Annotated in this window: 49 protein-coding genes and 3 pseudogenes (2 of these 52 running past the window's edge); 34 read left to right on the forward strand and 18 right to left on the reverse strand. The window is 72.3% G+C overall.

The features are described from left to right. Positions 1 to 246, reverse strand: partial view of an alpha/beta hydrolase gene (locus tag ACH4LD_RS37735; protein ID WP_398058349.1) — the start only. 690 nt of this gene lie to the left of the window's left edge; the window shows 246 of its 936 coding nt (coding positions 1-246); it begins with the start codon at positions 244 to 246; the stop codon falls past the left edge of the window. Between the two features lie 789 nt (positions 247 to 1,035). Here ACH4LD_RS37735 and ACH4LD_RS37740 point away from each other — a divergent pair. From ACH4LD_RS37740 to ACH4LD_RS37750, 3 genes are all read left to right on the forward strand, one after another. Continuing rightward, entirely contained in the window at positions 1,036 to 2,397 is a 1,362-nt protein-coding gene (locus ACH4LD_RS37740; protein ID WP_398058408.1) for a sugar transferase, read from the forward strand. A gap of 149 nt (positions 2,398 to 2,546) precedes the next feature. Then, positions 2,547 to 3,107 (forward strand): DapH/DapD/GlmU-related protein, encoded by a 561-nt coding sequence (locus ACH4LD_RS37745; RefSeq protein ID WP_398058350.1) that lies wholly within the window; start codon positions 2,547 to 2,549, stop codon positions 3,105 to 3,107. Then, positions 3,104 to 4,315 (forward strand): glycosyltransferase family 4 protein, encoded by a 1,212-nt coding sequence (locus tag ACH4LD_RS37750; protein ID WP_398058351.1) that lies wholly within the window; start codon positions 3,104 to 3,106, stop codon positions 4,313 to 4,315. The genes ACH4LD_RS37745 and ACH4LD_RS37750 overlap by 4 nt, the downstream gene beginning before the upstream one ends. 431 nt (positions 4,316 to 4,746) lie before the next feature. Here ACH4LD_RS37750 and ACH4LD_RS37755 read toward each other — a convergent pair whose 3' ends face one another. Both ACH4LD_RS37755 and ACH4LD_RS37760 read right to left on the reverse strand, forming a co-directional pair. Beyond that, the gene (locus ACH4LD_RS37755) at positions 4,747 to 5,955 is read right to left on the reverse strand and encodes a glycosyltransferase family 4 protein (protein WP_398058352.1); all 1,209 of its coding nucleotides are present in this window, start codon (positions 5,953 to 5,955) and stop codon (positions 4,747 to 4,749) included. A 29-nt stretch (positions 5,956 to 5,984) separates the two neighbouring features. Further along, complete coding sequence (locus ACH4LD_RS37760) at positions 5,985 to 6,965, reverse strand: NAD-dependent epimerase/dehydratase family protein (RefSeq protein ID WP_398058353.1); 981 nt, start codon at positions 6,963 to 6,965, stop codon at positions 5,985 to 5,987. 263 nt (positions 6,966 to 7,228) lie between these two features. Between ACH4LD_RS37760 and ACH4LD_RS37765 the strand changes: the two genes are divergently transcribed. From ACH4LD_RS37765 to ACH4LD_RS37785, 5 genes and pseudogenes are all read left to right on the forward strand, one after another. Beyond that, the gene (locus ACH4LD_RS37765; protein ID WP_398058354.1) at positions 7,229 to 8,701 is read left to right on the forward strand and encodes a hypothetical protein; all 1,473 of its coding nucleotides are present in this window, start codon (positions 7,229 to 7,231) and stop codon (positions 8,699 to 8,701) included. Continuing rightward, positions 8,698 to 10,287, forward strand: a complete 1,590-nt coding sequence (locus tag ACH4LD_RS37770; protein WP_398058355.1) for a hypothetical protein — start codon at positions 8,698 to 8,700, stop codon at positions 10,285 to 10,287. The genes ACH4LD_RS37765 and ACH4LD_RS37770 overlap by 4 nt, the downstream gene beginning before the upstream one ends. Next, positions 10,284 to 11,813: a lipopolysaccharide biosynthesis protein gene (locus ACH4LD_RS37775; protein WP_398058356.1), complete on the forward strand. Its 1,530-nt coding sequence runs from the start codon at positions 10,284 to 10,286 to the stop codon at positions 11,811 to 11,813. The genes ACH4LD_RS37770 and ACH4LD_RS37775 overlap by 4 nt, the downstream gene beginning before the upstream one ends. A gap of 87 nt (positions 11,814 to 11,900) precedes the next feature. Further along, the gene (locus ACH4LD_RS37780) at positions 11,901 to 13,454 is read left to right on the forward strand and encodes a fibronectin type III domain-containing protein (RefSeq protein WP_398058357.1); all 1,554 of its coding nucleotides are present in this window, start codon (positions 11,901 to 11,903) and stop codon (positions 13,452 to 13,454) included. Next, positions 13,445 to 13,861 (forward strand): annotated as a pseudogene (locus tag ACH4LD_RS37785) (adenylyltransferase/cytidyltransferase family protein); the annotation flags it as partial. The gene ACH4LD_RS37780 and the pseudogene ACH4LD_RS37785, both read left to right, overlap by 10 nt. Positions 13,862 to 13,888: 27 nt before the next feature. On the opposite strand, the gene ACH4LD_RS37790 reads toward ACH4LD_RS37785, so the two are convergent. Next, positions 13,889 to 14,590, reverse strand: coding sequence for a CDP-alcohol phosphatidyltransferase family protein (locus tag ACH4LD_RS37790; protein WP_398058358.1), 702 nt, complete (start codon positions 14,588 to 14,590; stop codon positions 13,889 to 13,891). Positions 14,591 to 14,622: 32 nt separating this feature from the next. On the opposite strand from ACH4LD_RS37790, the gene ACH4LD_RS37795 reads away from it, so the two are divergent. From ACH4LD_RS37795 to ACH4LD_RS37840, 10 genes are all read left to right on the forward strand, one after another. After that, positions 14,623 to 16,134 carry a glycosyl hydrolase family 28-related protein gene (locus ACH4LD_RS37795; RefSeq protein ID WP_398058359.1) on the forward strand — a complete coding sequence of 504 codons (1,512 nt, stop codon included), beginning with the start codon at positions 14,623 to 14,625 and terminating at the stop codon, positions 16,132 to 16,134. Positions 16,135 to 16,525: 391 nt separating this feature from the next. Beyond that, positions 16,526 to 17,599, forward strand: a complete 1,074-nt coding sequence (locus ACH4LD_RS37800; protein WP_398058360.1) for a PQQ-dependent sugar dehydrogenase — start codon at positions 16,526 to 16,528, stop codon at positions 17,597 to 17,599. Positions 17,600 to 17,669: 70 nt separating this feature from the next. After that, positions 17,670 to 17,807, forward strand: a complete 138-nt coding sequence (pqqA, locus tag ACH4LD_RS37805; protein ID WP_132789173.1) for a pyrroloquinoline quinone precursor peptide PqqA — start codon at positions 17,670 to 17,672, stop codon at positions 17,805 to 17,807. An 8-nt stretch (positions 17,808 to 17,815) separates the two neighbouring features. Further along, the gene (gene pqqB, locus ACH4LD_RS37810) at positions 17,816 to 18,730 is read left to right on the forward strand and encodes a pyrroloquinoline quinone biosynthesis protein PqqB (protein ID WP_398058361.1); all 915 of its coding nucleotides are present in this window, start codon (positions 17,816 to 17,818) and stop codon (positions 18,728 to 18,730) included. Further along, positions 18,727 to 19,500 carry a pyrroloquinoline-quinone synthase PqqC gene (gene pqqC / locus ACH4LD_RS37815; protein ID WP_398058362.1) on the forward strand — a complete coding sequence of 258 codons (774 nt, stop codon included), beginning with the start codon at positions 18,727 to 18,729 and terminating at the stop codon, positions 19,498 to 19,500. Before pqqB ends, pqqC begins: the two co-directional genes overlap by 4 nt. After that, the gene (gene pqqD / locus ACH4LD_RS37820) at positions 19,497 to 19,769 is read left to right on the forward strand and encodes a pyrroloquinoline quinone biosynthesis peptide chaperone PqqD (RefSeq protein WP_398058363.1); all 273 of its coding nucleotides are present in this window, start codon (positions 19,497 to 19,499) and stop codon (positions 19,767 to 19,769) included. The genes pqqC and pqqD overlap by 4 nt, the downstream gene beginning before the upstream one ends. Next, positions 19,766 to 20,965 carry a pyrroloquinoline quinone biosynthesis protein PqqE gene (pqqE, locus tag ACH4LD_RS37825; protein WP_398058364.1) on the forward strand — a complete coding sequence of 400 codons (1,200 nt, stop codon included), beginning with the start codon at positions 19,766 to 19,768 and terminating at the stop codon, positions 20,963 to 20,965. The genes pqqD and pqqE overlap by 4 nt, the downstream gene beginning before the upstream one ends. Before the next feature lie 139 nt (positions 20,966 to 21,104). Beyond that, a complete protein-coding gene (locus ACH4LD_RS37830; RefSeq protein WP_103815003.1) occupies positions 21,105 to 21,713 on the forward strand; it encodes a DJ-1/PfpI family protein in 609 nt (202 codons plus the stop codon). 117 nt (positions 21,714 to 21,830) lie between these two features. Next, the gene (locus ACH4LD_RS37835) at positions 21,831 to 23,018 is read left to right on the forward strand and encodes a PP2C family protein-serine/threonine phosphatase (RefSeq protein WP_398058365.1); all 1,188 of its coding nucleotides are present in this window, start codon (positions 21,831 to 21,833) and stop codon (positions 23,016 to 23,018) included. Positions 23,019 to 23,185: 167 nt separating this feature from the next. Further along, positions 23,186 to 24,235: an aldo/keto reductase gene (locus tag ACH4LD_RS37840; protein ID WP_398058366.1), complete on the forward strand. Its 1,050-nt coding sequence runs from the start codon at positions 23,186 to 23,188 to the stop codon at positions 24,233 to 24,235. A gap of 2 nt (positions 24,236 to 24,237) precedes the next feature. Here ACH4LD_RS37840 and ACH4LD_RS37845 read toward each other — a convergent pair. From ACH4LD_RS37845 to ACH4LD_RS37855, 3 genes and pseudogenes are all read right to left on the reverse strand, one after another. Beyond that, positions 24,238 to 24,505 (reverse strand): annotated as a pseudogene (locus ACH4LD_RS37845) (alpha/beta fold hydrolase); the annotation flags it as partial. Positions 24,506 to 24,887: 382 nt separating this feature from the next. After that, positions 24,888 to 25,604, reverse strand: a complete 717-nt coding sequence (locus ACH4LD_RS37850; protein ID WP_398058367.1) for a sensor histidine kinase — start codon at positions 25,602 to 25,604, stop codon at positions 24,888 to 24,890. A 191-nt stretch (positions 25,605 to 25,795) separates the two neighbouring features. After that, the gene (locus tag ACH4LD_RS37855; RefSeq protein ID WP_398058368.1) at positions 25,796 to 29,383 is read right to left on the reverse strand and encodes a S8 family serine peptidase; all 3,588 of its coding nucleotides are present in this window, start codon (positions 29,381 to 29,383) and stop codon (positions 25,796 to 25,798) included. Positions 29,384 to 29,952: 569 nt separating this feature from the next. On the opposite strand from ACH4LD_RS37855, the gene ACH4LD_RS37860 reads away from it, so the two are divergent. The 5 genes from ACH4LD_RS37860 (at position 29,953) to ACH4LD_RS37880 (ending at position 35,006) form a co-directional block, all read left to right on the forward strand. Further along, a complete protein-coding gene (locus tag ACH4LD_RS37860; protein ID WP_398058369.1) occupies positions 29,953 to 31,242 on the forward strand; it encodes a condensation domain-containing protein in 1,290 nt (429 codons plus the stop codon). 53 nt (positions 31,243 to 31,295) lie between these two features. Continuing rightward, positions 31,296 to 31,670 carry a hypothetical protein gene (locus ACH4LD_RS37865; protein ID WP_398058370.1) on the forward strand — a complete coding sequence of 125 codons (375 nt, stop codon included), beginning with the start codon at positions 31,296 to 31,298 and terminating at the stop codon, positions 31,668 to 31,670. 538 nt (positions 31,671 to 32,208) lie between these two features. Next, on the forward strand, positions 32,209 to 33,159 hold the full coding sequence (locus ACH4LD_RS37870; RefSeq protein ID WP_398058371.1) for an NmrA/HSCARG family protein: 951 nt from the start codon (positions 32,209 to 32,211) through the stop codon (positions 33,157 to 33,159). A gap of 383 nt (positions 33,160 to 33,542) precedes the next feature. After that, the gene (locus ACH4LD_RS37875) at positions 33,543 to 33,830 is read left to right on the forward strand and encodes a WhiB family transcriptional regulator (protein ID WP_398058372.1); all 288 of its coding nucleotides are present in this window, start codon (positions 33,543 to 33,545) and stop codon (positions 33,828 to 33,830) included. 810 nt (positions 33,831 to 34,640) lie between these two features. Further along, positions 34,641 to 35,006 carry a hypothetical protein gene (locus ACH4LD_RS37880; protein WP_398058373.1) on the forward strand — a complete coding sequence of 122 codons (366 nt, stop codon included), beginning with the start codon at positions 34,641 to 34,643 and terminating at the stop codon, positions 35,004 to 35,006. A gap of 37 nt (positions 35,007 to 35,043) precedes the next feature. Here ACH4LD_RS37880 and ACH4LD_RS37885 read toward each other — a convergent pair whose 3' ends face one another. From ACH4LD_RS37885 to ACH4LD_RS37900, 4 genes are all read right to left on the reverse strand, one after another. Continuing rightward, positions 35,044 to 35,670, reverse strand: a complete 627-nt coding sequence (locus tag ACH4LD_RS37885; protein ID WP_398058374.1) for a GTP-binding protein — start codon at positions 35,668 to 35,670, stop codon at positions 35,044 to 35,046. Positions 35,671 to 35,737: 67 nt separating this feature from the next. Further along, entirely contained in the window at positions 35,738 to 36,103 is a 366-nt protein-coding gene (locus ACH4LD_RS37890; RefSeq protein ID WP_398058375.1) for a DUF742 domain-containing protein, read from the reverse strand. Between the two features lie 4 nt (positions 36,104 to 36,107). Next, positions 36,108 to 36,533, reverse strand: a complete 426-nt coding sequence (locus ACH4LD_RS37895; protein ID WP_398058376.1) for a roadblock/LC7 domain-containing protein — start codon at positions 36,531 to 36,533, stop codon at positions 36,108 to 36,110. After that, on the reverse strand, positions 36,530 to 39,199 hold the full coding sequence (locus ACH4LD_RS37900; RefSeq protein ID WP_398058377.1) for a nitrate- and nitrite sensing domain-containing protein: 2,670 nt from the start codon (positions 39,197 to 39,199) through the stop codon (positions 36,530 to 36,532). Before ACH4LD_RS37900 ends, ACH4LD_RS37895 begins: the two co-directional genes overlap by 4 nt. A gap of 308 nt (positions 39,200 to 39,507) precedes the next feature. On the opposite strand from ACH4LD_RS37900, the gene ACH4LD_RS37905 reads away from it, so the two are divergent. Beyond that, positions 39,508 to 41,145, forward strand: coding sequence for an MDR family MFS transporter (locus ACH4LD_RS37905; protein WP_398058378.1), 1,638 nt, complete (start codon positions 39,508 to 39,510; stop codon positions 41,143 to 41,145). 342 nt (positions 41,146 to 41,487) lie between these two features. Here ACH4LD_RS37905 and ACH4LD_RS37910 read toward each other — a convergent pair whose 3' ends face one another. Further along, complete coding sequence (locus ACH4LD_RS37910; RefSeq protein WP_398058379.1) at positions 41,488 to 43,104, reverse strand: CehA/McbA family metallohydrolase; 1,617 nt, start codon at positions 43,102 to 43,104, stop codon at positions 41,488 to 41,490. A gap of 151 nt (positions 43,105 to 43,255) precedes the next feature. On the opposite strand from ACH4LD_RS37910, the gene ACH4LD_RS37915 reads away from it, so the two are divergent. From ACH4LD_RS37915 to ACH4LD_RS37935, 5 genes and pseudogenes are all read left to right on the forward strand, one after another. Beyond that, positions 43,256 to 43,390: a hypothetical protein gene (locus tag ACH4LD_RS37915; protein WP_398058381.1), complete on the forward strand. Its 135-nt coding sequence runs from the start codon at positions 43,256 to 43,258 to the stop codon at positions 43,388 to 43,390. Positions 43,391 to 44,311: 921 nt separating this feature from the next. Beyond that, positions 44,312 to 44,446: pseudogene (locus ACH4LD_RS37920) on the forward strand (RNA polymerase); the annotation flags it as partial. After that, positions 44,446 to 44,901: a glycosyl hydrolase gene (locus tag ACH4LD_RS37925; RefSeq protein WP_398058411.1), complete on the forward strand. Its 456-nt coding sequence runs from the start codon at positions 44,446 to 44,448 to the stop codon at positions 44,899 to 44,901. The pseudogene ACH4LD_RS37920 and the gene ACH4LD_RS37925, both read left to right, overlap by 1 nt. Before the next feature lie 119 nt (positions 44,902 to 45,020). Further along, positions 45,021 to 45,392, forward strand: a complete 372-nt coding sequence (locus ACH4LD_RS37930) for a hypothetical protein (protein ID WP_398058382.1) — start codon at positions 45,021 to 45,023, stop codon at positions 45,390 to 45,392. Between the two features lie 36 nt (positions 45,393 to 45,428). Continuing rightward, entirely contained in the window at positions 45,429 to 45,563 is a 135-nt protein-coding gene (locus ACH4LD_RS37935; protein WP_398058383.1) for a hypothetical protein, read from the forward strand. 18 nt (positions 45,564 to 45,581) lie between these two features. Here ACH4LD_RS37935 and ACH4LD_RS37940 read toward each other — a convergent pair whose 3' ends face one another. Further along, entirely contained in the window at positions 45,582 to 46,508 is a 927-nt protein-coding gene (locus ACH4LD_RS37940) for a VOC family protein (RefSeq protein ID WP_398058384.1), read from the reverse strand. A 29-nt stretch (positions 46,509 to 46,537) separates the two neighbouring features. Then, entirely contained in the window at positions 46,538 to 47,380 is an 843-nt protein-coding gene (locus ACH4LD_RS37945; protein ID WP_398058385.1) for a fumarylacetoacetate hydrolase family protein, read from the reverse strand. Positions 47,381 to 47,609: 229 nt separating this feature from the next. Between ACH4LD_RS37945 and ACH4LD_RS37950 the strand changes: the two genes are divergently transcribed. The 4 genes from ACH4LD_RS37950 (at position 47,610) to ACH4LD_RS37965 (ending at position 52,777) form a co-directional block, all read left to right on the forward strand. Beyond that, complete coding sequence (locus tag ACH4LD_RS37950) at positions 47,610 to 48,323, forward strand: FadR/GntR family transcriptional regulator (protein ID WP_398058386.1); 714 nt, start codon at positions 47,610 to 47,612, stop codon at positions 48,321 to 48,323. Positions 48,324 to 48,468: 145 nt separating this feature from the next. After that, positions 48,469 to 49,047 carry an NADPH-dependent FMN reductase gene (locus tag ACH4LD_RS37955; RefSeq protein WP_398058387.1) on the forward strand — a complete coding sequence of 193 codons (579 nt, stop codon included), beginning with the start codon at positions 48,469 to 48,471 and terminating at the stop codon, positions 49,045 to 49,047. A gap of 335 nt (positions 49,048 to 49,382) precedes the next feature. Continuing rightward, positions 49,383 to 50,885, forward strand: a complete 1,503-nt coding sequence (locus tag ACH4LD_RS37960; protein WP_398058389.1) for an MFS transporter — start codon at positions 49,383 to 49,385, stop codon at positions 50,883 to 50,885. Between the two features lie 77 nt (positions 50,886 to 50,962). After that, a complete protein-coding gene (locus tag ACH4LD_RS37965; protein WP_398058390.1) occupies positions 50,963 to 52,777 on the forward strand; it encodes an acyl-CoA dehydrogenase in 1,815 nt (604 codons plus the stop codon). A 61-nt stretch (positions 52,778 to 52,838) separates the two neighbouring features. Here ACH4LD_RS37965 and ACH4LD_RS37970 read toward each other — a convergent pair whose 3' ends face one another. From ACH4LD_RS37970 to ACH4LD_RS37985, 4 genes are all read right to left on the reverse strand, one after another. Further along, positions 52,839 to 53,414 carry a transcriptional regulator gene (locus ACH4LD_RS37970; RefSeq protein ID WP_398058391.1) on the reverse strand — a complete coding sequence of 192 codons (576 nt, stop codon included), beginning with the start codon at positions 53,412 to 53,414 and terminating at the stop codon, positions 52,839 to 52,841. Positions 53,415 to 53,467: 53 nt separating this feature from the next. Beyond that, positions 53,468 to 55,006, reverse strand: a complete 1,539-nt coding sequence (locus ACH4LD_RS37975; protein WP_398058392.1) for a helix-turn-helix domain-containing protein — start codon at positions 55,004 to 55,006, stop codon at positions 53,468 to 53,470. After that, on the reverse strand, positions 55,003 to 55,314 hold the full coding sequence (locus ACH4LD_RS37980; protein WP_398058393.1) for a helix-turn-helix domain-containing protein: 312 nt from the start codon (positions 55,312 to 55,314) through the stop codon (positions 55,003 to 55,005). Before ACH4LD_RS37980 ends, ACH4LD_RS37975 begins: the two co-directional genes overlap by 4 nt. A gap of 201 nt (positions 55,315 to 55,515) precedes the next feature. Then, a complete protein-coding gene (locus tag ACH4LD_RS37985) occupies positions 55,516 to 56,400 on the reverse strand; it encodes a LysR family transcriptional regulator (protein ID WP_398058394.1) in 885 nt (294 codons plus the stop codon). Between the two features lie 116 nt (positions 56,401 to 56,516). Between ACH4LD_RS37985 and ACH4LD_RS37990 the strand changes: the two genes are divergently transcribed. Further along, positions 56,517 to 56,670: the 5' end (the start) of an MFS transporter gene (locus ACH4LD_RS37990; RefSeq protein WP_398058395.1), read on the forward strand. It continues 1,097 nt past the right edge of the window; only the first 154 of its 1,251 coding nucleotides appear in the window; it begins with the start codon at positions 56,517 to 56,519; the stop codon falls past the right edge of the window.

Genomic DNA, 56,670 nt, shown 5'->3' on the forward strand with positions numbered 1-56,670 from the left:
CAGTCCGCGGGGCAGGCCGCCGGACTCGCCCTGGTGAGCGGCGTCGAAGGCGAGCGTGACGAAGCCGCGCTCGGCCATCCGCCGCGCGTAGGTGCCGGCCGTCTGCTCCTTCACGCCGGTCCCGGGGTGACCGACCACCAGCGCCGGCCGCGGACCCGGTGCCGGGGCGCCGGAGGGGTCCGGGGTGTACAGGTGCGCGGCGATCCGGACACCGGCGCTGTCGAAGCCGACATCACTCCTGCTCATGGGGCACTCCTCTGGAACGGTGGTGTGCGGCGCCGCGCCAGGGAGGCGGGCCCGGTGCCCGCACCGTCCGTGCCGGGCACCCCTTCACGGTCCACCGGTCCCCGCAGGGGCGGAAGAGACAGATATCTGCCCGGGAAAGAACGTGCCCCCCTTCGCGCCTCCGCCGCTGCACTCCTGAACTCCCCCTAACCGTCCCCCTGTCCCCTGGGGGATCACACTGACCTGCCGGGACTCGGCCGGCTCTTCGCGGTGCGGAGGGTGTCTTCATCGGCGGCCGAGGCGCGCGCTTGGCCGGACGCGCGGCCGTGGAGCAGACGTCACCGTCCCGCGGCGCTGGACGATCCGCCGCTCCAGCCCCTCGCGGCGGACGCGCTGCCACGACCGCTTCGTACGTCAGGACGGCCGGTGGCGTTTCGTGCAGCGCGCCGCGCGCATCCACCCGGTCGGCGCACCGGCCGCCACCTACGCTGACCGCCCTCGTCGCCCCGTCGGCCCGGCGATCCGGTTCCGGCGCCGTCCGGCCGGCGGGTCGAGCAGGACGTAGTAGATCTGAGGCGGTAGGCAAATCAGACATAGATGACTATTGCTTGATATAAAGATCACGTGAAGGCGTGACCGTCCCGGAGGGGGCGCTGCGGCCGCGCCGGTTGTCTGGGATTGGAGCTTCTAAGGAGAGGCATGCGGCCCTTCAGAATCGCGGCAACCCGACAGGCCCCGGTCTCCGTGTCGCGTCGGCCGGCCCATCCGGAAGGCACCCACGCACCCTGGTACGGCCCCCTGTCCGTCTGTGTGGACCTGGCCGGCGCGGCACTGCCGGTCACGGCGGCGATCGTGGAGGTCCACGAGCCCCACCCCCTGCGTCTGGCGGCCGTGGCCGCCCTGGCGTGGCCGCTGATCAGAGTGGTCGGCAAGCGGTACACGGCCTCCGCCTGGGGTGACGGCGGCGGCCTGGGAGCCGTTCTGAGGGACTGGCTGCTGCTGGTCGGCGCGCTGGCGACGCTCCGTGTGCTGTGCGGGCTGGGGAGCGTGCCGGCCGAAGCCTTCACGGCGCTGATCCCCGCACTGGTCCTCACCGCGGCCTGCCACAAGGTGATCCACCGTCATCTCCTCGCCGCACGCCGGCGTGGCCGCGCGCTGCGCCATGTCGTGGTGGTCGCAGAGGGTCCGACGATCGACGCGGTGGTCGGTCAGCTGGCCCAGCGCACCGACCACGAGTACGTGATCGTCGGCTGCTGCCCGGTCGGGGAGGACGAGGTGCTCTCCGGTGTCCCCGTGTACGCGCGGCTGCCCCGCGAGGAGCCCGGGACCCCCGAGCAGGACGCCACCACGGTGCTCGGGGCGGCCGACGGACTCTCCGCCGACCTGGTCTTCGTGGCGCCGGGCCCGCACCTGTCGGGCGAGCGGCTGCGCCGGCTGTCCTGGTCGGTGCACGACCGGGGCCGCCCGATCGTCGTGCTGCCCGGCATCGTCGAGGTCGCCCGGCGGCGGGTCCGGCTCACCTCGGCGTCCGGGCTCACCCTGCTGCACATCTCGCCGCCGCTGCGCCGTGGCATGCCGGCCCTGCTGAAGGCGGCCGTGGACCGCGTGGGCGCGCTGCTGCTGATCGTGCTGCTCTCGCCGCTGCTGCTCCTGCTGGCGCTGGCCGTGCGGCTCGGCTCCCCCGGCCCCGCCCTCTACCGTCAGATCCGGGTCGGGCAGTACAACACGCCGTTCCCGATGTGGAAGTTCCGCACGATGGTGGTCGACGCGGACCGTCTCAAGGACGAGCTGGAGGCGGCGAACGAGAACGACGGCCACATGTTCAAGATGCGCCGCGACCCCCGGGTCACGTCCGTGGGACGCGTCCTGCGCCGCTACTCGCTGGACGAGCTGCCCCAGCTGTTCAACGTCCTCCTCGGCCACATGTCCCTCGTCGGCCCGCGGCCCCCGGTGCCCGAGGAGGTCGTCAGGTACAACCCGGTGGAGATGCGCCGGCTGCACGTCAAGCCGGGGCTGACCGGGCTGTGGCAGGTGAGCGGGCGGTCGGACCTGTCCTGGCACGAGACGGTCTCGCTCGACCTGCGCTACGTCGACAACTGGTCCCCCTCCATGGACATGAACGTGATGGCCCGCACCGTGCGCGCGGTGCTGAACGGCCAGGGCGCCTACTGAAGTTCCGCCATCCGGGCAAGCCTGCCGCCAACACGCGCCGATCGCGGCGGGTTCGCCCGCCGGGGCATGAAGGATCACGCGCAGGACCACCGAGCCGAACGCCTCGGCCCTCCGGGGGATGCCGGGAAGGAACCGGAAGGAACACCGTCATGGCGCAGACCGCAGCCGTCCCGCACCGGCCCGTCGTCGAGCGATCCCTGCGCGGCTTCACCGGCGCCGGATACGACAAGGGACGCCCCCTGCCCGTGCAGGCCGCCTGGTTCGCCGTCCTCCACCTGGTCTTCGTCAAATGGTGGTGCCCGGACCGCTGGCGGCCGGTGCTGCTGCGCGCCTTCGGCGCCCGGGTCGGACAGCGGGTGCTGATCCGGCACGGGGTGCGGGTGCACTGGCCGTGGAAGCTGGAGATCGGCGACGACGTGTGGATCGGCGAGGAAGCCTGGATCCTCAACCTCGAACCGGTCACGATCGGCAGCGACTGCTGCGTCTCCCAGGGCGCGTTGCTGTGCACCGGCAGCCATCGCGCCGGTTCCGTCACGTTCGAGTTCGACAACGGCCCCGTCCGGCTGGAGCCGGGCAGCTGGGTCGCGGCCCGTGCCGTCGTCCTGCGCGGTGTCACGGTCGGCCGGGGCGCCGTGGTGGGCGCCGGCGCCGTCGCCCACCGGGACCTCGCGCCCGGCGAGGTCCTGACGACGAAGGGACGTACGGCATGAGACTGCTCCACGTCGTCACGCTCATCAGCGACGACGGTGCCTTCGGCGGTCCGCCGAGCGTCGCGGTCGCCCAGGCGCGGGAGCTGGCCGCACGCGGTCACGACGTCGCGCTGATGTCGCTGTGGCGGGGCAGCGGCCCGGCACCGGAGCGTGTCGGCGCCGTCCGGCTGCGCTCGCGTCCCGCCCGTACGCTGCTGCCGGGGCGGGGTTTCATCGGCCTGCTGCACCCCCTCCTCGTACGCGATCTGTGGCGGGCGATGCGCGGCGCCGAGGTCGTGCACGTCCACGCGGGGCGCGACCTGGTCTCCCTCTCCGCCCTCGCCGTCGCCGCCCTGCGCCGGGTGCCGTGTGTGGCGCAGACGCACGGCATGGTCGAGCCGCGCACCGCGCTCCCCGTCCGGCTGTTCGACCTGCTCTACCTGCCGCTGCTGCGCCGGGCGCGCGCCTGCTGCGTCCTGACCGAGCAGGAGCGCGGGCTGGTGGCGCGGGTGCTGGGGCCGGACGGTCCGCCGCTGCGCGTCCTGCCCAACGGCATCGAGCCGGGCCCGCCCGAACCGGCGCCGCGGCGGCCGCGCGAGCCGCATGTGCTGTTCCTGGCCCGGCTGCATCCCCGTAAGCGTCCGGAGGCCTTCGTGGAGATGGCCGCGCTGGTCCACAAGGAGGTGCCCGAGGCCCGCTTCACGCTGTACGGCCCGGACGACGGATCGCTGCCCGCCGTGCGCCGGCTCATCGAGCAGGGACCCGCGGGCGTCGTCCGCTACGGCGGGGCGCTCGACCCCGCCGAGGCCCGCGAGGCCTACCGGACGGCGGCCGTCCATGTGCTGGCGAGCGTGAACGAGCCGTTCGGCATGACGGTCATCGAGGCGCTGGCCGCCGGCACGCCCGTGGTCTGCACCGACACCTGCGGCATCGCCGACGAACTGGCCCGCCGTGGCGCCGCCCTCGTCACCGACGGCAGTCCCGAGTCCATGGCGGCAGCGGTCCGCCGGCTGCTCGGCGACCCGGAGCTGTGCGCCCGGATGGCGGAAGCCGGCCGCCGCGTGGTCGAGGACGTCTACTCCATCGGCGCCGTGGTGGACCGGCTGGAGGAGATCTACCTGGGCAGCCGCCGGAACGACCCCGCCGACCGAGGCGGCACGCACGACGGGGTACACCCGCGCGACAGCCACCCCCAGCAGCAGCCGGCCACACCGAACCCGCTCGGCTGACCCCCCGAGCCCACCCGCCGGCCCTGGCCGGGCTCGGGAGCGGGCAACCGGCGGGTGTCGGGCAGAGGCCCGGCCAAGCCGCGCCCGCGCTCCGCGCACGCCGGGGTCGCCCGGACCTGCGGGCCGGTACGAGGGGGTGGTGACCGGCGGCAGACCACCCGGCGGGGGACCGAACGAGCATCAGGCGGGTATCCGACAGGGATCCGGCAGGCGCTCGACCGCGTCCGCCTCCCCGCTCCACGCACGCCTGGATCGCCTGGACCTGTCGGCCCGGGCCCTGGGAGGGGCTGCGGACGCCAGGAAGACCAGCCGCCCGGCGTTCGACCACTTCCGCCGGTGCCGGTCCCCCGCCGGATCGGGTCCGCGCTCTGGGGCCGCGCTCGCGGACAGGCCCCCGGCGCCGGGTCGCGAACGCGCCCGGGGCGGGAGGTTCAGGGCCGGCGGCGGTTCCCGTCGGCGCTGACACCGTGGAGGATGTCCTCGAAGCGGGAGGCGCAGCCCTCCAGGGCGAACTCCCGCTCGGCCAGGGCGCGGCTCTCCTTGCCGAGCCGCTCGGCGCGGGCCGGGTCGGACAGGACCTCCCGGACCCAGGTGGCCGCACCGTCGAGTGCCGACTCCTGCGGAGGGAAGACCGCAGACCCCGCCTGCCGGAGCAGCCGCGCGGCGAGGTTGTCAGCGGGCATCAGGCCGAGCACCGGCCGCCCGGCGCACAGATAGGACAGCGTCTTGGACGGGACCGAGAACTGTCCCGCCCCCGGGTCCAGCAGGACGACGAGGACGTCACCCGTGCCCAGCACCTCGGGCAGCCGTTCGTAGGGCTGGAAGGGCAGCAGGGTCAGGCCGACGCCCCGCGCCGCGGCGGTATCCCTGAGGACGGGTACGGCGGGGCCGTCGTTGACGACGACGAGCCGTACCGGGCTTCCCTGCTCGCGCAGCCGCTCGGCCAGCCGCACCAGCAGCTCGGGGTTGTGTTTCAGTCCGAGCGTGCCGGAGTACAGCACCGTCCGCACGTCGTGCAGACCGTGCTCCGCCGACCAGCCGTTGGTCCGTGCCACGGGGACGATCTCGTCCAGCGGCGCCCAGTTGGGAATGACGGTGACCTTGCCGGCGGTACCCCACTGCTCGTGGACCCGTACGAACGAGTCGGCGATCACCACGACGGCCGCCGCCTGTCGCGCCGACCACTTCTCGCCCGCCTCGAACACCTTCGCCGCCAGGCCCATCGACTTGGCGACATCGGCGGCGGCGAAGCTCTTCAGCGCGACCGCGGTGACGTCCTGGTGCCACAGCACCCAGGGGATGCGCAGCCTCTTCAGGACGGCCGCGGTCACCACCAGGACCGGGATCGGCATGTTGGACAGCAGCGCCACGTCGGGTTTCTCGCGGCGCACCTGCCGGGCCAGTTCGAGGCCCAGCCGGGTCTCCTGGCCGAGCCGGCGGACGTAGGCGTCCTTGCGCAGTCTGACGCCGTCGCCGATGGTGGCGAAGCGCAGGCCCGCGGCGGGTGCGGCGAGGTCGCCCTTGCCGGAGACGTAGGCCGTGCAGGTCGAGTGGACGACCTGGTGACCGCGGCGCGCCAGCTCCCGGCTCAGCTGGGCCTGGAACGGGTGGCCGCTGTAGTCGTGGACGAGGATCCTCATCGTCTCGTGTCCTCGCGACGCGTCGGGCGTCACTGGTGGGAGCGCTTGACCTGGTCGTAGACCCACGCGTAGGTCCGTTCCAGTCCGTCGGCCAGGGAGACCGACGGTTCCCAGCCGTAGATCTCGCGGATCAGGGTGTTGTCGGAGTTGCGTCCGCGTACGCCCTGGGGGGCGTCCAGCCGGTGGCTGCGCTCGCAGTGGATGCCGGCGATCTTCTCGACGATGTCGACGAGCTGGTTGATGGTCACCAGCTCCGAGGAGCCGAGGTTGACCGGTTCGCCGCTGTCTCCCTCCATGATCATCTGGGTGCCGTGCAGGCAGTCGTCGATGTACATGAAGGAACGGGTCTGCAGGCCGTCGCCCCAGATCTCGATCCGGTGGTCGCCGGAGAGCACCGCCTCGGCCACCTTCCGGCACACCGCGGCGGGGGCCTTCTCCCGGCCGCCGGCCCAAGTGCCGTGCGGGCCGTAGACGTTGTGGTAGCGGGCGACGCGGGTGATGAACCCGTAGTCCTCCGTGTAGTGGCGGCACATGCGCTCGGAGAAGAGCTTCTCCCAGCCGTAGCCGTCCTCGGGCTGTGCCGGGTAGGCGTCCTCCTCGCGGAGCGCGGTGACGTTCGGGTCGGTCTGCTTTGCGGCGGCGTAGACGCAGGCGGAGGAGGAGTAGAAGTAGCGCTCCACCCCGGCCTCGTGGGCGGCCTGCAGCATGTGGGTGCTGGTCAGGACCGACATCATGCAGGCGGCCTTGTTGTTCTCGATGAAGCCCATGCCGCCCATGTCGGCGGCCAGCATGTACACCTGCCGTGCGCCCCGGACACCCGCGCGCGCGTTCTCCAGCAGCGACAGGTCGGCGATCACGTTCTCCGCGGCGTCGTGCACCTGGTACCACTGGTCCCGGGGCTTGATGTCGATGGAGCGGACGGTGAGCCCCTGGGCCAGGAGGGAGCCCACGAGATGGCCTCCGATGAATCCCCCGCCACCGGCAACGACGACGTCGACCTGCTTGCCCATGGGCAACTCCTCTGTCCGAAGATCGGATGACCTGGCGCGATAAAGCAACGCACATTTGTCCTGATTTTCGGCAAATGGCACGCCGACCGGCCTCCTCACGTCACCCGATGACGGTGCCGAGCGGACGGCCGCGGGCGGCTCCCGGACTCGCGCGCGCCTGTACGGCTTCATGGTGTACGAGCGCTATAACCCTGTTGATGAGCTTTCAGGCGAAATACCCGACTGGTGAAGACCTTCGGTGGCGCGAGGCTCCCGTCCGCAGCGTGGCCGCGGTCTCCCTCTGGGCCGTGGCGCTGCTGGTCCTGCTGCCGGGGCTGGTCCTCCAGTCGGACGGCGCGCACCTGTCGGTCCCGCTGGCCGTGCAGGGGGTGGTGCTGGGACACACCGGTGTGGCCCTCATCCGTGTGCTCACCGGGACGACGGTGCGGCTCACCGCCCTCGGTTTCTGGGTCTTCGCCTACATCTGGCTCGGCCTCGCGCCCCTGGCGCAGCTCGCCACCGACACCTACCCCTGGGCCTACCGGACCGGCCGGGGCACCGCCCTCACGGCCGTGGCCGTCGTCGAACTCGGGCTCCTCGCCCACAGTGCGGGAGCCGCCGTCGCCGCCCGCCGGGAGCGCACCCGTACGGCGGCCGGGTCCGCCGCCCGCTCGCCGGGGCCGGTGGAACGGCTGTTGTCCCGCCGTCTCGCGCCCTGGCGCCTGCTGTCGCTGTGCGGGCTCGCCCTGGCCCTGGCGGCGCTGCTCGTCCCCGGTCAACCGGGCGGTTTCAGCGCCTACTTCACGAGCCGTCAGGCGCTGCGCGAGGCGGGCTTCGCCGACGGCTCGGACGACGCGTTCCTGTCGGCCCTGCGCAGCTGGTCCCTGTCCGTGCCCGCGTTCTGGGCGCTGCTGGGCCTGCTGTACGTACCGCGCGTGCCCGGCGGCGACCGTCTGCTGCGCGGCATCCGCCGGCTGCTGCTGCCGCTGCTCCTCGCACTGAACGTCGTCGTCAACAACCCCGTCAGCAAACCGCGGTTCTGGTTCGGCACGGTCCTGCTGACCCTGCTGTTCGCCGTTCCCCGGCTGAGCCGGCCCCGCGCCTTCCGCGTCATCGCGGCCACCCTCATGGCGACCGTGCTGCTGCTCTTCCCGTACAGCGACTACTTCCGCTACAGCGACCGTGAGCAGTTCACCGTCGTCTCCCTGTCCGCGCAGTTCACCGCCAACGGCGACTACGACGCGTTCCAGCAGGTGCAGACCGGCATCGACATGGCGCGGGACGAGGGGTTCTCACCGCAGGGCGTCCTGGGTCCCGTGCTGTTCCCGGTGCCCCGCTCGCTGTGGCCGGACAAGCCGGGGGACACCGGCATCACCCTGGCCCGGTACGCCGGCTACGACTTCCTCAACCTCTCCGCCCCGCTGTGGATCGAGAGTTACCTGTGGGCCGGCCCGCCCGCCGTGGCCGCCGTGTTCTTCCTGCTCGGCGCGGCCGGCCGGCGCATGGACGACGTACGCCACCGGCTCCGCGACCGGGCGGGCGCCCTCGCGACGTTCCTGGTCCCGGCGTTCGCCTTCTACCAGATCGTCTTCCTGCGCGGCAGCCTGCTGGGGATCGTCGGCCCGCTGACGCTGCTGGTGACCGTTCCGTTGCTCGTCACCGCCCCCGGCGCCCGCGCGGCCCGGCTCGTCCCGTCGGCGCCGCCGACCGCACCCATCCGCCCCGCACCGCTCCCCGGAACAGGAGGGCACCCGTGACCGGCCCCATCCACCTCTACGACCGGTACGACGAGCCGGACCAGCTACGCGACCAGCTCCGCCGGCTCCTGCGCCACCGCGTCGTCATCGCCCTCGGTATCGTCCTGGGACTGCTCGGCGGCGCCGCCCTGGCCCTCTCCGGCGCCCATACCTACACCTCCACCAGCGAAGTCCTCGTACGCTCCACCGCCGATCCCTTCGGCACGGTCAGTGTGGCCGCCGACAGCCAGGTCAGCATGGGCACCGAGCAGCAGATCGCCGCCAGCACCGCGGTCGCCGTCCGCGCGGCACGCCTCATGGGCCAGGCCGCCGGCACGGCGGCCGCGCTGGAGGACGATCTGCGGATCACCAACCAGGCGAAGTCCCAGGTGCTGCGCTTCGAGTTCACCGCCCGCACCCCGAAGCGCGCGGCGCGCGGCGCCAACGCCTTCGCCGAGGCGTATCTGGCCGACCGCAAGGCGCGCAACGAAGCCGCCGCCCTGCGGGCCACCCGCGGCGTGGAGCAGCAGATCAAGACGGTGGAGGCGGCCCAGAAGAAGGAGACGGAGGACGACGACGCCGCCAAGGCCCTGCAGAGCCAGCTCGACACGCTGCACAAGCGCGTCGTCGACATCAACTCCCGGGACACCGAAGGAGGCGACATCGTCCGCCGGGGCGAGGCGCCCGCCCGTCCCTCGGTGCCCGGCTTGCCGGCCCTGCTCGCGCTCGGACTGGCGGGCGGTCTGGCCCTCGGCATCCTGCTGGCCTGGCTGCGCTCCGCCCTCGACACCCGGGTCCGGTCGGCCGACGAGGCCCGGGCCGCGCTGCGCACCCCGGTGCTCGGCCTGCTGCCCCCCGGGCACGCCGAGGACGACGACCTGCCGGCGGTGGGCCGCCAGGGCGGTGACCGGGCCGAGACCCTGCGCGCCCTCGCCTACCGCCTGCGCGGGACCGGTCTGCCCGCCGGCACCGGCCGGCTCCTCGTCGTCTCCCCCCGGCGCGGCGCCGCCACCGAGGAGGTCGCGGTGAATCTGGCCGCGGCCCTCGCAGAGTGCGGCGACGAGGTGCTGCTCGTGGACGCCGACCCCGGCACGGCCGCCCTCACGGCCCGGCTGCCGCTGCTGCCGGACGACGCCCGCCCGGTCGATGACGCCTCCTCCCTGCCCGCCGGGAGCCGCCTCGTCGACGCCGGGACCGCCGGGCGGTTCGCCTGCTGCGCCTGCGGCGGCACCGGTTCCCCCGACCGGGCGGGCGGGTCCGCCGCCGTCCACCGGCTGCCGGCCGGGTCCGACTCCCGCACCACGGTCGTCGTCACCCGGCCGGTCCTGGAGCACGCCGACGCCCTGGCCCTCGCCCACCGTGTCGACGGCGTCCTGCTGGTCGCCGGCCTCGGCACCACCCGGCGGGACGACCTCAGGCGGGTGCACGAGCTGGTCGGCTGCTCCGGCGGAACGCTCCTCGGCGTCGTGCTCGACGCCGGCCGCCGGCGCGGACGCCTCCGTGCCGTCCTGCGCCGCCGCCCCGCGCGCCGCCCGGAGGCGGAGACCGCCACGCCGGTCGTGGAGCTCCCGGCGCAGGACGACACGCTCTCGGTCTCCCGCGGATGACCGCCCCGGAAGCGACCGCCGCCACCCCCGCCGCCAACAGCGTCGCCGCCGCCGCGCGGGGCGGGTGGTGGGGTGTGGCGGGTTCCGCCACGAACGCCGTCTTCGCCTTCGTCTTCGTCGGCCTGATCACCCGCGCCCTGGGAGCGCAGGGCGCGGGTTCGGTCTTCACGGGCGTGGCCCTGTTCACCATCCTCAGCAACACCTGCAAGCTCGGCGCCGACACCGGGCTCGTCCGTCTGGTCTCGCGCGACATCGCGGTGGGCGGCGGCCGCTCGGTGGGCGGTCTGCTGCGCGCGGCCGTCGCACCCGCGGCCGCGGCCAGTACGGCGGCCGCCCTGCCCCTGCTGCTGTGCCCGGCGGTGGCCACCGCGCTCCTGCCGCACCTGCCGCCGGCCGACGCGGTCGCCCTGGTCCGCCTCTTCGGGCTGTTCCTGCCCGTCGCCACCGTCGGACTGGTCCTGCTCGGCGCCACCCAGGGCCACGGCACCGTGGTGCCGTTCGTCGGCGTGGAACAGGTCGGCAAGCCGGTGCTGCGCGTGCTGATCGCCGTACCGGTGGCCGCCTGTGTGCCGGGCCTGCTCCCCCTGGCCGCGGCCTGGTTGCTGCCCGCGCTGGCCGGCACCCTGGCCGCCTGGCCGGCCCTGCGCCGCTGCCGCGCCGTCCGCGGCACCGCGCGGCCGGCCGTGCGCGGGGCCGTTCCCTGGCGCGCCTTCTGGAGCTTCGCGGCACCCCGCGCGATCTCGTCCGTCTTCGACATCAGCGCGGTCTGGGTCGGCGTCCTCCTGCTGTCCGCGCTGGCCAGCGGCGCCGAGGCGGGCGTCTACACCGCCATCGGCCGCGTCGTCACCGCGGGCACCCTGCTGCAACTGGCCGTCCGGCTCGCCGTGGCACCCCAGATCAGCAGGCTCCTCGCCGTCGACCAGGTCGCCGAGGCGCGCCACCTGCACCGGGTCTCGACCTGCTGGATCGTGCTCTTCTCCTGGCCGCTGTTCGTCCTCGTCGCCGCCTTCCCGCGGACCGTGCTGTCGGTCTTCGGCCCGGAGTTCGTCCGCGGAGCGCCCGCCCTGGTCGTGCTGTGCCTGGCCTCGATGGTCAACGTGGCGGTCGGCAACGCCCAGACCGTGCTGCTGATGTCCGGCAGGAGTTCCTGGCACCTGGCCGTCACCGCGGCGGCGTTCACGGTGCAGTTGACGGTGGGCCTGCTCGCCGTGCCGCGGTGGGGCGTCGTCGGGGCCGCCGTGTCGTGGGGCGCGGCGATCGTGGTGGAGAACCTCTCGGCCGCCCTGCTCATCCGGCGGCGCCTCGGCTTCACGACCGTGGACCGGGGCTACACCACCGCCCTCGGTACCGGACTCGCCGTCTCGGTGGTGCTGGGCGCCGTGCGCTCACTGGGAGGTGACACCACGTCAGGACTCGCCGCCGGGATGACGTTGGGATTGTGTGCGTTTGGTACTACTTTGTGGTGGTATCGCAGGCCGCTGGGAGTGAGTGAGCTGGTCGGAGTCCTGCGCCGTCGCGCCGCATGAGCCCGGGCAAGGGTGTGCGGTCCGAGTGCGGCGGGCCCCGTGTCATTCCCCGCGTGTCGCCCACACCACTGCCATCCGGGGTGTCCTTTGCGCCTGAGAAATCTCCCGTCGAGGGCGGCCACCAGTGCTGTCGCCGCCACGCTCCTGTGCTCCGCCGCCCTGCTCCAACCCGCTCCCGCCACGGCCGCCGGCGAGCCCAGGACATCGTTCACCGCCGACCCGCTGACCACGTGGCAGACGAACGGCATCGTCTGGTCACTGGCCTCCGCGCACGGTGTCGTCTATGTCGGGGGGACCTTCGACTCGGTGCGGCCGCCGGGCGCCAGGCCGGGTGACGGGGAGGTCCCGCGTCGCAACTTCGCCGCGTTCGACGCGGTGACCGGCGCCCTGCTGCCGTGCGCGCCGTCGTTCACCGGGGGCGAGGGGACGGTCCGCGCGCTCAAGACCTCACCGGACGGCCGGGTGCTGTACGTGGGCGGCTCCTTCAGCCGTGTCGGGTCCACCGGCGTGGCGAGCGCCGTCGCCCTGGACACGGCCGACTGCTCCGTGCGCAGGGATTTCCGGCCGGCGGTGTCCGCGACCGTCCGGGCGATCGACGTCACTGACCGGACGGTCTATCTCGGCGGTGACTTCCGCCAGGTCGACGGCCGGACCCGGCAGCACATCGCCGCCTTCACCCCTCAGGGTGACCTGCGGCCGTTCCGGGCCGACGTCGACGCTCCGGTGCGCGCGCTGTCGGTGGTGCCCTCGCACGACAAGATCTACGCCGGCGGTGACTTCGAGCGGGTCAACGGCCGCTCGGCCCGCTCGCTGGTCGCCCTGAACTCCACCAGCGGGGCGACCGAGCACGCCTTCCCGCACTGGCTGCCGCCCCGGTCGTCGGTGAAGTCGATCGCGCAGGACGGCACCCTGTTCTACGTGGGGGCCGAGGGCCACGGCGAGGGCGTCTTCGACGGCCGTATCGCGGGCCGCCTCGACAACGACCGCATGGTCTGGAAGGACACCTGCCGCGGCGCCACCCAGGCCGTCCTGCCCTACAGGGGCGTCCTCTACAGCGCCTCGCACGCGCACGACTGCCATGAGACGCCGGGCGGGTTCCCGGAGCGGCAGGACCGGCAGCACCTGCTGGCCCAGTCGCCCCGGGACAGCAGGATCCTGCACTGGTTCCCCGACACCGACGAAGGGACGGGGGAACAGGTCGGACCCCGGGCGCTGACGGTCGCCCGTGGCGTCCTGTGGGTGGGCGGCGAGTTCACCCGGGTCAACGGCGAGCCCCAGCAGGCCCTCACCCGCTTCGGCGCCGGCCCCGACACCGGGGCACCGGCGGTTCCCGCCCTCTCGCTCTCCGTGGAGCGCCCCGGACGGGTCACCCTGCGCTGGAAGGCCTCGTGGGACCGGGACGACGCGTCGCTCACCTACCGGCTCTACCGGGACGGCCGGCTGATCTCCCGGCAGCAGCGGTCATCGACCTACTGGGACCGCCCGTCGATGAGCCACACCGACTCCGTGGGCGCCGGCACCCGTCACCAGTACCGGATCGAGGTGACGGACGGGACGAACACCTCCCGGAAGTCGCCGCCGTTGCATGTGACCGTGCCCGCGCGGGCGACGGACAAAGCGGCGGGTGCCCCATGGAGCTGACCCGAGTGGGATTCGCGCCCGGCGTCTACGACCTGTTCCACATCGGCCACCTCAACATCCTGCGCAGGGCACGCCTGCACTGTGACCGCCTCATCGCGGGAGTCGCCAGCGACGACCTGGTCGTGCGCCTCAAGGGCCGGTCGCCGGTCGTCCCGCTGGCCGAGCGCCTGGAGATCGTCAGCGACCTGCGCTGCGTCGACGTGGCCGTCGTCGAGTCGGAGGAGGACAAGCTGGCGACGTGGCGGAGGATCGGTTTCCACGTCATCTTCAAGGGGGACGACTGGCGGGGCACGCCCAAGTGGCAGTCCTTGGAACGGCGTTTCGCGCAGGTCGGTGTCGAAGTCGTCTACTTCCCCTACACCGTGCACACCTCCAGCACACTGCTGCGCGGTTCCCTGGAGCTGCTCGCCCAGCCCACGTCGCGGGAGAAGCTGTCAGCGCAGCTCGCGGAACCACTTGACCAGGAAGGCCGCCATGAACAGGAGGTGGGCCAGCAGCAATGCGCAGTAAACGGAAAGGAAGACGTGCTGGCTGCCCAGGAATAGGAAGCTGAGGCAGGTGACTCCGTAGTCCACCGGCAGGAGCAGCAGGGATCGCAGCGCGGGCGCGGGCGCCGCCGGCGCCGGGGCCTGCGTCCGCCGCTTGAGCTGCTCGGTCAGGATGCCGGCGAAGAAGATCACCACAGCCGCCAGCTCGAACAGCAGCGGAGCCAGCAGGAAGAGCGGGTCGGGCAGGGAGAAGAACCGGTAGAACGACACCAGGACGACCAGGTGCACCGCGACCAGTTTGACGCAGTCCAGCACATGGTCCAGCCACTCGCCGGACGGGCTTCCCGAGCGCTGTGTGCGGGCGAGCTGACCGTCCGCCGCGTCGAGGGCGAACCCCACGGCCAGGGCCGCACAGACGCCCACCGACAGTCCCGGGCCGGGCCGCACCAGGGCCACGGCGGCCAGGGCGGGAAACGTGAACAGGGCGCCGAGAGCCGTCAGCTGATTGGGGGTCGCACCGACGCGGTAGGCCAGGGCGGCCAGGACGCGGCCGGCCGGACGGTTGACGAACAGGGTGTAGACCGACACGCCCTTCGCCGGCTTCTGCGCGGCCGACATGTGCCTGAGCATCTCGATGAACCCGGTCATTTGGCTCCCTATCGGCTGGAAAGAAGGGGATTATGACAGAACGGGATGTATCCAGGTCCCGTCTCAGCCGTCGGCGGTTTCTGCGTGGCGGCGCCTCGGCGCTGGCCGCGACGGCCCTGTCGGCCCGCGACGCGTCCGCCGTTCCGCGTCCCTCCACCGATCCGGACACCGTGGTCAACGTGGCCGATCTGGGGGCGGTGGGCGACGGGCGCACCGACGACACCGAAGCCTTCGAGACCGCCTACACGTTCGCCGCCGCACGGGTCTCGGGGGGAGTCGGCCGCGTGGTGGTCGAGATCCCCGCCGGTGAGTTCCTGATCACCCGTCCGCACGCACTGCTGAACGGTGTCGCTCCGCCGCGGCCCGCGAGCGGGCTCCGGTTCTCCGGTGCGGGCAGGCGCATGACCAGTCTCGTCTTCCGTCCCGGCACCGGCCCCGGCTCCTTCCTCTGCCGCAACGAGGACGTCTGGTCCAACCTCTCCTTCGAACGCATGCAGTTCCGCTCGACCACACCGGGCGCCTCCTTCTTCGACTCGTACTCGACCGGGCAGGCGCAGGACTACCGGTTCTCCGAGTGCGAGTGGATGGGGGAATGGGAGTACGGGCTCGTCCTGAGCGGCACCGACACCAACTCGGAGATGCGGTGGGAGGCGTGCCGGGTCGGTGGCCGCTACCGCCGGGCGTTCCTGTACTCCGGGCTGACGCGGGACGGGCAGCAGGAGCCGAACGACCAGGACCAGTTCCTCAACTACTGGTTCACCGACATGAAGGTCGAATACGAGTGGGGCAACTTCCTGGAGTTCCCCTACGGCGGCTCCATCGCCTGCCGGGGCGGCTCGTACATCATCACGGGCAGACGTCCGCAGAGCACCCCGGAGTACGGCACCACCAGCACGTTCTTCCGCTTCCCCGGGGCCCAGCACCACGATTCGGTGCAGCGGTTCCACGCCCAGGACATCCGGTTCGAGGTGCGCAACCCCGACGTGGTCGTCATCGACTGCGTGTGGAACGGCGGCACGGTCCACTTCAGCGACTGCGACGACACCGGCCTCGCCTACAGGGACTTCTCCGCCGAGGTCCGCCCGCACCGCTACGACGTGGGCCCGCGCGGGCCGCTGATCCGCTACGACTCCTGCCAGCTGGTGGGCCGCCACGAGTACCGGCCGGCCTCCGCGCCGGACCCCCTCCCGGTCCTCGCCCGCTACGACATGTGCCTGCTCCGCAGCCACACGGCACATGACTTCGCGGTCACCGCGGGCACGGGGCAGGTGCCCTTCGTGCGGTTCGTCGACTGCGTCGACACCTACGGCCCGGCCGACTCGCCCGTGTCCACCCCGTCCACCCCGCCTGCCCCGCCCCCGTGCCTCGCGCCGAGCCCGAGCCCGGCGTCGGCACCCGAACCGAGTCCCGCCACCACCCCCGCGCCGCAGCCGGCGACGCCGCCCGAGCCCAGCCCCGCGACGACTCCCGCCACCCCGGCCACCCCGACGCCGCTCGACACCGGCCAGGCGGGCTGCTCCTCCCCGCAGCAGAAGCCCCCCTGATCCGGTGCACTCCCCGCGCGCCCATCCGCGCAGCGGCGGGTCACCCGTGGGAGGGACTTCCCGGCGCCGATGACCGGCGGCGGACGCGTCGGCGCGCAAGCTCACTGATATCCGCAGTCCCGACGCCGGGAAACGGTCCGTCAGCAACACGGACCCGATTCCGGTGGCCATCGCTTCAGGGGGCGCTGACAGTCCGGAAAGGAGTCATCGCCACGCTCCGGACCCCGCCCTTCTCACCGGGTTCACCACGGTGCGGCGCAGCAGTGAGCACCCCCCTCGTATCGCAGTCGGCCGCGTCGTTCCGTCCGGAATCACGCGGCCGCGCCACGACATGAAAGGCATCAGGATGTCACGCTTGGCGCATGCGGCGCTGCATCGGGTCCGTCCGGGCATGGCCGCGCTCACCGCCGTCGCCGCCGTCACCGCACTCGGCGTGTCCGGGCAGTCCGCGACGGCCGCCGGAACCGCCCCCTTCCGCGCGGGTGGCGCGCCGTCAGGGATCAGCAAGCTCACGGGCGGTCTGACGACCCCCTGGGGGATCTCGTTCCTCCGGGGCCGCAACGCGGCGCTGGTGACGGAACGCGACACGGCCGCGGTCTGGCAGGTCGCCCTGGACGGCGCCAAGAAGAAGGTCGGCACGGTGCCGAACGCGGTGTGGAGCGAGCAGACGCAGGACAAGGGCGGTCTGCTGGGTGTCGCCACGTCACCGACCTGGAACGGGACCACCGACAAGGACGTGTTCTTCATGGAGACCACGGCCAAGGACAACCGTGTGGTCAAGATGAAGTTCGACGGCACCCGGCTGAGCAACTACACCCCCGTCCTGACCGGAATCGTCCGGGACACCCAGCACAACGGCGGACAGATCGCCTTCGGGCCCGACGGATATCTGTACGTCGCCACCGGTGACGCCCAGAAGGGCCGTCTGGCCCAGGACAAGAAGTCACTCAACGGAAAGATCCTGCGGATCACCAAGAACGGTGCCGCGGCCCCCGGGAACCCGTTCGGGACACGCGTCTACAGCTACGGCCACCGCAATCCCCAGGGGCTGGCCTGGGACCGCGCCGGACGGCTGTGGTCGACCGAGATCGGCCTGGACACCTGGGACGAGCTCAACCTCGTCAAGCCGGGCCGGAACTACGGCTGGCCCACCTGCGAGGGTGCCTGCCGCACCGGGGGGATGACCGATCCGAAGATGGTCTGGGACCCGAACGAGGGAGGCGTGCCCGCCCAGATCGCGATCGTCAACGACGTGATCTACGCCTCCACGCTGAGCGGCCACCGGCTGTGGCGGGTGCCGATCGACTCCACCGGCCAGGACGTCGGACGGGCGACGGCCTACTACAACGGCGCCTACGGGCGGTTGCGGGCACTGGTCAAGGTCCCCGGCGCGGACCAGCTGTGGCTGGGCACGAGTGACCGCGGCATCGACAAGGACCTGCTCCTCAAGGTGACCATCAAGTGACGACGGTCGACCGAAGGCTCCCTCCCGCCCGGGAGGGCAACACCCCCTCGCAGAAAGGAAGGTACGCCCCATGACCGAAGCCGTCGAGCAGGTCGAGCAGCCCGCCCGCACGACCGAGGAGATCGACCGGACCGCCTGGCAGGCCCCCGGATACGTGGTCGTCGACACCGCGCTGGAGGTCACCGCCTACTCCCTCAGCGTCCGCTAACCGCCGTCATGCTGCTGCAGGTGCTCGGTACCGCGGCCGGCGGCGGCATCCCCCAGTGGAACTGCGCGTGCCCCGGGTGCTCCGGGGCACGCGCCCACCCCGGGCGGCGCCGCCGACACGCCTCGCTGGCCGTCCGTGCCGACGAGGGCCGCTGGTACCTCGTCAACGCCACCCCCGACATCGGCGACCAGATCGAGGCCCACCCGGTCCTCCACCCCGGGCCCGGGCCCCGGCAGACACCGGTCGCCGGGGTCGTGCTCACCGACGCCGAACTCGACCACACGCTGGGGATCGGGCGGCTGCGCGAGGCGGACGGCGTGGAGATCCTCGCCACCGCCCCGGTCCGCGAGGCGGTCGACGGCCGCCTGCGCCTCGGCGCGGTCCTCGCCCCGTACACCGAACTGACGTGGCGGGAGCTGCGGTGCGGGGATACACAGCCGCTGCACGCCGACGCGGGCGTGCCGGCCGGATCCGGCGTGCGGATCAGCGCCGTACCCGTCTCCGGCAAGCGCCCGCGCTACGCCGCCGACGCCCCCGGTGACGACACCTGGGTCGTCGCGCTGCGCCTGTACGACCCCGCCACCGGCGGGACCGTCCTGTACGCCCCGGCCGTGGCCGCCTGGTCCGACGCACTGCACCGCGCCGCCGCCGAGGCCGACTGCGTCATCGTCGACGGCACCTTCTGGGACGACGAGGAGCCCCGCCGCACCGGCATCTCCCCCCGTACCGCCACGGGCATGGGGCACCTGCCCATCGACGGGCCGGGTGGCACCGCCGCCATCCTCGCCGGGCTGTCCGCCCGCTGTCTCTACACCCACCTCAACAACACGAACCCCCTCGTCGACCCCGCCGCGCCGCAGCACAAGCGGCTCGCCCGGCTGGGCCTCGACGTGGCCGACGACGGAATGGTGATCGAGCTGTGACGACGACACTCGCCCCGCCGCTGAGGCCCTGGAGCCGCGCCGAGTTCGAGGACCGCCTGCGCGCGGTGGGCCAGCACCGCTACCACGACCGCCATCCCTTCAACGTCCGTATGCACGAGGGCGACCTCAGTCCGGAGGAGGTGCGCTGCTGGATCACCAACCGCTTCCACTACCAGCGCCACATCCCGGTCAAGGACGCGCTGATCGTCGCGAAGCTGGACTCGTCGCGGCTGCGGCGCATGTGGCTGCGGCGGATCGAGGACCACGACGGACGCGTCGAGGGCGAGGGCGGCATCGAGCGCTGGCTGCGGCTCGGCGAAGCGGCCGGCGTGGACCGCGAGACCATGCTGTCGGGCGGGACCGTGCTGCCGGGCGTCCGGCTCGCCGTGGAGGGCTACGTCAACTTCTGCCGCCTGCGCTCCACCCTGGAGGCGGTCGCCGCCTCGCTCACCGAGCTGACCGCTCCGGACCTGATGCGCCTGCGCATCGAGGCGTTCGAGCGCCACTACCCCTGGATCGCGCCGGACGGGCTCGCCTACTTCCGGGCCCGCGTCGACCAGGGCCGGCGCGACAGTGCCGAGGCGCTGGACCTCGTGCTGGAGTGGGCCCGCACCCGCGAGGAGCAGGAGAAGGCCGTGGCCGCGCTCTCCTTCAAGTGCGATGTGCTGTGGTCCCTGCTCGACGCCGTACAGCAGTACGCGGCAGGCCCCGGGCACGCCGGGCAGGAGGAGCGGGCGCACGACCGGGACGGCGCATGGGAGCGGGTGTGACGCCGCGGACCGTGGACCAGTGGTGCCCGGCGCTCGCCCCCGCGCTGATGCTGCGGCACGACGCCGTGCGCGGCACGGACCTGCTGGTCCTGCCGGAACGCGTGGTCGTTCTCGAAGGCCATGGCGGCATGGTCGTCGGCCTGTGCGACGGCACCCGCACCGTGCCCGGGATCGTCGGCGAGCTGGCCGAGCGCTTCCCCGGTGCCCCGGTGGCCGCCACCGTCCCCGCCTTCCTCGACAGCCTGCGGCAGGAGGGCTGGCTGACGTGACCACCGCCGTGAACCCCGGGTCCGTCGTGGCGCCCGCACCCCCGTGGGCCCTGCTCGCCGAGCTCACCCACGCCTGCCCGCTGCACTGCCCGTACTGCTCGAACCCGCTGGAGCTGGCCCGCCGTTCCACCGAGCTGAGCACCGACGAGTGGACGGACGTCCTGCGTCAGGCCGGTGAACTGGGCGTCGTGCACACGCACCTGTCCGGCGGCGAGCCGCTGCTGCGCCCGGACCTGGAGCGGATCGTCGCCGCCGCCGAGGCCGCCGGGATCTACACACAGCTCGTCACGAGCGGGACCGGCCTGGACGAGGCCCGGCTGGGCGCCCTCGCCGGGGCCGGGCTGCGCAGTGTCCAGCTCTCCGTCCAGCACGCCGAGCCGGGGGCCAACGACCGCATCGCCGGACGTCCCGCCTCCTTCGCCGTGAAGGAGCGGGCCGCGGCGCTCGTCCGGCGGGCCGGGATCCCGCTCGGGCTGAACGTCGTGCTGCACCGCGACAACCTCGACACCGTCGACGCCGTCATCGAGCTCGGCCTGGCCTGGGGTGCGGACCGCGTCGAGCTGGCCAACGCGCAGTTCTACGGCTGGGGCCTGCTCAACCGGGCCGCGCTGCTGCCCACCCGGGAGCAGCTGGCCCGCGCCCGGGAGACCGTGGAGCGCCGCCGGGAGCAACTCGCCGGGCGGATCGACCTGGTGTGGGTCGTCCCCGACTATTTCGACGGTGTGGCCAAGCCTTGCATGGGTGGCTGGGGAGCGGTCTCGCTCACCGTCGCGCCGGACGGGACCGTGCTGCCCTGCCCGGCGGCCGCCTCCCTGCCGGACCTGGACCCGCCCAACGTCCGCGAGCACCGGCTCGCCTGGATCTGGGAGCGGTCACCGGCCTTCGACCGCTTCCGCGGCACCGACTGGATGACGGGCCCCTGCCGGGGCTGTCCCCGCCAGGAGGAGGACTTCGGCGGCTGCCGCTGCCAGGCGTTCGCCCTCACCGGCGACGCCGCCCGCACCGATCCGGCGTGCGCACTCTCCCCCGACCACCACCTCGTCCGGGAGCCGGCCGACGGCGACCGGCCCGAGGCACCGCCGTACGTCTACCGCCGTCCCGGAGCGGTACCGGCACCGGCGCCCGCCGCCGTCACCGACGACGGCCCGGAGGGCGGGGGCTCGTTGGGCGCCGCCCTGTCCCCCTCGTCCGCGTGACGGCTCGCCCGGGGTTCACAGCTCCCGCATCCCTTGCCGGAGCCCGGCGCCGGGGATCGGGAACGGGCCCGTGAGCGGCTGGTGCGGATCAGGGGCGCTGGGCAAGACTGGGGTCCGTGCCGTTCTTGAGGGAGTTGTGATGCAGGTAGCCGTGGTCACCTTCGACGGGTTCAACGAGCTCGACAGTTTCATCGCCTCCGCGCTGATCAACCGGTGCCGTGAGGACGGCCTGGAAGCCTTCGTCACGACGCCGGCGCCGGTGGTCAGGTCGATGAGCGGCGTGGAGGTGACCGGGCAGCGCCCGATGGAGTTCGTGACCGAGGCCGACGTCGTGCTGATCGGCAGTGGCGTGCGGACGCGGGACGTGGTCGCCGACGACGAGCTGGTCTCCCGGCTGCGGCTCGACCCTTCGCGCCAGCTGATCGGCGCGCAGTGCTCCGGCGCGCTGGTGCTCGCCCGGCTGGGGCTGCTGGAGGGCATGCCGGCGTGCACGGACAGGAAGAGCCGGCCGTTCGTCGAGGCCCGCGGCGTCACCGTGCTGGACGCGCCGTTCCACGCCGAGGGGAACATCGCGACAGCGGGTGGCTGCCTGGCGTCCCAGTACCTGGCCACCTGGGTGATCACCCGGACGCTCGGGGAAGCGGCCGCACGCGACGTCCTCGACTACGTGGCCCCGGTCGGCGAGAACCGGCAGACCGTCGACCGTGCTCTGCGTGCCGTCCGCACGGACGCGCTCGCGCCGCGCTGACGCCACGCGGCCGGCCCGGCGCCGTGGCCCTCCGACGAGCACCGTGACGCGACGCCCGAGGGCGCACGCGCAGGGTTTCCTGCGGCGCCTCGCGGGCGGAGGGCGCACAGTGGACGTATGCGCCTTGGGCAGAACCTCGCCTCGACACGGCGGTGGTGGCGCTCCAGCCAGGGGTTGGTGGTGCTCCCTCTGGTGCTGATCGTCGCGATCACCGTCGTGGACGTACAGACCCCGGAATCGATCCACCTCGGTCCGCTGCTCGTCGTGGCGCCCGCGATCACCGTCTCGTTCGGGTCGGCATGGCTGACCGGGGTGATCGGCGCGCTGGCGGTGGCGGCCCAGGTGGTCATCGCCATGCTCCACGGGGGCCTGACCACGCCCAACCACGTGTCGCAGATCATCGGGCTGGCAGCCCTGTCGATCATGGCCGTGATCGTCTGCCTGACACGTGAGCGGCGCACGCGAGAGCTGGCCCAGGTGCGATCGGTCTCCGAGGCCGCGCAGCGGGCGCTGCTCCGCCCGCTGCCCCGCCGGCTCGGTCCGCTGCAGATCTCGTCCGCGTACCTGGCCGCCGAGAAGGAGGCGCGCATCGGCGGTGACCTGTACGCCGTGGCCCGCACGGGCGACCGTACGCGCGTACTCATCGGCGATGTCAGGGGCAAGGGGCTGGCCGCGGTCGGGGAAGCGGCCGCGCTGATGGGCGCGTTCCAGGAGGCCGCGCACCACCACACCACGCTCCCGGCCCTCGCCGATGCTCTGGACCGCAGCCTGTGCCGCTACCTGACCCAGTTCCCCGGGGCGGACAGCGAGGTCCAGGAGCACTTCATCACCGCGCTGGTGATGGAGGTCCCCGACCATGACCCCGTGGCGCGGGTGACGCCCTGCGGGCACCCGCCGCCCCTGCTCATCAGCCGGGGGCAGGTGACGAGCGTGCCGAGTTCCCCGGCGCCGCCACTGGGCCTGTGCGGGCTGGAGCAGGGCATCCGTACGTCGCACACCTTCGCCTTCGAGCCCGGTGACACCCTCCTGCTGTACACCGACGGTCTGGTGGAGGCCCGCGACAACGGCGGCCTCTTCTACCCGCTGGAACGGCGGCTCACCCGCTGGCCCCGGTGCGGTCCCGACGCGCTCGTCGAACACGTCCGACAGGACCTGCTCGCCCACGCGGGCGGAGCCCTCCTCGACGATGCCGCCATCCTCGCCCTGCGGCGAACCGCGGTTGCGCACACCGGGCACCTCGGCGTGGAACTGGTGGGCACCGGGGGCCGGCACATGGCCGGCCAGAACCCCTGCCCAGGCAACTAAACCATCCGGTTGTTTTCACTGACGGAGTGCGCTAGATTTCCAACCAACCGGATGGATTTACCTGTGTGGTCATGGACTGCACTCCAGCGCCGGCTCGACCGACGTCGACCAGCAGACCCACCCGGTGCACCCGCCCCGCACCCTCAGCAGAGTCAAGGAACCCCGCCGTGAGCCTCACCGACTTCCGTACGCTCGGACGCACCGGCCTTCGCGTCAGCCCCCTGGCCCTGGGCACGATGACCTTCGGCGATCCCTCCTGGGGCGCCGACGAGCGGACCTCACTCGACATCCTCGCGCGCTACACCGACGCGGGCGGCAACTTCATCGACACCGCCAACCGCTACGCGGAGGGGCGTTCCGAACAGGTCATCGGCGCCTACCTGCGCAAGAACCCCGCGCAGCGCGACCGGCTGGTGATCGCGACCAAGGTCGCCCTGTCCATGGACCCCACCGACCCGAACAACGGCGGCACCAGCCGCAAGGCCATCCGCACACACATCGACGCCTCGCTGGAACGGCTCGGCACCGACTACATCGACCTGTACTGGCAGCACAACTGGGACCAGCACACCCCGCTGGAGGAGACCATGTCCACGCTGGACGATCTCGTCCGCGAGGGAAAGGTGCGCTACGTCGGCCTCTCCGACACCCCGGCATGGGCGGTGGCCCGCATGGCGACCCTCGCCGAGTGGCGCGGCTGGACACCGGTCGCCGCCCTGCAACTGGAGTACTCGCTGCTGGAGCGCACCTCCGAGGGCGAGTTGTTCGGCGCCGCGCGTGAACTGGGCCTCGGCGTCATGCCCTGGAGCCCGCTCGCCAACGGGGTGCTGACCGGCAAGTACACCCGCGACAACCACACCCCGGAGGGCTCCGGCCGCGGCATGTTCGTCGGCCGGCACCTCAACGAGCGGACCTTCGCCCTGATCGACGTACTCGGGCGCATCGCCGAGGAGTCGGGCACCACCGTCGCGGCGGTCGCGCTGGCGTGGGTACGCCAGCAGCCCCTGACCACGGCCACGGTCATCGGTGCCCGCACGGTCGCCCAGCTCGACGCCAACCTGGCCTCACTGGACGTCACCCTCTCCGCCGAGCACCTCGACGAGCTCGACCGCCTCACCGCCCCGGCCCTCGGCTTCCCCCTGCCCTTCCTGAAGACCCTCGGTGTCCCCGCGCAGCAGGGCACGACGGTCATCAACGGCATCAAGGCCGGCGACTGACGTCACTTCCGCAGGAAGGCGAGCAGCGCGGTGTTGACCTCCTCCGCGTGGGTCCACAGCAGACCGTGCGGTGCACCCTCGATCTCCACGTAGTCGGCGGTCGGCAGCGCCTTGTGGAAGGGGCGGGCGGTGCCCTCGGCGGGCAGGATCCGGTCGCCGGTGCCGTGCAGGATCAGGGCCGGCACGTCGACGGCCGGGATGTCGGCGCGGAAGTCGGTGTACCAGGTGGACGGCGGCGAAGAACCCGCCGCCCGCCGCGACGTTCCAGCTGTCGCCCCATGGGCGAAGTCGCCGTGGCCCAAGGGCGCTGCCGGGCGCACGGTGCGGGTGCCGGACACGGGAAAGGTCCCCGGCCCGTTCGAGGCCGGGGACCTTCACGTCGAGCGCCGGGCAGGCCTTGCACCTGCATCTCCCCGCAGGAAGCGGGGCGTCTTTCCTTGGACCACCAACGCATCACCGGGCGCCCCGTGTTCGGGCGACCCTTTCAAGATCGAGTCTACCTCATCCGGGCCGTTGCCAGATCATGAGGGCGTACGCCCGGTCGACGGCGGGCCTGGCCGAGCCGGTGTTCGCCGGCCGGACCTTCCCTGCGGCAGTCCGACCCGGAGCCGGATGGCCGTGTCCTGAGCCTCCACCAGAACCCGACGAGACGCTACTCGGCCCCCGCCGGCACCGGCAGCACGGCACGGACCGTGGTACCCGCGGCCGAGGAACACGTCACCGTCAGCGTCCCCTCAAGCAGGGTGACGCACTCGGTCATCGCCCCCACCCGGGCATGCGCACCCGGTCCGCGCGGTGGGCACGCGTCGCTGACCACGCTCACCACGAGCCCGCGGCCGATACGCGTCAGCTCCACGGCGACGCGCCTCGCGCCCGAGTCCTCCACCGCGTGCGCCAGCGCCTCGGCGACCAGGAAGTACACCTGGGTCTCCAACGACCGCGCCAATCCGGCGGTCCCGTCGGACCGGACGGTGACGGCAGCCGGACTCGCCGCCGCGAGGGCGGCGATGGCCGGGCCCGGTCCGCGCAGCTGGAGCACCTGCGGGCACAGCCCCGCCGCCACTTCCCGGACCTGTGCCAGGGCGGCCTCGGCGTCCCGGATCGCGTCGTCGAGGAGTTCGGCGGCCGGCGCGGAGGGGCCGGCCAGCTGCTCGCGCGCCATGCGCAGACCGAGCAGGACAGACACCAGCCGTTCCTGCGCGCCGTCCCGCAACAGGTGCGCGGCCTGCCGACGCCGCTCCGCCGCGGCCTCGGCGGCGGGCAGTGGCGTGGCCTCGGCGGCGGGCAGCCCCGGGGCGTTCCCGCCCTTCCGCCTCGCGGCCCGGCGGTGCGTCGCGTTCTCGGCGGTCGACTGCGATGAAGCCGTCATGACGTCACCTTGGCACCAGCCGCCCGGCGGCGGCAGCGGCGCCCGCTCTATGACATCTCAGGCCGGGTTATGAGCTGAGCCCGCCCCGGCTTGCAGACGGTTCCACCCGGACCAGCCCGGAGCGCCCCGATCGGGAGCGCCGCCGGTGCCCCACGCCGTGCGAGGGCGGGGCACCGGCCGCTCGGCGAGGGTCATCTGAGGCCGAAGGCCCGGGTGATGGTCTGGGTGATGCCGCCGCCGTTGCGCTGCTTCGCCGTGACGCGCAAGGACACGTAACCGGCCCGGGACGGGGCGTGCAGCACTGTCTGCCAGTGGCCCTTGTCCCGCTCCAGGTGCTGCCGCCGCCAGGACGCCCCGTCGTCGTAGGAGACTTCGAGTTCGACGGAGGAGACCGCGTCCCGGGCCGCGTCGCTGCCGACGACGACGGGCGCGACGGAGAACACCGACGTGCGCCTGGCCCGTCCCGCGAGGTCCACGTCCGCTCCGTAGTCCAGCTGGACCAGCGGGATGGCCTGGTCTTCCGCGTTGCCGGAGCGGAAGGTCCACTCCGTGTGCGTGGCGGTGGAGTACCGCACGAGGTCGCTGTTCGCGTGCGTGTCGGCGACGAGCCGGTACGGGAGTTCCCGCGGTGCCAGATCACCCACTCCGAAGTCCGGCCGTGGCCCGTTGCGCACCAGCAGTTCGTCGCCCTGGTAGAGCGCGAAGCTCCGCGACATCAGGCTCGTGTCACCGCTGTGGGCGGATCCTCCGTCACCGAAGCCCGCCAGCGTGCCGCCCATGGCGTTCCCGACGCGGTGCGGGACCTCGAAGCTGACCATGCGCGGCCGTGTGACGGGACCGAACCAGCGTTCGTTCTGCACGCTGCGCGGCCGGTAGCCGACCACGTCGGTGAAGGTCGACCAGCCGTCGACGGCCGCGTACTGCTGCCACTTGACGCCGTTCCCGGCGGAGACCCAGTCGGTGCGGTGTCCCGGGGCGACCGGCTCGCGCGGGAACGGGGGGACGCGCGTCATCCCGAACCCGGCGTAGGGGTAGGCGGCCGGCCAGTACTCGTACGGCGGGCTGTCCTCCCGGCTCTCCGTGACCTGCTGGCCGGCGGGCGGGGCGAAGTCGTTCTCGATGCGCGCGAGATGGCCGGGATCCGTCGCCGCTGACGGATCGTCCGGCACGCCTCCCCGGTGGTAGTCGGCGAGGTCGTAGAGGTATTCCGGCGAGGGGTGCGCCGAGACGGCCAGTTCCACCCGGCCCCTTCCGGCGTCCTCGATCCTCCTGATCAGGTCCTCGCCCTCGTCATCGGTGAGCGAGGCGACAGGGATCCGTCCGGCCGTCCTGCCGTCCGGCTCGCCGTACCAGTCGACCCCGCGGCCGTCGCCGTCGTTGACCACCAGGAGCATCGCCGCACCCGCCGAGCGCGCCGCGGCCGCCTGGTCCGTGGGGGGCACCTCCGCGCTGCGGCGGACGACCACGGCCCTGCCGCGGGCGGCCAGGCCGGCGTACTCGGCCGCCGTGCCGGTGCCGGCGAAGACGGCGTCCACGCGCGTGGTGCCGTCCGGGAACCGGTGGCTGCCCGGCTGCACCAGCAGGGTGTCGTCGAGGGTGCGCCCGCCGTAGGTGATCCTCAGGGGAGTCTGCTCGGCGCGGAACCGTGTGGTGAAGACGAAGCTGCCCTTCTTCACCCTGCCCTTGGTGGGCAGGGCCCACAGGCTGTCGTAGGCGGCCGAGGGCATGAGGATCTCGTGCAGGGCCTGCTCGTCACGGGGCGTCGGCTCAGGTGAGGTGAAGGAGCGGAAGAGGTCGATCCTGCCGGCGGTGACGGACGTGGGCCTGGGTGTCGCCACCTTGATCCGACGTATGCGCGACGCGTCGAGCACCACGTCCTGGTCACCCGTCAGGTCGACCTCGGGAGCAGTCAGTACGGCGTATCCGAGGGAGTGCGGGCCGTGCCGGCCCTCCACGTCCAGCGTGGAGACGATCGTGTACGAACCGGGGGCCAGGCGGGTGGTGAGCGTCCCGTCCGGCACCCACATCACGGTGGTCCTCCCGTCCGCGCCGGTGATCTCGACGTCGTTGCTGACAGACTTGCCGGACCGGTCCTTCAGATGGATCGTCAGGGCGTGCTTCTCCGGCTCGACGGACAGTCCCACCGCCGTGTGGACGGCTGTGGTCGCGGAACGTGCGGTGACCTGGGCGCCGTACTGGCCCGGCGCCAGCCCCGTCGGGTCCGCGACGACGCCGACCGTGGAGGCGCCCCCCGCCGGCACCGTGACCTGGGAGGCGGCCGTCGTGAACACTCCGGCGGGCGAGGTGCCCGGGTCGACCGAGAGCCGCAGTGTGACGGGCTGGTCCGTGGTGTTGCGGTAGGTGATCCGCCGCTCGACCGGCTCCCGCTTCGGGTCCTTTGACCAGGCAACGAGTCCGGCGTCCACGGATCCGCTCGCGACGACCTGGTCCCGGAGGTAGGCGGCGGCGACGTCCAGGCGGCCGGCGCCCGCCTGGTAGGGGCTGTAGGCGGGGGTCCGCGCGCTGGTGCTCATCAGAGCGTCCTTGATGTCCTGACCGGTCCACCCGGGATGCTTCTGGGCCAGCAGGACGGCCGCTCCGGCGACATGGGGGGCCGCCATGGACGTGCCGCTCTCCGTGACGTAGTAGCCCTCACCGCCTTGCGCGTACTGCGAGCGTGCGGCCAGCACGTCCACGCCGGGCGCGGTGATGTCGGGCTTGAGGGCGTCGTCGTTCAGCCGCGGCCCGGTACTGGAGAACCCGGCGAGCCGGTCGGAGGCGTCCACCGCGCCGACGGTGAGCGCGGCGTCCGCGGTTCCCGGCGAACTCACGCTGTAGGGGCTGTTCCCCGAATTGCCCGCGGCGACGACGAACAGGGCACCCGTCTCGGCGCTCAGGCGGTTGACCGCCTGGCTCAGGGGATCGTCCTGGGTGTGCCACACCGGCGTGCCCAGGCTCATGTTGATCACTTTGGCGTGCTCGGTCCGTGCCGCCCACTCCATGCCCGCGATGATCCCCGACATCGGACCGGATCCGGTGTTGTCGAGGACCTTGCCCACGAGCAGGTCGGCGCCGGGAGCGACCCCGCGTTCCTTTCCGCCGGAGGCGGCGCCGGTTCCGGCGACGGTGGAGGCGGTGTGCGTGCCGTGACCGAACCGGTCGGTGACGTCCTCACCCGGGACGAAGCTCCGGGACGCCACGATGCGTGGGGCGAGGTCGGGATGCGTGGTGTCGGCCCCGGAGTCCAGCACGGCGACGCGCACACCCGCGCCGGTGCCGCCGGCGGCCCACGCCTCGGGGGCGTCGACCTGCGCCGTCGTGTCGGCCAGGTCCGCCCGCGCCTTGCCGTCGAGCCAGACCTCGCCGACGCCGGCGGCGAACGACGGTGCGGCGGCGTCCGGGGAACCGCCGGACCGCGCCGTCGCCCGCGTGCCGTCCGGGCCCGTGGCACCCGTGAGGGCCGACCAGAAGGCCGCTGCCTTCGAACGCTGGGCGTGCACGGCTTCCGCCCCGACGGACGGGAGCTCCCGCGTCGTCCTCGCGCCCGGCAGCCCGGTGTCCGCCGGCGCCGTGGCCCTGGAGGCGCCCGCCCCGGCGGCGGACGTGCCCCGCGGGCGGGTGATGATCAGGGGCAGGGCGCTGGTGTGCGCGTCGTCGTAGCCCTGGGCCACCAGCTGGGTGACGTCGAAGAGCTGCTTGTCGAGCCGGCCGGTCGCGACGTAGGCCATGGCCTCGTCCGGGTACACGTAGGTGTCACCGTTCTCCGTGGTGACACGCACCGTTCCGGAGGCTCCCGGCGGGCGGTCGACGGCCGCGACCGACACGGCGTTTCCCGGCCCGCGCGTCGCCGTCACCCGGTCGCCGGTGATCAGGGTCACCGTGAGCGGCGCCGCCGCCAAAGCGCCGCGTCCAGCCGGGGAGGCCCGGAGAGACGGCGGGAATTCGGCGCCGTGGGCTGCCGTGGGGGCGATCAGGGCGGCAACGATCAAAGACGTTACTGATGCCGCGCGTATTCGAGCAAGAGGGACGTGCACATGTCCTCCATGGTTGGTGATCGGTCGAATCCGACACCCTTTGTGGAGACATGTAAAGCACTAGATTTCTTTGGCCACTTGACTGTACCGTGTACCCCTTTTTCATGAAACCGGCCGACACGACAAAGGCATGGCCGGCCGCGGACAGGGGTAGTGACATCAGTTCCTCGTTCTCGTGCCGCTCCGGGTGGACTCACAGGCGTCATCATCTGCGAACAACCCGGAAACACACGACCGTTGACATGACCAGATCCCTTGATTGATGATCACGGCAGTTGTGCGTTTGGCAAGTAATCTGGCATGGCTTTGCCCGTTTGCCGGGGAAGCCGTTCACTTCCTTTCACGGGAAGGTCAGGATCAGCGGTGCACAACCCGCCCCCCTTTCACCCCGTTCTTATCCGGCCTCGTACGCCCAGCAGCGCCTGTGGTTTCTCGCCCAACTCCCCGGGGGAGACGTGGCGTACAACGAGACCCTGGCTTTCGAACTCCTCGGTCCCCTCGACCGCGGGGCCCTGGCGGGCGCCTTCGACGCCCTGACCCGGCGCCACGAGACGCTGCGCTCCCGGCTCGTGGCGGAGGACGGCGAGGTCCGTCAGCACGTCGACCGGCCCGGCACCGGCTTCGCCCTCGCCTTCGAGGACCTGAGCGGTTCCCCCGACGCGGCCGACGGGGTCCTCGCGCTTCAGGAGGCGGAGGCCCGCACCCCGTTCGACCTGGCGGCCGGTCCCCTCGGGCGCGGCCGGCTGGTCATCCTCGGTGCCGAGCGCCATGTCCTGCTGCTGACCTTCCACCACAGCGTCTACGACGGCCGGTCGATGGACGTGATGATGACCCCGGCCGGCGGGGGCGGTGTGGACTGGCTGCACGCGCTGCCGCTCGCCGTCCGCGGTGAGGTCGGCCGGCGCTCCCTGGAGACGGCCCGGTGGGCGTGCCTGGACACGGTGGCGGCCCTGCGCCGGGCCCTGGCGGACGTCCCCGCCGCGCGCCGGCCCCGCGTGTGGCTGCTGTCGTACGAGGCGCAGCCGGTCACCGGCGAGGTCGTCCGCCCCGAGGCCGGCCTGCTCGCCGCGGCGGTCCGGGTGCCCCGCCAGGAGCTGGGGTTGTCGCTGCGCTGGGCCGACCTGCCGGGTCCCGAGCCGGCCGACTGGGTGCCGCACCTGGCGGATCTCCCGGGCGGGTTCCGGCGTCGGGCGGCAGGTGGACGCCGTCTTCGCGCGCGAACTGGCCGGCAACCGGGCGGAACCGCTGACCGGGCGGGGCCGCGGTCACGCGGAGCGCCTGGCCCACTGCTGCCGGGTCAACCTGGCGGCCATGGCCGGGCACCGGCCGCCACGGCTGGCCCGTACGCCGGCCGTCCTGTGGCTGGCCGGGCGGCCCGTGCCGGACGCGCACGCCCTCGCCCCGGAGCCCGCCGCGGCGGCGCGCTGGCGCGGCCACCTGCCGCCGTCCGCCCGCGTGCTGCGCGTCGACACCGACCACTACGGGCTGGTCGCCCCGCCCCGGGCGGCCGGGATCGCGTCCGTCATCGCGCGGACCTCGCCGCGCACGCCCGGACCCGTGAGCCGTCCCACCCGCCCGTCCCCGCCGAGTCCCGTCCGCTGTAGCCGATCACCGCCGGTCCGGCGGACGACCCGGATCACCAGGAGGAACCCCCTTCATGCAACAGGCGCACACCAACGCGCGCGACCACGCCCTGGCGCACGGGCACACCGCGGCCGAGGCCGACGCGTACGGGCACCAGTACGCCGGACTCAGCACGGACGCGAACGCGGCGTCCTTCGCCGAGGCCCACGCACGAGCGGTCGGCGACGCCCTGGCCCACGCCTACGCCGGCGACCGCGCCGAGCCCTACGCGGCGACGTACCCCGCCGCCCGGGTCCGCGCGGTGCTCCGCGCCCTCGAACGCCCGGCGCCCCCACCGAGCTCCTCCGCCGACTCGACCGGGACCGGGACCGGTCCGGGCGGAGCGGCACAGCACGCGGTCGACCTGGCCGACGGGCTGACCGACGCCCTGCGCTCCCAGGGGGGGTGATGCGGCGCCGGACTTGATGTGAGCGATGATGCCGTCGATGACCTGCTGCGGACTTCCCGTCAAAGGCCCTTGGCGACCCACCGGTAGTGGACCCGACGTGGCATGCCGCGAGGTGCGCGACGGACATGTGCCCGCCGGCGGTCAGCCACAGCGTGCCGGATCGAGGCCGGCCTCGGCGTGACGGCTTGTCCGGGTCGTCGCGCAACTGGAGCAGCCGCCGAACGCCGGTCGCCACCGGCCGGTGGCGGAAGCACCCGCTGACCCGGTCACGTCCGAGGCGGATGGCGCGGCCCGAACCCGCTACGGGCTTCGGCACCGGACTGCCGAGCCCACGGCCGCCTCCGCGCCACTGCCGGTCCCCTGGGCCGGAGCGCTTCCACCGCCCATGAGGGGTCCCGGCGCCCTCCGGAAGAAGGCGGACCCTCGGTCGGGGGACGCCGCACGTCCACCCACCGCGGTTGACGCGTCGAACCGCCGTGCCTAGCGTCCTTGGCACATCCCCCCACCTGTTTCCTTCCCGGCGATGAGGACTGCTGTCATGGGCACCAAGAAAGTGATAGCGGTGGTCGGCGCCACGGGGGCACAGGGCGGTGGTGTCGTGCGGTCGATCCTCGCCGACCGGGACACGGAATTCGCCGTACGGGCGCTCACCCGGAACCCCGGCTCGCCCGCCGCGAGGGAACTCGCCGCGGTCGGCGTCGAGGTGGTGCGGGCCGACTTCCACGACGAACCGACGGTGCACGCGGCGTTCGACGGCGCGTACGGCGCCTTCCTCGTCACCGACTTCTGGGCCCATCGCTCGGCGGTGAAGGAGACCGAGGAGATCGGCGTGCTGGTCCGGGCGGCCGGGGCGACGGGCCTGCGGCACGTGATCTGGTCGACCCTCGACGACACCCGTGAGCTGCTGCCCTTGGACGACGACCGGATGCCGGTGCTCCAAGGCTGCTACAACGTGCCGCACTTCGACGCCAAGGGGGCGGGCAACCACCTCTTCACGCGGGCCGGCGTCCCCACCACGTTCCTCAGCACCACCTCGTACTACCAGGGCTTCCTCGGCCCGCTCGCCCCGCGCCGCGCCGAGGACGGCGTCCTGACCCTGACCATGCCCTTCGAGGACGGCAAGCTCCTGGCCCTCGTCGACGCCGCCGACATCGGCCGAACCGCCCACGCCCTTCTCAAGGGCGGCGAACGGTTCATCGGGGAGACCGTCCGTCTGGCCGGCGACCACCTCACCGGCGCGCAGTACGCCGAGAAGCTGGGGGCCGCCCTCGGCGAGCCCGTCCGTTTCCGGTCCGTGCCCTACGACGCCTTCCGCGCCCTCGGCACGCCAGCGGCCCGGGAGATCGGCAACATGTTCCAGTACTACGGCGACTTCGACCGAGAGTTCACCGGTGCCCGCGATCTCAATGGGCTGCGCGCGATCAACCCGGCGCTGCGCGGTTTCGGGGACTGGCTGGCCGAGAACGCGGCGAAGATCGCGATCGGCTGACGGTCCGGCGCCACATGCCGTTCTGCCGGATGCCGCTCGGGTCCTCCCTGACCGCACAGCGGTCGTCGCACGGTCGGGGAGGACCACCGCCGAAGCCTCTTCGCAGTGGGGCGTCACCGGCTGCCATGACGTCGGAATGCGCGTCGGCGTCAGGCTGATTAGGCTCGCTGCTTGGTCCGTCCGGCCACCGGGCGCCTTCCGGCACCTGCCGGTCAGGGCGAACCCTCCCGGTACCTCGGCGGCGGACCTGTCACGACGACAGCCCGACGGCTCCCGCTGACCGGAGGCCGATGACGAAGCCGGGTGCGCCCCGCACAGGCCGCACCACGGATCCGGCACGGCCCCGGACAAGGGTCCGAACGGGCCCGGCGAGGAAAGCGACCATGGATTGGCGTCATCACGCGGCGTGCCGCACGCACGACCCGGAACTCTTCTTCCCCATCGGCGATGCCGGACCGGCCCTCCTGCAGATCGAGGAGGCCAAGGCTGTCTGCCGGGGCTGCCCCGTCGTCGAACGGTGTCTGGCGTGGGGACGGGACACCGGCATGGAGTTCGGCGTCTGGGGCGGCCTCAGCGAGAACGAACACCGCAGTCTCAGACGGCGTCGCGTACCGGGGGGCGCCGGCCGGGGCCGGCGGCAGGAGGGCGGGGCCGAACCGCAGCGGGCCTGACCGGGCGGACAGCCGAACTGCCGGGGGCGGACCGTTGGCCGCTGCCTTTTCCACGGCCGGGGTCCGTCCGCACAGACCGCTCCTCGAACGCCGGGCGGCTCGGGCGGCGGGCCGAAGGGGGGAGGTCGTACGTCGCGACGGCACGGGCCGGTGCGGACGGCCGGTGACGGGCACGCCTTGTCACTACGGAACCCGTACCCGGCCCGGTCCCGGGCTCCGACAGCCACCGTCGGCGGTGACTCGGCGGTGCGGCCCGTCATGCCGTCCGACGTCCACGACCGGCAGACCGGCCCAGCCGCACCGGGGGACCCGGCCCCGTGGCCGCGCGCGGCCACGCCCGGCCGGAACGATCGCGCGCCCGTGGTCCGCGAATCAGCGGGACGACGGCTTCCGCGCGTTCGCGGACCGCGGACACCAACGAGCCGGCGCACAGTGGGCGACGGCTCGAACAGTGCCACGGTGTCGTCCTGCCCGACCCGGATTCGCCGCGCGGAACGCGCCTCGCGCTGTCGCCCGCGTATTTCCGCGTACCCGGACGGACCGTTCCACGGGCCGTGACCGGCGTTCCGCTTGCTCCTGCCGGAGATGAACTCGTCCCGGTCCTTGCTTCCGGCGGCCGGCCGCCGGACCGGATCTCGGCGCCGTCGACGATTTCCGCCCCCCGCTCACGCCGAGGTGTTCGACGACCTCGGCCCGCGTCCCCGACCGCACTCCGGCGCAGAGGGCGCCCGTGGGCTGGGGCTGGACGCGTCGGTGCGCGCGCTGCGCTCGGCAGCCGTGCCCACGACCGGGCCGTCGCGGTGGCCTGTCATGCTGGACGTGTTCGCCCCACGCCACCCGGCCGAGTTCCACCGTGTACTGCGCCCGACCGGCCGGCTGGTCGTGATCCGTCCCACCGGGCGGCACTTGGCCGAGCTGCGCGGGCAGCTACCTGTGATGGCCAGGATCGACCCGGTCAAGGAACGACGCCTGCACCGGGCGCTCAGCCCCTTCTTCGATGCCGTCGTCACCGAACGGGTCGAGTACTGCGCGACCTCGATCCGGCAGGATTTTCTGGACCGGGTGGCGATGACGCCGAGCGTACGCCACGTGAGCCGTGCGGACCTGAACGACGACGACCTCCTGCCCGGTCAGCTCACCGTCTCCGTGCTGGCCACCGCCCACCGGCCTCGGTGACCGGAGCGGCGTACGCACCTGCTGGGCGACGAGCAGGTCAGCGCGGCCGCCCAACGGCCGCGCCGGCGTGGGGCGCCTCCTGTTCCAGGACATACTCGACGGACCGGACGAGGAGTGTCTTGACGGATTCGCGACGGCGGGCGTCGCAGTGGAACAGCGGCACATGGGGGTCGAGGTCGAGTGCCCGGCGAACGGTGTCGGCGTCGTGGGGGCGGGCGTCGTCGAAGGTGTTGACGGCCACCACGAACGGGAGCCCGCGCTGTTCGAAGTAGTCGACGGCGGCGAAGGACGTGGCGAGCCGACGGGTGTCCGCCAGCACCACCGCGCACAGCGCGCCGGCCGCCAGTTCGTCCCACATGAACCAGAACCGGTCCTGCCCCGGTGTGCCGAACAGGAACAGGTCGAGCCCCTTGCGGAGGGTGATCCGGCCGAAGTCCATGGCCACGGTGGTCCGCGTCTTGGCTTCGACGCCCGCCGTGTCGTCGATGCCGATGCTCGACCGGGTGAGGTTCTCCTCGGTGTGGAACGGGACGATCTCGCTGATCGTGGAGACCAGGGTCGTCTTGCCGGTGCCGAATCCTCCCGCGACGAGGATCTTGACTCCTTGCGGGAGGGACTCGGCGGCAGCCGGGTTGGCGGCAGCCGGACGACCGTGCGTTGTCATCGTGTCTTCGGGCATTACGTACTCTCCGAGGCGAAACGCGCCGGGGCCGTTCGGCGTGGGGCGCGGGTCACAGGGCGCGCAGGCCCTCCAGGACCTGCTGGATGACCGGGATGTCGGGACGGCCGTCGGCGTGCAGGGGTCGGCTGATCCGGATGACGTCCATGTCCAGCAGGTCGCCCAGCAGCACCCTCACCACGCCGAGCGGCAGGTGCATGCGTGCCGTGATCTCACTGACGGACCGGGGACGCTGGCACAGGTTCAGCAGTCGGCCGTGCTCCGGTTCCACGCCGTCCCAGGCGTACAGGGACCGCACCATCGCGACGACGTAGGTGACGAGGTCGAAGGTGCCGCGGTGGGCGAGCGTGCGTCCCCGGACGAGCGTGTACGGCCGCACCAGGGCCACCGTCTCGCCGTTCGGCCAGAACTCGGGCATGACGTCAGTCGACAGCGGACGGAGCGGACAGGCGGACGTCGACGCCGAGGTGCTGTCCGACCCGGCCGACGAGACGGGCCATCTCGAACGCCACCAGTCCGATGTCGGCACCCTCCGGCGAGAGGACGGCCAGGCAGGCGTTCTCACCGGAGGCGCACACGAAGAGGTAGCCGCGCTCCATCTCCACCACGGTCTGCAGAATCTTGCCGCCGCCGAAATGGCGACCGGTGCCCTTGGCCAGGCTGTGGAAACCGGAGGCGACGGCGGACAGCTGCTGGGCCTGATCGCGGCCCAGCCCCTCCGACGAGGCGAGCAGCAGACCGTCGGTGGAGAGCACGATCGCGTGACCGACCTGCGGCACACGCCGGACCAAGTCGTTGAGCAGCCAGTTCAGGTCGGCGGTCCGGGCCGGGCCCAGTACGGACGTCATCGGGGGGTTCCCCTCTCGGGTGTGGTGTGCTGGTGGTGTGCGGGGGGAAGGGTGCCGGGAAGCGATGGGAAGCCGGCCTCGTCCAGCCGGGGGTCCCACCCCTCCTGACGGCCCCGTGCCAAGCCCGTCTGCAGCGCGCTCATGAGCGAGCGCACCCGTTCGGGCCGGCGGTCGGACGATGACTCCCCGGGGCCCTCGTCGTCATGGCCCGGCCATGGCGGCCGGTGCGCTTCCGGAGGGGGACCGGTGTCCTCCCACGGGTGGTCCGGGGTACCGGTGGGGGCGGGGTGCGCGGTGGTCCCGCTCCAGTCGACCGGCGCCGTACTCGGCGCGGCACCCTGGCGCAGCTCGGGAGCGAGGCTGGCCTGCCGTACTCGCCGGGGCAGGCCGTCGAGGGTCTGTGGGTCCGGCGCCCCGGCACCGTACGGGAGTCCGGAATCGGGTGACGGCACCGGCGCGTACGGCGGCTCGGTGTGTGCCTCCGCCGGAAGGCCGAGGTGTTCCACGTCTCCCGGGCCGTGGTGCGGACCGTCGTACAAGGGTGGGTCGGTGACGGCCGGTTCCTGCCGGGGAGGGGGCCCGGATCCGTCGGCCGGCGCCGACGGGCGCGCTGGGCGGACGTGCGCCGTCGTGCCGGGGGCGCACGTCGACGAGCCCGTCTCCGGGCGGTGGTCGTACGGGCCGTGTCCGCCCTGCCGCGGGATCAGCGGCCCGGATCGGTGTACGGCCACCGGCCCGGTGTCCGAGTCGCGGGCCGATTCCGCCTCCAGCAGGCTGTCGGGGAGCCGCACGATCGCGGTGACTCCGCCGTACGGCGAGTCGCGCAGGGCGACGCCGATGCCGTGCCGCTGCGCCAGTCTGCCCACCGTCACCAGGCCGAGCCGGGTGCTGTCCAGGAGGCTCAGATCAGTGGGCTCGGTGAACAGCAGGTTGGCGTCGTGGAGTTGTCCGGCGTCCATGCCCAGTCCGCGGTCGTCGATCTCTATGACGAGGCCGCCCGCGGCGAGGCTCACACCGATTCGTACCTGGGTGCGCTCGGGCGAGAAGTTCTGGGCGTTCTCGATCAGTTCGGCGAGCAGGTGGACCACGTCCGCGACGACGTGCCCGGCCACGCCGACGTGCGGTACCGGCAGGACCGCGACCCGCCGGTAGTCGTCCGTCTCGGCGATGGCGCCCCGCACCACGTCGACGACGGGTACGGCGTGCCGCCAGACGCGTCCGGGCGCTCCTCCGGACACGATGATCAGTCCTTCGGCGTAGCGACGGAGCCGGGTCGCCATCTGGTCGAGACGGAACAGCTCGTCCAGGCGCCGGGCGTCCTCCTCGTGGCGCTCCATCGATTCGAGCAGCCCGAGCTGGCGTTGCACCAGGGCCTGGCTGCGACGTGCGAGGTTGACGAAGACGTCGCTGATGCTGCGGTGCAGGCGCACGTCCTCGGCCGCAAGGTCCACGGCGGTGACCTGGAGGGCGAAGAACGCTTCGCCGAGCCGGGCCATCTCGTGGTGGACGAAGACCGGGCGGGTCATGTCGGCCGTCACGTCGACCCGATCGCCCCGGCGCAGCCGGCCGACGACGTCGCGCAGCTGGTCGTCGGTCAGGTTGCGGGCGGAGTCGTGCAGGCGCGCGACGTCGCCGACGAGCGAGCGGCCCAGACGTACGGACAGCACCACCGACACGACGAGGGCGATCAGGCCGAAGACGCCGGCGGCGACGAGCCGCCACAGCGCCCGCTGGGCCGGTGGGCCGGTGAGGGTGAAGACGACGGAGATGTCGTCCAGGGCGAGCTGGTTGGACCGCTCCCACTGTGTGTCGTAAGCCTTGCGCCACTCCTCGGTCGAGAAAGGCAGCCGGGTGGCCCGGGGACCGGCCGCCGCCAGCCGCCGCTCCATCTCGACCACTTGGGCCAGTGGCTGCCCCCGTGCCGCCAGCCGCTCGTACGGCGCCCGCTGATCGGCCGGATACCGGCTCAGGGCGAGTGTGTCGAACTGTTCGGCGGCTCCCGCGTCCTGCACGATCGCGGCGTACGTCGTCGGGTTCAGTCGCCGTGTACTCGCGCTCGCGGAGATGAGGGCGTCCGCCTGGGACAACAGGTCGCTGGCCAGGGTGTGGGTGTACAGGGCCTGACCGAAGCGCTGGGCCTCACTGTCGGGCAGGATCGTCATCGCGTCGAAGGCCTCGGCGATCGACGCGTTGATCCCGGTGTACGCACGCAGCACGGCGTCCGGAGCGGCCGTGCGGGCCTCGACGCCGCGGCGCAGCCTCCCGAGGCTGTCCAGCCGGTGCTCGGCCGTGACAACGGTGCGGTGCACCTGGGCGCTCTCCGCGCCGCGGACACCGTCGTCGTCCGCCTCGCGCAGGAAGGCGCGGACCGCGGTGTCGGTGACGGCGCGGGCGCGGGAGAAGTCCTGAGCGGGCTGGGACGGGGTGTTCCTCGTGCGTGGGGAGGCAAGGTACACGAGGCCGGCCTGGCGCTCCCGCTGGAGCCCGATGAACACCTCGCCCAGGGGCCGGGCCAGGTGGTTGCCGATCGTGTCGACGTGCCTGAGGGTGAGCGCGTCGCCCAGGGAGAGGTACGCGGCGTATGTCCACAGGACGGTGAGGGAGAGCAAGGGGAGCAGCAGCAGCGCGGTGATCCTGCTGCGGATGTTCCATCGGGGGGATCTCAATGTGTGACTGCCGTATCTGCTCACGCAGGGCCTGCGGCCAGGCCTGCCGACGACGCTGTGACCGCGGGAGCCTCTTGCACGCCGTCAGCCGTGCTGATTCTTACCGGACCGAAGATGCCTTTCGGCCAGGGCTGCCTGTTGGTGCCAACAGGTATGTCCGAACGTCGGATTGCGTGTCATGCAGCTTGGTGGGAAGGCGGCGTGGAGATGACAACATGCCGACACACAGGTTTCCTATGTGGCCGCACACCGTGTCAGGCATGGCCGAAGTCCGGTCCAGAGCCCCGGTGCAGGAGAGAGAAGATGACATGGCAACGACTGGATCCGCCGCTGCGCGCGGGCGCGGCGGGCACGGCGAGGAAGCACCGACGCGGGGCCTCATGACCCATCGTCAGGTCCTTCGGGCACTGCCCGGGCTGCTGCTCGGCCTGTTCGCCGCGATCGTGTCGTCGACCATCGTCACCAGCGCCCTGCCCGAGATCATCAACGATCTCGGTGGCGGGCAGAGCGCGTACACCTGGGTGGTCACCGCCTCGCTGCTGGCGATGACGGCAACCACACCGCTGTGGGGCAAACTCGCCGACCGGCACAGCAAGAAGGTGTTGGTGCAGACGGCTCTGTTGGTCTACATCACCGGCTCGATGGCAGCGGGCCTGGCCCCGGACGCGGGGACACTGATCGCCGCGCGTGCCGTCCAGGGAGCCGGTGCGGGCGGCCTGTCCGCCCTGGCCCAGATCATCATGGCGGTGATGGTCTCCCCCCGCGACCGGGGGCGTTACGAGGGGTATGTGGGCGGGACCTTCGCCGTCGCCACGGTCGGCGGTCCACTGCTCGGCGGTGTCATCACCGACACCGGCTGGCTGGGCTGGCGCTGGTGTCTCCTCGTCGGCGTGCCGTTCGCCGCCGTCGCGCTGGTGGTGCTGCGCAGGAGCCTCGACCTGCCCGTGCCGCCCCGGCAGGGGACCGGGGTCGACTGGGCCGGCGCCTTCCTCGTCACCGAGACCGTGTGCCTGCTGCTGATCTGGGTCACGTTCGCCGGCGACAGGTACGCCTGGCTGTCCTGGCAGACCTGCGTCATGGTCGGCGGTTCCGTGCTCTTCGCGCTGGTGTTCCTGCGGGTCGAGAGCAGGGCCGGCGACCCGGTCGTCCCGCTGCGCCTGTTCCGCGACCGCACCATCGCGCTCGCCTCGCTCGCCTCGCTGTTCGTCGGCGTCGTGATGTTCGCGGGCGCGGTCTTCTTCAGCCAGTACTTCGAGCTGGCACAGGGGAAGTCGCCGACGGTGTCGGGCGTCATGACAATCCCCGTGCTCGCCGGCCTGTGCGTGGCGTCCACGGTCTCCGGCCGGTTCATCACCAGGACGGGCCGGTGGAAGGGCTGGCTGCTGGCCGGTGCCGTGCTGTTGACGGTGGGCCTCGTGCTGCTGGGCACGCTGCGCCAGGACACGCCATACGCGCGGCTGGCCGCCTTCATGGTGCTGACGGGGTGCGGCGTCGGCATCATGATGCAGAACCTGGTGCTGTGCGCGCAGAACCAGGTGGGCCCGTCCGAGATCGGCTCGGCGAGTTCCACCGTCACCTTCTTCCGCTCCCTGGGCGGCGCCGTGGGTGTCCCCGTGCTCGGCTCCGTCCTCTCCTCCCGGACCGGCAACCACGCGCGGGAGAGCATCGGTTCGCTCGATCCGTTCGACCGGCTGGTGGCCGGGACGGCGTCGACCGACGGCGCCCTCCCGGATCCCGGCGCGCTGCCCGCGACCGTCCGCAACTGGCTGGAGCGGGCCTACGGACACGGCATCGGCGACATCTTCCTGTACTGCTCGCCCCTCGCCTGTGTCGCGTTCGCGGTCATCCTCTTCATCAGGGAGACCCCTCTCCGCGCGTCCCACGGGCCGGACCGGCAGGCGGGGGACGCGGAGCGGGTGCCGGCGGTCCTGACGGGGGCACGGTGATTCCTCCCGGTGGCTGCCGGACGGATCGGAGGCGACCGACACCGTCGCACCGGCCGGTGCGTGATCGGGTTCCGCTGCCGGAGCCGAAGGGGCGTCGACAGGGTCGCGCCCTGATGCGCGAGCCTCGGCGGCACGGGAACGGTACCGTCGGCGGCGGCCGGTGCCGGCGTGGCGACAGCCGGGTGCCGCGCAGAGCCGTCCGCCTCCGCCACGGGCATGACGGCAGTCACCACCTCGGCCGTGTCCTCCGACGGCACGGCCGACGGCCGTCAGCGACGGAGTACCGACAGACCCCCGCCGTACCGGCGGCTCCCGGCGACAGGTGCCGCCGGCGCGAGTGCGTCAACGCCGGGCAGCGGGTGTCGCCTTCAGGAACACCGGGTTGGTCAGGGCGGCCATCGGCCCGAACAGCAGCGCGTCACCCATGGTGTTGCCCTGCCCCGGACTGCCGTCCGCCATCGGGTGCCGCACCTCGGCGCGTACGTACGCGGCGAGTGAGGCCGTCGTCCGCCATACGACCGTACCGGAGCCGGAAGCGCCCACTGACTCCTGGTGCATCTGGCCCTCGTCGGTGAGGAACCGGACCGTGCCGTGGGGTACGCCCCGCACATCGAGGCGGACGTCCAACGGCGCGTCGGCGGGCACGCTCAGCGTCTCGCCGATGCCGGCCTGCCTGCCATGACCGGTGACGGTGAAGGTCAGTTCCACGGCGGCCGACTCCGCGATGTAGCTGCGGCCCTCGCGGATGCCTTCCATGATCGAGTCGGTGGCCAGGTCGTCCGCCCGGACGACGTTGTGGGGCAGGCCGATGACCTGCGGCTCGCTGTGCGCGTCGCTGTTGCCCATGGCAGGCAGCCAGCGCTTGCCGGTGCGGACCGCCTCACCGAGCTTCTGGTCCCAGGTGCTGACCGCGTGCTCGTCGTCATAGGTCCAGGGCCCGGTCCACACCTCGGTGGCGTCGGCGTCGGCGAAGCCGAACTTCCACTGGCAGGCGACGTACGCGCAGTACATGTGCGCGGGTACCACGAGGCCGCCGCCGCGGCGTACCTGGCGGGCGAAGCGGGTGAAGGCGTCGTCGCGTGATCGGTAACGCCAGTCGATCCACTCGCCGGGCGGCAGGCCGAGCGCCAGCCAGTGTCCGTTGCGGGTGGTGACCTCCTCGCCGGTGATGACGAGCAGGTCCGGTCCGGCGTACTCGCCCCACACGCCGTGCGACGCGGGGGTGTTGTGGTCGGTGGAGACGATGAAGTCCAACCCGGCGGCACGGGCGCCGGCCGCGACCTCGCCCGGCAGACGCTTGCCGTCGGAGTAGACGGTGTGCAGATGGCAGTCGCCGCGGTACCAGGCACGGCCGCGCCCCTTGGCCCGCCGCGGCGGGTAGCTGTTGACATGGGCGGGGCCGGGCTCGCCGTACGTGAGCGTCACCTGGACCCGGTAGTGCATGCCCTGCGGGGCCACCTGGTACGGCCCGAGCACGACGTGCCAGGTGCCGGGGTTGACCGGACCGGGCAGGTATCCGGGTGTGGCGTCGCTGTTGGTGATCTCGAACGAGGTGCGGAAGCCGCCGGACCAGCCGCGGAAACCCCGGCCGCCGAGCTCGATGCCGTGCTCGTCGAACACGCCTATGTCACAGGAGTTGCCCGGTGTTCCGGCGGGGACGGCCGGCTTGTCGTAGGAGTAGGAAACGGCGATCTTCCGCACGCCCTCGGGAACTTCGACGGGCAGGTAGACGAAGTCCGCCGCTCCGGTCTCCAGGAAGCCGGTGATGACGCGGGTGGCCTCACCGCCGGCGGGCTGGGTGCCGCCGGCGGAGCCGTCGGCGGCCTGTGCGAAGGAGACGGGTGGCAGGGTCAGGGCGGCGGCGCCGGCCAGTCCCGCGGTGAGCAGCCGCCGCCGGCCCACTCCGGCTTCCGGAGTGAGGGGATCGGCGTTGTGCTCGCAGTGTCCGTCAAGGCACATGGTTGTCCTCGGCAAGTCGGGGGAAGGGGATAGGTGCAGGGTGAATGCACCGAAGCGTTCAGACCCTGGTACGCCTTTGTGGACACCCGGTGATCCCGGGCTGAAGGCTGTGCGGCATGTGGGTATCGGCCGGCCCCGCCAGAGTTACCCGGTGGTCCCTGACCTCACCCGGCGGCAGCAGGCCCCTCGGCACGGCATCGTCGCGGCGTCGTCGACGGCGTACGAGTACGCGTACGGCGCGGCAGGCCCGAACACCCGGGCGTGGTCGACCGGCCGCTTGGCGTGAAGGCGGCGCTCGCGGCCCGCCCCACTGCCCGCGGCAACAGCAGGTGTCGCCGCGGAACGCCGCGCACGGCGGCTCGCTGCCGTCGGTCCGGCCGCTCGGCCATGGCCCGCACGGCGGCCGGGCAGGCGACGTCGGAGGTGCTCACGCCCTTGTCGCAACCCGACGAGCTGACGGTTCGGTGGGCATGGTGTGCGAGGTGCTGATCGACAAGGGCGGGTTGGAGCCGTCGACCATGCTCACGTCGTAGGACTCCGTGCCCGCGTAGGCGGCGAAGGCGAACTCGCCCACGGGGTGGCCGGGGTCGGGGCCGTCGCGGACGCTGGTGCGGTCCCCCTCGCGCAGGTGGCTCTCCGGGGTCCCCCGCGGCCGTGCGGCCCCAGGCGCCTCCGCCCCACTTGTTCGGCACGGTCAGCGACATGATCCAGCCCGGTGCCAGTCTGCGGCCGTCCCGGTGGACCGGTTGTTCCCTGACGACCGCCCAGACCGTCGCCCGGGTGAGGCCGACGACCGTCACGCACTGCCGGCCGGCGCGGTCGACGGCCCCCTCCACGGCCGCCTGATCCGTCAGCCCGCCGGCACGGCCCCTCGTGGCCGGTGGGCTCGGGCCACCCGACGACGCCACTCTGCCGAAGGCCCAGGCGTTCCTCCCGGCCGCACCGGCACCGCCGGCCGCCGCGTCCTGCGCCCCCTCCCCCGTGCCATGCGCGCCCGCCCGCCGGCCGGCGCGGAACGCGAGCACCCGGCCCGGTGCCACCGTCCCGGCCGCCGCTCCCGCACGTACGGCCGGCGCCGCAAGGCAGTGGACGTGTGGCCGTTCGGCGGGGGCGGCCAGGCACTCGCCGCGTCCGGTACGAGCTGGCACCACACCTGGTCGACCGGGCACCGGGGTCGTCACGCCCGGTTCGGGTACCTTTCGTCCCGATGATCCGGGGAGCGGCCTCCGCGACCGACGATGCGCCGGCCCAGGCGGGCGCGGACGGCCCGCACCTGCCGGGGTTCGACGAGCCCGACGCGGCCGGGCAGGCGGACGTGACGGTGGACCAGGCGCCGACCCCGTGGCCGAGGTTGACGCGGGCCGGCACGGTGCTCGGCAGTCCCGCGGCGGCCACGGACGCGGGCGCCCCGGATGCCGGCCGGACCGCTTCCCGGCCGGTATGGTGGCCCGCGGCTGCCGGGCGGACTTCATCGCGCCGCACTGGCACGGCGAGGACTTCCGCACCCCGGAGGCGGTCCGCCGGCGGTACCGCAAGCCGATCCGGCCCACCGAGTACGCGCTGATCGACTTCTCCCAGGGCATCCGGTTCCCCACTCCGGCGCGGCAGGCGGACTTCGTGGCCGCGTCGGCCAAGCCCCGCGACGCCCTGCCTGATGTCCGGCGACACGCGTGGTGCGGACTGGGCGCCGGCCCGCCGAAGCCGAGCAGTGGCCTCGTCACAGACAGTACGACGGCGACTGCGGCCGACCACGCTTACCAGGCCGCGCGCTGGTGCACGGACTCGCCCACGGGGTGACCGTCATCACAAGGACAGTCAGATGACGGATGACCGGAATGTCGGCTTATGCGAACACTGACACATGGAGACTGCCGCCTGTTTCCATCCGGCCACGACGACCGTGGAGGGCACCCCACATGATTACCGAACGTCTCTGGCTCGTCGGCCTCGGGTTCCACACGGAACGGGGCCGGCTGGTGCACCACTACTACGTGATCCCCCATGCCGCCGACGCCGAGCTGGCCTGTTCGGCCGCGCTGCGGAAAGCCGACACGCCGGGCGAACGTGCTGTGCGGGGCGGCCGGGAACTCGACAACGACGCGACCGAACTGCGCATGGTCACCATCGACCCGCTGGGGGTGCCCCATCTCTCCGCGCCGTATGCGCCGACGCCGACCTCGGTGCTGCGATATGAAGCATCTATAGACACAAGGGAAGATCTGCCTGCACGGCAGGACACGATGAACAGGTCGCACGACCTGTTCATCACATCGGCGTGTTCAGCTTGATGCGTACATCCCTTCTCACGAACGGAGCTGCTTCACATGCGTCGCATCATCGCCACCTGCCTGCTCGCCCTCGGTGTCAGCCTGCTGGGCACCACCTCGAGCTTCGCCGCCACGAACACGGGCGTGCACACCGACGTCACCTGCGGCGCCTACACCTGCGGCGGCTGGTGAAGCCTGTCGGGCGGCGGACTATCCCGCCGTGCTGTGCGCCCCGGCCATCAGGGCAGCGAGATCCTCGGGGGACAGGAAGGACGGCGGGGGCGGCGGCCCCCAGCTGAACAGGCCCTTCGCCCCTTCCAGGACCTCCGGCTTCCACAGCTGGTCGTCGACGACGCAGTCCATGTCGGAGTAGTACTCGCTGAAGTTGCCGGCCGGGTCCTTCAGGTACCAGAAGAAGTTGGACCCGGCATGGTGGCGGCCCAGGCCCCAGACGTGCCGCTCGGGGTGGCCCTCCAGCATGGCGAAGGCGCCGCGGCCGATCTCATCTATGTCGTCGACCTGCCAGGACGAGTGGTGCAGGAAGGCGACGGGCATCTTCAGGACGAAGACGTTGTGGTGGTCGGTGGAGCAGCGCAGGAACGCCCCGTGGTCCTTGACGTAGTCGGACGCCTTGAAGCCGAGCCCGTCGCGGAAGAAGGCGGTGGTTCCCTCGAAGTCCGTCGTACCGAGGACGGCGTGTCCGAGCTTGCGGGGGCGCACCCGGCCGGTGCGCAGGACTCCCGCGGCACGTGAACCGGTGCGCTCGGGGCGGCCGGGGCCGTTGTAGACGGGGGCGGCCACCGGTTCCTGTACCAGCCGGGGGACGACCTCCAGGACCGCGCGGACGCCCGTGGCCCTGTCGTACGCCGTCAGCGTCGTGTTCTCGACGCGGGACTCGACACCGAGTCGGCGCAGACTGGAGGCCGCGGCCGCCAGGTCGTCGGGGTCGTCGACTCCGACGCGCACCTCGACCAGGCGGCGCGTCGGCGTGCGCACGATGTGGAGCTGACGGCCGGCGTCACGCGTGGAGAACCAGCCGTCGGCTTGCGGGGTGAGGCCGAAGTCGGTGTAGTAGGCCGCCGTAGCGGTGACGTCGGGGACCCCCATCGTGATGGAGGCCAGACGGTGCAGTGCCATAGGACTCCTTCTTCCGCCGGGCCCGGACCTCAGGCCACGAAGTTCTGCCGCAGTTCCCCGATGCCTTCGACCGTGCTGACGAGTTCGTCTCCCGCCGTCAGCCAGCGCTGCGGGTCGCGGCCGAGGCCGACACCGGCCGGGGTGCCGGTGAAGACGACGTCCCCGGGCAGCAGCGGCAGCACCGCGGACAGCCGGGCGATGAGCGTGGGGACGGAGAAGATCAGGTCGCGGGTGCGGCCCTTCTGCACCTCCTCGCCGTTGATCGTGCAGCGCAGCTCCAGGTCGTCGGGGTTGTCGAACTCGTCCGGCGTGACCAGCCACGGACCGATCGGCGTGAAGCCGGGGTAGGACTTGCCCAGGCTGAACTGCGGCACCGGGCCCGCCAGTTGGACGATCCGCTCGGATATGTCCTGGCCCACCGTCAGGCCGGCCACATGGGCCCATGCGTCGGCCTCCGGCACGGCCTCGGCCCGGCGGCCGATGACCGCCACCAGTTCGACCTCCCAGTCGGTGTGCCCGCCGGCCGGCAGCCGCACCTCTGTGACGGGCCCGGTGATGCTGGTGACGAACTTGGTGAACACCGGCGGCAGCCCCTCGGGGACCGTGAAGCCCGACTCCGCCGCGTGGTCCCGGTAGTTGAGTCCGATCGCGAGTGTCTGCCGGGGCGCGGGGACCGGGGAGCCGAGCGCGGTGGGCTCGAAGGGCTCGCCGGCAGGCAGCTCTGCGTTCCCGGCCCATGAAAGGAACTCCTCCCAGCGCTCGTAGACGGCCTGCGGATCGGCCGGGAAGGCGCCGTCACTGGCCCGTTCGACGTCGACGGCCAGTCCGTCGCGGATCAGGACGAGACGGCCGGAAAGGTTCGCGATGCGCATGGTGACTCCCGTAGCAGGGGCTGAGGGCGACGGCACTCACGGCGACGCGCGGAACGGGCGACGCCGGTGTGGAAGACAGGCCGAACAGCGGGCGACTGCGAGACCTTGCCCGCTCACCGGCAATTCAGCATGATGAATACACCGATGGTGCGCCCCATGGTCCCGGGCGTCAAGAGCATGGAGGTCAAAAGAGCATGATGAATACCCATATCGGCCACGGAAGGCGGCGGTGACCCTCGTGGCCGGCCCCGGCCGTGGTACGGCCTCCGGTCGCGCCGAACAGGCGGCCGAGCGGGTCGCCGAGCTGGTCGACAGCGTGCCGCCAGGCTCCCGTCTCGGCACGAAGGAGGAGCTGCGGACGCTCTGCGCGGTCTCGGTCGGGACGTTCAACGAGGCGCTGCGACTGCTGCAGGCCCGCGGTCTGGTCACCGTGCGGCCGGGCCCCGGCGGCGGCCTGTTCAGCGCCGAGCAGTCCCCCATCGTGCGCCTCGGCAACTCCGTACTGGCCCTGGACGCCCACCAGCACGACGTCGCCGAGGCCGTGCGCATCCGGGACGCCCTCGAACCCCTGCTCGTCGAGGACGTGCTCTGGCACGCCTCGCCGGCCGACGTCGCCGGTCTGCGCGAGCACATCGCCGCCATGGCGGCGGCGGTGGACGCGGCCGACGCGGTGGCCTTCGTCCACGCCAACTGGCGCCTGCACGCCGCCATCGCCGCCATCAGCCCGAACGCCCTGCTCAGCTCGCTCTACGCCAGCCTGCTCGACCTGATCGAGAGCCACACGCTGTCCGTGCTGCCCGTCGAGGGACAACCGCTCGGCGAGTATCTCGCGCAGCGCCTGGACCTGCACCGCCAGCTGGTCGACGCCCTGGACCGGCGGGACCGCGAGGAAGCGTTCAGGCTGGTCCGCGAGCACAGCACGAGCACTGGGCACAACGGTTGACGTCTGCCCACCCCACTCATGACGTGCGTCTCCCATGCACTTGGCTGATTCTCACCTATGTCAGGAACTAAGTTCGTTACTGTCTAACGTTCTCTCGGTACCCACCTATTTTTTGTGCACCTATCGGAGAGGCAGGCTGACACACATGAGCAAGCTTGAGATCATTGTGGCGAGCACACGTCCCGGACGTGTCGGTCCGAGCGTCGCGGACTGGATCGAGAAGGAAGCGGCGGAGCACGGCGGCTTCTCGGAGATCGAGGTGGTCGACCTCGCCGAGGTGAACCTGCCCTTCATGAACGAGCCCCACCACCCGCGGCTCGGCCGTTACACCCAGCAGCACACCCTCGACTGGAGTGCCAAGGTCTCCGAGGCCGACGCCTTCGTCTTCGTGATGCCGGAGTACAACTTCGGCTACAACGCGGAACTGAAGAACGCGATCGACTACCTGCACAGCGAGTGGCAGTACAAGCCGGTCGGCATGGTCAGCTACGGCGGTGTCTCCGCAGGGACCCGGGCGGTGCAGATGATCAAGCAGGTGGTCACCACTCTGAAGATGACCCCGGTCTTCGAGGCGGTGTCCATCCCCTTCGTGCATCAGTTCATCGACGACGACAAGCGTCTGGTACCCAACGAGATCATGCGCGGGGCCGCCAAGGCGATGCTCGACGAACTGGTACGGATGACCGAGGCACTGCGCCCGCTGCGGGAGTCGGCCGCGTCGTGACGTCCGGGCGGGTACCGGCGGGCGAGGACGGTCAAGCGGCCCGCGCCCACGACGACACGGCGCTCAGGACGCCCGGCCACATCCGGGTTCCGCCGCCCGCCGCCGACCGAGACCGGGGACACCCGCCCGAGCCGGAGCGTAGGGCGTTCCCCATGTGTGCCCGGTCGTGTTGCTGGTGCTCCCTCCATGGTTGACCGGCCGCGGCGCGAGAGAGGGTGAGAAAGGTCCGAACCTGGCTTCGCGCGGTGCCGAAAGCGCCCCGGGTGACCGCCCTGCGCGGTGCGCGAGCCGGTTCGGTGCCGTGTCCGGTCCGGTCAGCCCTCGGAGTGCACTCGATGAGTCATGACGTCCACGATCACCGCCCCGCCACAACGGCCCACGACGGCGCACCCCCCGCACGAGGCGACAGCAGACAGTGGTGGGTGCTCGGCGTCATCGCCCTGGCCCAGTTGATGGTGGTGCTGGACGCCACCATCGTGAACATCGCGCTGCCGTCGGCCCAGAAGGAGCTGGGCTTCAGCGACGGCAACCGGCAGTGGGTGGTCACCGCCTACTCCCTCGCGTTCGGCAGCCTGCTCCTGCTCGGCGGCCGGCTGGCCGACCTGATCGGCCGCAAGGCGGTGTTCCTGGCCGGCGTGGTCGGGTTCGCGGCCTCCTCGGCGCTGGCCGGCGCCGCCCAGGACTTCACGGTGCTGGTCGTCGGCCGTACGCTCCAGGGCCTGTTCGGCGCCCTGCTCGCTCCGGCCGCCCTGGCGCTCCTCAACATCACCTTCGCCGGTACGCGGCACCGTGCCAAGGCCTTCGGGGTCTACGGCGCCATCGCCGGTGCGGGCGGCGGCATCGGCCTGCTGCTGGGCGGGGTGCTGACCGAACACCTCAGCTGGCGCTGGACCCTCTACGTCAACCTGGTCTTCGCCGTGCTCGCCGTCGTGGGAGGTGCTGTCTTCCTGCGCGGGGGCCGTCCCGCCGACCGTCCCTCACTCGACATACCCGGTACGCTCCTGGCCTCGGCCGGGCTGTTCTCGCTGGTCTACGGCTTCTCCAACGCGGAGCGCCATCACTGGTCCTCCCCGCTGACCTGGGGCTTCCTGGCAGCCGCCGGGGTCCTGCTGGCCGCCTTCGCCGCGTGGCAGGGCAGGGCGGGACACCCGCTGCTCCCGCTGCGCGTACTGGCCGACCGCGACCGCGCGGCCTCCTTCAGCGTGGTTGCGGTGTGCGGTGCCGGACTGTTCGGTGTGTTCCTGTTCCTGACCTACTACTTGCAGACCTCCCTCGAGTTCGACCCGGTGAGGACCGGTCTCGCCTTCCTGCCGATGATCGGTGTGCTGATGGTCACGGCGCAGATCTCCACGATCGTGCTCGTGCCCCGCCTCGGCCCCAAATACGTCATCCCGGTCGGTGCCCTGATCGCAGCGTTCGCCCTGACCCGGTTCACCGGACTGGGCCTGAGCAGCACCTACGCCGCCGACATCCTCCCCTGGCTGATGGTGATGGGCCTGGGCATCGGCCTGGTCCTGCCACCCGCCGTGAGCCTGGCCACCAGCGGCCTCGTTCCCGAGGACACCGGTGTGGGTTCGGCCACCGTCAACACCATGCAGCAGATCGGCGGCGCGGTCGGCACCGCTCTGCTGAACACCCTGGCCACCAGCGCGGCGACCGCCTACGCGCGCGGCAAGCGACCGACGCCGCAGCTTCTGGCCCAGGCACAGTTGCACAGCTACGCCACCGCCTACTGGTGGTCGGCCGGCTTCTTCCTCGCGGGAGCCGTCATCAGTGTCCTCCTCTACCGCGGGGGTCGCGCCGGGGTCCGGAACGCCGACGAGGCTGCCCGAGGATGAGAGCGCGACATCCGACTCAGTCGGACTGACTGTTCCACTTAGTTGTGCCTTACTGACATCAATTACTATCACTCACTATGAACAATCCCCCCTCCGAGGCGGCCGTCGTGGCGTCCACCACCGCCACGGCGCTGACCGACGCCCTGTATGAAGGCCGCTTCGACACTCTGCACACGCGCTGGCGCAAACTGTTCGCGACCGAACCGTTCCTCTTCCGGGAGGGTCTGGCGCCACAAGAGCGGACCGAGCTGTCCTACGACCGGCTGCGGCTGGTCAACGACGTGGTCGGCAAGCCCGTGGACCTGGTGCGGGACATCGGGGAACTCACCGCGTTGCACGAGTGGATCGGCGTGTCCGACGTAGGGCTGTGCACTGTCAGCTCGATCCACTACAACCTCTTCCTGGGCAGCCTCGTCGATCACGACGGTGAGCGGCGGGACCTGACTCCGTACACCGACATGACCAGGACCGGCACGTTCCTGTGCACGGAGGCGGGCCACGGCAACAGCGTCTCGCAACTGGAGACGACGGCCACCTACGACCCCGCCGAGGGCGTCTTCGAACTGCACACACCGACACCGGCCGCGGCCAAGTTCATGCCCAACACCAGCTCCACCGGCGGGCCCAAGGACGCCGTCGTGGCCGCCCGGCTGATCGTGGGCGGCACCGATCACGGCGTCTTCCTCTTCCTCACGCCCCTGCACGACGACGCCGGCCGCCCGTTGCCCGGCATCACGGTCACACGGCTGCCGCAGACCTCGACCAGTCCCGTCGACCACTGCCGGACCGTCTTCGACCGGGTCCGGCTGCCGTACGAGGCCATGCTCCAGGCCGACCACGGCCGGCTCGCGCCGGACGGCACCTTCACGAGCGCCGTCGGAAGCAAGCGGAAACGCTTCCTCGCCTCCGTCGGCCGGGTGACCGCCGGCAAGCTGTGCATGAGCGCGTTCAGCCTCGGCGTCACCCGCAACGCCCTCGCCGTCGCCGTGGCCCACGCGCACAACCGGCGGACGAGCGGTGTCCGCACCGGCGAGACCGTGCCGCTGTTCGCCTACCGCAGCCACCACGCCCCGCTGGTCGAGGCCCTCGCCACCACCTACGCGGCGTCGTTCCTCCAGCGCTGGGCGGTCCGGCGGTGGGCCGAGGCCACGGAGCCCGAGCAGCAGGAGGACGCCGAGCGCGCCATCGCCGTCGCCAAGGGCTGGATCACCTGGCAGGGGCGCGCGGTGATGACGGAGTGCCGGGAACGCTGCGGCGCGCAGGGCCTGTTCCTCGTCAACGGCATCGCCGGGCAGATACCGGCCCACGAGGGCGCCATCACCGCCGAGGGCGACAACCTGGTGATCTGGGCCAAGGCGGCGGGCGAGCTGCTGCTCGGCCACTTCACCCCGCAGCCGCCGGTGCCCGTACCGGACGGCGCGGACCGGCTCACCTCGCCCGAGCACTTGCAGGCCCTGCTCGGTGACATCGAGCGTGTCTGGCACCAGCGCGCCCGCACCCGGCTGCGGGCCGGAAGGCCCGGCGACCCGCTGGGCCGCTGGAACCAGGCGTCCACCCCGGCGCTGCGGCTGGTCGAGGCGCATGCCCGGCGGCTGGCCGGCGCTGCCCTGCTGGAGGCCGCCGACCGTACGGCCGACGCACAGGCACAGGAGCTGCTGTACGCGCTGCACCGGCTGTTCGCCCTGCGGAGCATCGCCCCGCACACGGGGGACCTGCTGCTGACCGACCGGCTGCGCCCCGAGGATGCCGTCGTGCTGCCGGACGCCACGGACGAGGTCATCGGAGAACTGGTTCCCGCCGCGCTCACGCTGGTGGCCGGCTTCGGCATCGCCGAGGAGCTGCTGAGCGGCTACCCGATCGCGACGCGCGGCACGGGAGAGCTGCCGTACTGACGCCGACGGGCGCCGTCGTCAGGGGCGCAGGCTCCGGCGCTCGGGGCCCGGCGTTCGGGGCTCAGGCGGCGAAACCGATGTTGGTGACGTACTCGTACTGGCCCCACTCGGACCCGAGGTCCACCACCGCGTCGTAGATCCAGGCGTCGTCCAGTGCCTGCGCGTCGCCCGCCGCCCAGGCCTCGACGATGCGGTCCCAGCGGCGGACGTTGAGTGTGCGGTAGGCGACCACCCGCTGGCGGGGGCGCAGGACCTGGGACTGGTTGAGCGGGTGGAACTCCACGCGGGTGCCACGGCCCTCACGGTTGAGGCGCGCCAGCAGGTAGCGGGAGACGTTCTGGCGGCGGACCGTGCGGTACGCCGTCTCGATCCGCTCCAGGTTCCGCTTCGAGGGGTTCCGTTCCTCTCGCAGCCAGGCCCTGAGCGTGCGGTCCGTGACGGTCAGGCCGGCCGCGCGGGCCGCCTGGCGGGACTGGTCGCTGCGGGTGAGGTACCGCAGGCGGGCGAGCAGGCCGCGCCGGGCCGTGACCGGGGTGGCGACGAATCCGGCGAGCGCGTCCAGTTGCCGGGCGACGGCCTCGTACCCCTTGATGCCCTGCGCCCCGTACGCACCGAAGTTGAGCGTCCTCTCCGGCATCTCCCTGTCTCCCGCCGCCCCTCGATCCGATACGACCTCACGTACGCGTCACGCTACACGTCCTGGCCGACCGCCACCGGGGTGCCGACGGTGTACACGTCCTTCACCTTCACCTCGCTGACGCCGCGCCCCTCGGGGAACACCGCCCGCCAGTCACCGGTCACGTGGAGTTCGTCGGTGCCCATGGCACGGACGACCATCAGCCCCTCGTCGTAGGCGCGGTGCGCCTTCCACCACAGGTTCGCGAAGGCCTGGGAGCGGATCAGGTGCATCCAGTCGGTGCGGTACAGCTCCCGGTTGTAGTTCGACTCCCCCATGGTGGAGACGAACTTGGAGTACATGGCCTTGACGTACTCCAGCGTCACCTCGTCGTCGGCGGCGATCGCGCGGTCCCGGGCGTCCTTGAGCGCCACGCGGAACTTCTCCAGCAGGCCCTCGGTGGCGCCGGAGGTCCAGGACTCGTGGATCTCCGGCGGGTCGCACAGGCCGTACTTCGGGCCCGACAGGCGCAGCAGCAGGCGCAGGGTCGGCTCGGTCACCCAGAGCGGGCCCGGCTCGTCGCGGCTGCCGATGGGGTTGGGCAGGTAGGCGTCGTGCTCCCAGGCGGGCGGGGTGATCAGGTGGACGCCGGCGCGGCGGCGGTCGTGCTGGTCACCGGTGGAGTGTTCGAGCTGGCCGAGCGGCAGGTGCGTCTTGAGCGCGGACAGGTAGGCGCCGTTGACGTCGAGCGCCGTGACCTCGAACTCGCCGGGCGGCAGTTCGGGGCGGGTCCACTTGGGGCGGGCCTCCCAGATCTGGTCCGGGCCGCGGGAACTCTGCTTGCGCAGGACGTCGGGCAGCCAGGGGTGCGCGACGATGTCGTACCGGCCGCCCTTGCGGGTCTGGTCCAGCAACGCCATCGCGTCCGGGATGGCCCGCCGCACCAGCGCGGCGGTCGCCGCCTCGACATCGCCGCCGTGCTGGTCGAGGGCGGCCGACACGGCGGCGGCGATCAGGTCGGGGTCCTCGGCGGTCTTGAGCCGGCGGCCGGCGGGGACGACCTTGACGCCGCCGCCCGTCCGCGGGTGGGAGCGGGCGGGTGAGGCCGTGGGCGGGGGTGGAGGCTCGGCCGGCCGCGTGTGGGAGGTCGTGCGCGCGGGTTCGGGTGCACCGCAGTGCGTGGGCTCCAGGTGTTGCGGGAAGCCCGCGACCTGGTGGCGGGCGGGCTGTCCGCACAGGACGCAGGGCCGGGGGGTGGACAGGGCCACCACGTCCTCGTCGTCGTCGCTGCCGTGGTCGGGGTGCCGGCCGGCCCCGGCCTCCGCCGACTCCGTCTCCTGCGGCTCCGTCTCCTCCGGCTCGGCCGGGGCCGCCGCCAGTTTCGTCCGCGCCCCCTTCAGGAAGTACGCGTACTTCTCCCGTACGTCGCCGCTCGGGTCGCGTCCGCCTTCCCAGCCCGCGACCGTGGACGGGCTGACCTCCAGGGCCCGCGCGAGCTGGGTACGGGAGAGGTTCAGTCCCTCGCGCAGAGCACGCCGCTCCTCGGCGGGCGGCAGGGGGGATTCCTGCCTGGCGCCGGCGAGCAGGGCGTCGATCGCGTCGAAGTCCGTCATCGGGCCCCCTCCTCCGGTACGGCGGGACGGGCGGTGGTGGCCCGCCCGCCGGAGAGGCGGCGGCGGGCCGCGGGCAGCGCCTCGACGGCGCGGGTGGGTCCGGCGAGGAGGTCGAGGACGTCCACGCCGTAGTGTGCGGCGACCGCGTCGCAGTCGGCCAGGCTCCAGGCCGCGTTCCCGGACTGACGGCGGCTCACCTGGGCCTGGCTCACCCCCAGCGCGACGCCGAGATCGGTCTGCGACTCGCCGGTCGCGTGCAGGAGTGCTGCCACCGCGGACCGCACTCGCTCGGCCAGACCCATGCTCATGGAGCCGAACCTAGCACAGAGAACGCATGGCTCATGTGTGACTCGCATGAGAGTGGAGTCAGATGGAGTTTCCTGTTCACCTATTCATGTCATGACCCGGCACACGCACTGCCGTACGTTGGCCCGGTGAGCGAGCACGACGGAGATCGACCGGCTCGGGTGCGCCGGAGCCGCTCCGGCCGCGGGAACGGGCCGGTCGTCTCAGGTCACGAACTCGCGCGCCATCGCGATCATGGCGCGCGCCGCAGCACCGGGCCGGTACTCGCTCGGCACGGCGAGGGACAAAGGCCAGTTCAGGTCGGCGTCACTCACCGTCAGGGTGGCGATGTCCGCGGTCTCCCGGAGGGCGAACCGGGGAAGGAGCGCCACCCCGAGACCGTGCCGTACGAAGTCCACGCCGGTGCCGACGTCGGTGATCTCGACGGCGACACGGCGGGGCACGGACGCGGCCGCGAAGGCGCGGTCGGCCACGGTCCGGTTGCCGTACCCCACCGGGGAGTCGACGAAGTCGAGACCGGTCAGCTCGGCGATGGACACGCTGCGCCGTCCGGCGAGCGGATGACCGGCCGGTACGACGAGGTCGAGGACGGAACTCGTGAGGTCGGTCAGTGTGACGCCGGCGGGACGGGGTCCCGGCACCGAGACGAAGGCGAGGTCGAGGCGTCGTTCGAGGAGGGCGTCCACCAGTCCCTGGGAACCGGAGGGCAGCGCGCTGGTCTGGAGCACCACACCGGGGTGACGGCGATGGAACTCGCCGAGCAGCGCCGGGAGATCCAGCAGTCTGACCGAGGTCATCGTCCCCAGCCGGAGGGTGCCGCGCAGCCCGCCGCGCACCTCGGCGACGGCGTCCGCCGCCTCGCGGGCGGCGTGCAGCGTGGCGCGTGCGCGGGGGAGGAGGGCGGCGCCGGCGTCGGTGAGCAGCACGCGTTTGGAGTTGCGGTCGAGCAGCGGGGTGCCGAGTTCGCGTTCGAGGCTCTTGATCGTGCTGGAGACCGCGGACTGGACGATGTGCAGGCGGGCCGCGGCACGGGTGAAGTTCGCTTCGTCGGCCACGGCGACGAAGCATTCGAGCTGGCGCAGTTCCATGGCTCAAGTATCTCTCTGAGAGATGGTCATGCTCTCCAAGTTTCGTTGGACGAGATTGTTGAAGCGGTCCACTCTGTTAAGCGTTCAAGCAAACACCTCAGCCTGGAGAGTCCCCCATGGCACAGTCGATATCCGCGCCCCGCCCGCGCACAGCAGCGCCCGCCGGCACCCGCGCCAGTGCCCGCCGCCACGGCGTCGGCTTCTCGCTCATCGCGTTCGCCTTCCTGACCGCGATGGCGTTCTCCACGGTCCCCACGCCGCTGTACCCGC

It is taken from the genome of Streptomyces sp. NPDC017676, assembly GCF_044329325.1.
In the GTDB taxonomy this organism is placed as follows: Bacteria; Actinomycetota; Actinomycetes; order Streptomycetales; family Streptomycetaceae; genus Streptomyces.

Bases quoted from the DNA above. Each gene is read 5' to 3' on its own strand.
- ACH4LD_RS37745 (WP_398058350.1), top strand. From the start codon at position 2,547: ATGGCGCAGACCGCAGCCGTCCCGCACCGGCCCGTCGTCGAGCGATCC.
- ACH4LD_RS37750 (WP_398058351.1), top strand. From the start codon at position 3,104: ATGAGACTGCTCCACGTCGTCACGCTCATCAGCGACGACGGTGCCTTC.
- ACH4LD_RS37755 (WP_398058352.1), bottom strand. From the start codon at position 5,955: ATGAGGATCCTCGTCCACGACTACAGCGGCCACCCGTTCCAGGCCCAG.
- ACH4LD_RS37760 (WP_398058353.1), bottom strand. From the start codon at position 6,965: ATGGGCAAGCAGGTCGACGTCGTCGTTGCCGGTGGCGGGGGATTCATC.
- ACH4LD_RS37775 (WP_398058356.1), top strand. From the start codon at position 10,284: ATGACCGCCCCGGAAGCGACCGCCGCCACCCCCGCCGCCAACAGCGTC.
- ACH4LD_RS37790 (WP_398058358.1), bottom strand. From the start codon at position 14,590: ATGACCGGGTTCATCGAGATGCTCAGGCACATGTCGGCCGCGCAGAAG.
- ACH4LD_RS37795 (WP_398058359.1), top strand. From the start codon at position 14,623: ATGACAGAACGGGATGTATCCAGGTCCCGTCTCAGCCGTCGGCGGTTT.
- ACH4LD_RS37800 (WP_398058360.1), top strand. From the start codon at position 16,526: ATGGCCGCGCTCACCGCCGTCGCCGCCGTCACCGCACTCGGCGTGTCC.
- pqqA (WP_132789173.1), top strand. From the start codon at position 17,670: ATGACCGAAGCCGTCGAGCAGGTCGAGCAGCCCGCCCGCACGACCGAG.
- pqqB (WP_398058361.1), top strand. From the start codon at position 17,816: ATGCTGCTGCAGGTGCTCGGTACCGCGGCCGGCGGCGGCATCCCCCAG.
- ACH4LD_RS37830 (WP_103815003.1), top strand. From the start codon at position 21,105: ATGCAGGTAGCCGTGGTCACCTTCGACGGGTTCAACGAGCTCGACAGT.
- ACH4LD_RS37835 (WP_398058365.1), top strand. From the start codon at position 21,831: ATGCGCCTTGGGCAGAACCTCGCCTCGACACGGCGGTGGTGGCGCTCC.
- ACH4LD_RS37850 (WP_398058367.1), bottom strand. From the start codon at position 25,604: ATGACGGCTTCATCGCAGTCGACCGCCGAGAACGCGACGCACCGCCGG.
- ACH4LD_RS37865 (WP_398058370.1), top strand. From the start codon at position 31,296: ATGCAACAGGCGCACACCAACGCGCGCGACCACGCCCTGGCGCACGGG.
- ACH4LD_RS37870 (WP_398058371.1), top strand. From the start codon at position 32,209: ATGGGCACCAAGAAAGTGATAGCGGTGGTCGGCGCCACGGGGGCACAG.
- ACH4LD_RS37875 (WP_398058372.1), top strand. From the start codon at position 33,543: ATGGATTGGCGTCATCACGCGGCGTGCCGCACGCACGACCCGGAACTC.
- ACH4LD_RS37880 (WP_398058373.1), top strand. From the start codon at position 34,641: ATGCTGGACGTGTTCGCCCCACGCCACCCGGCCGAGTTCCACCGTGTA.
- ACH4LD_RS37885 (WP_398058374.1), bottom strand. From the start codon at position 35,670: ATGACAACGCACGGTCGTCCGGCTGCCGCCAACCCGGCTGCCGCCGAG.
- ACH4LD_RS37890 (WP_398058375.1), bottom strand. From the start codon at position 36,103: ATGCCCGAGTTCTGGCCGAACGGCGAGACGGTGGCCCTGGTGCGGCCG.
- ACH4LD_RS37895 (WP_398058376.1), bottom strand. From the start codon at position 36,533: ATGACGTCCGTACTGGGCCCGGCCCGGACCGCCGACCTGAACTGGCTG.
- ACH4LD_RS37905 (WP_398058378.1), top strand. From the start codon at position 39,508: ATGGCAACGACTGGATCCGCCGCTGCGCGCGGGCGCGGCGGGCACGGC.
- ACH4LD_RS37910 (WP_398058379.1), bottom strand. From the start codon at position 43,104: ATGTGCCTTGACGGACACTGCGAGCACAACGCCGATCCCCTCACTCCG.
- ACH4LD_RS37930 (WP_398058382.1), top strand. From the start codon at position 45,021: ATGATTACCGAACGTCTCTGGCTCGTCGGCCTCGGGTTCCACACGGAA.
- ACH4LD_RS37935 (WP_398058383.1), top strand. From the start codon at position 45,429: ATGCGTCGCATCATCGCCACCTGCCTGCTCGCCCTCGGTGTCAGCCTG.
- ACH4LD_RS37940 (WP_398058384.1), bottom strand. From the start codon at position 46,508: ATGGCACTGCACCGTCTGGCCTCCATCACGATGGGGGTCCCCGACGTC.
- ACH4LD_RS37945 (WP_398058385.1), bottom strand. From the start codon at position 47,380: ATGCGCATCGCGAACCTTTCCGGCCGTCTCGTCCTGATCCGCGACGGA.
- ACH4LD_RS37955 (WP_398058387.1), top strand. From the start codon at position 48,469: ATGAGCAAGCTTGAGATCATTGTGGCGAGCACACGTCCCGGACGTGTC.
- ACH4LD_RS37960 (WP_398058389.1), top strand. From the start codon at position 49,383: ATGAGTCATGACGTCCACGATCACCGCCCCGCCACAACGGCCCACGAC.
- ACH4LD_RS37965 (WP_398058390.1), top strand. From the start codon at position 50,963: ATGAACAATCCCCCCTCCGAGGCGGCCGTCGTGGCGTCCACCACCGCC.
- ACH4LD_RS37970 (WP_398058391.1), bottom strand. From the start codon at position 53,414: ATGCCGGAGAGGACGCTCAACTTCGGTGCGTACGGGGCGCAGGGCATC.
- ACH4LD_RS37975 (WP_398058392.1), bottom strand. From the start codon at position 55,006: ATGACGGACTTCGACGCGATCGACGCCCTGCTCGCCGGCGCCAGGCAG.
- ACH4LD_RS37980 (WP_398058393.1), bottom strand. From the start codon at position 55,314: ATGAGCATGGGTCTGGCCGAGCGAGTGCGGTCCGCGGTGGCAGCACTC.
- ACH4LD_RS37985 (WP_398058394.1), bottom strand. From the start codon at position 56,400: ATGGAACTGCGCCAGCTCGAATGCTTCGTCGCCGTGGCCGACGAAGCG.